The organism is Streptomyces durhamensis (assembly GCF_000725475.1).
Classification (GTDB): domain Bacteria; phylum Actinomycetota; class Actinomycetes; order Streptomycetales; family Streptomycetaceae; genus Streptomyces; species Streptomyces filipinensis.
Map to the genome: position 1 here is coordinate 111795 of NZ_JNXR01000012.1, position 57671 is coordinate 169465.

Genomic DNA, 57671 nt, shown 5'->3' on the forward strand with positions numbered 1-57671 from the left:
CGCGCTGGCCGCATCCATCACGGCCGCAACGCTCGCCGTCGTCGTCGCGGCTCCGGCCCAGGCCACCGAGTACTCCTCCGCCCTGAAGATCAAGGGCGTCCAGTACGACGCGCCGGGGCGGGACTCCAACAACTGCCGTACCGGCAACACCAGGGACGAGTACCTGACGATCAAGAACTACTCGCGCACGACCGTCAACCTCAAGGGCTATGTCGTCAAGGACGCCACCGGCAACCGGTTCGCGTTCGGCTCGAACCACTACCTCGAACCCGGTGACTACGTGAAGCTGCGCGGCGGCCACGGCACCGACTCGGACGCGAACAACGTCGTCTACCGCCAGAACTGCAACTTCCTGTGGAACAACGACAAGGACACCATCTACCTGTACAAGCCGTCGGGTGCCCACGCGGACACCCACGCCTACACCAAGTCCCGTGACGACCGGGACGGCAACGGCTACATCACCTTCCACGGCTGATGCCACGCCGGACCAGCAAGGTGCGGGTGTGGGCCGCCCGCGTCGCCCTGCTGGCCGCCGGTGCGGCCGGCTGCGGCAGCGCCAGGCGCTGCCGCTGTAGGCGCACGTGATCGGCGTACCACCGTGACCCCGGCGGGCCCGGTCACTTGACCGAGCCCGCCATCACGCCCTGCACGAAGTGCCGCTGGAACGCGAAGAACACCACCACCGGCACGATCAGGGACAGGAACGCGCCCGGCGCCAGGACGTCGATGTTGCTGCCGAACTGCCGGATCTGGGACTGCAGTTCCACGGTCAGCGGCTGGGAGGAGCTGTCGGCGAAGAGCAGGGCGACCAGCATGTCGTTCCAGACCCAGAGGAACTGGAAGATCGCGAGCGAGGCGATCGCCGGACGCCCCACCGGCAGGACGAGCCGCGTGAAGATGCGCCACTCGCTGCCGCCGTCCATCCGCGCCGCCTCCAGCATCTCCTTCGGCATCTCCGCGAAGTAGTTGCGCAGCAGGAACACCGCGAACGGCAGCCCGTACGCCACGTGGAACAGGACGACACCGGGGATCGTGCCGAACAGGCCGAGGGCGCCGAAGAGTTTGGCCACCGGCAGCAGGCCGATCTGGACCGGCACCACCAGCAGCGCCACCACCAGCAGGAACAGCGGTTCCCGCAGGGGGAAGTCCAGCCAGGCGAAGGCGTATCCGGCGAGCGCGGCGATCACCACGACGAGGGTGGTGGCCGGCACCGAGATCAGCACCGTGTTCCAGAAGGCCTGCGTCATGCCGGAGTTCTTCAGCAGCGCCGCGTAGTTGTCGAAGGACAGCCGGCCGGGGCTCGCCAGGGCCGTCCACCAGCCGCCCTTCGCGGTGTCCTGCGCCGAGCGGAGGGAGGACAGGAACAGTCCCGCGAGCGGGGTCAGCCAGACCAGGCCGATCACCACGAGGAACGCCTGGACGAGACCGTTGCCCAGGCCCCGCCTGATCGTGTTCATCGCTTACTCCTCATCGCTGGCTCTGTCGGAAACGGCGGACGTTGAAGACCATCGCGGGGATCACCAGGAGCAGGAGCAGCACGCCGAGGGCGCTGCCGAGGCCCTGGTTGTTGCCGCCGCCGAAGGACACGAGCCACATCTGGGTCGCGAGGACGGTGGCGTCCTCCTGCACGGGTCCGGGCGCGATGATGTAGACGAGGTCGAAGACCTTCATCACGTTGATCACGAGGGTCACGAAGACCACGGTGAGCACGGGCGCGAGCAGCGGGACGGTGATCCTGCGGAAGATCTGCCACTCGTTCGCGCCGTCCATCCGGGCCGCCTCCAGCGCGTCCCGGGGCAGCGTGGACAGGCCCGCCCCGATCAGCACCATCGCGAAACCCGTCCAGATCCACAGGTACGCGCCGATGATCGCCGGGGTGACCAGGGTCGGACCGAGCCAGGAGACGCCCTGGTAGGGCGGCGCGAAGTTGGACTCCGGGAGCTTCAGCGTGTACGAGCCCGCGTGCAGCCCGGCGAAGCGGTAGGAGCCGTCGGCCGCGGTCGTGGTGCTCGCGACCGTGCCGCCGTCACGCACCGCCTCGACCCTCATGCCGGGCAGGCCGCTCTCCTTCGGGTCGACCTTGCCCTGCCGGCCTCCTCCGCCGGGGGTGAAGTCGAGGTAGACGACACCGCGCAGCTCGCCTGCGGCGGCCGTGTGCGAAGCCCCCCGGGACGCGGGCTCGGCGCCCCTGGGCAGGTCCTTGGGCAGGACTCCGACCATGGGCAGGTTCACCGAGTGGCCCGGGGACACGGCCGCGTGGGTGCGGTAGGAGCCGTCCCGTTCCTGGCTGAGCAGGCCCGCACGGCCCCGTGCCGTCGGATACGACGACGTGCCCTTGAAGGCGTCGTGGACGGAGACGACGGCCGCGTTCAGCACGCCCTTGTTCGGGTCCTCGTCGTAGGCGAGCCGGAAGATGATGCCGGCGGCGAGGAAGGACACCGCCATCGGCATGAAGAGCAGCAGCTTGAACGCCGTGGCCCAGCGGACCTTCTCCACCAGGACGGCGAGGATCAGGCCGAGGCCGGTGAGCAGGGCGGGGGCCACGACCACCCAGATGGTGGTGTTGCGGATGGCCTTCAGGGTCGCCGGGTCGCGGAACATCTCGGTGTAGTTGTCGCCGCCGACGAACCGGGTGCCGGAGGCGTCGAAGAAGCTGCGGCCGACGGAGAACAGCACCGGGTAGACGACGAGTGCGCCGAGCAGGAGCAGGGCGGGGAGGACGAAGAGCAGGGCGATCAGCCGGGCGCGCCGCCGGCCGCGGCGCACGGGCGCCGGGCCGGCGGCCCGCGGGCCCGCCTGCTGTTTCACGAGAGCGGTGGCGGTCATGGTGCTGCCGCTCAGCCCTGGTAGGCCTTGGCCGCCGCGGCTTCCAGCTTCGCCGCGGTGCCCTTCGGGTCGGAGGGGTCGCGCAGGAAGTCCTGGAGCAGCTTCCACTCCCCGGCGCCCTTGGTGCCGCCGAAGGCCGCGGGCGCCTGGTCGGACATGTCGAAGCGGACCGAGTCACCGGCTCCGACCAGGGACTTGGCGGTGGCGCGGGTGACGTCGTCGCCGTAGGAGGAGAGGCCGAGCTTCTTGTTGGGCGACAGGAATCCGCCCGCCTTCGCCCAGACGGCCGCGGCCTCGGGGGTGGCCAGGTACTCCAGGAGTTTCATGCCGGCCTTGGCGTTCTTGCCGTCCTTGAGGACGACCGCCGCGTCACCGCCGCTGACCACTGGCGCCGTGCCGCCGTCGACCGCGGGGAAGGGGAAGAAGTTCGCGTCCTTGCCGATGGTCTTGCCGAACTGGTCGTGTGCGACGCCGGCCACGAAGTCGCCCTCGTACACCATGCCGGCCTCGGGCTTGGGCCCGAACACCTTCTCCACCGAGCCGGGGAAGTCGGTGTTCAGGGCCTCCTTCTGGCCGCCTGCGACCAGCTGCTTGTCCTTGAACAGCTTGCCGAGCGTGGTGAGCGCCTTGACGACGGACGGGTCGGTCCACTTCAGCTTGTGCGCGGCGAGGGCGTCGTACTTCTGGGGTCCGGCCTGGGAGAGGTAGATGTTCTCGAACCAGTCGGTGAGGGTCCAGCCGTCCTGGCCGGCGACCGAGAAGGCGGCGAGGCCGGAGTCGGAGACCGTGTGCCCGGCCTTGAGCAGCTCGTCGTACGTCTTCGGGGGCTTGACCCCGGCCTGGCCGAGGGCGTCGGGGCTGTACCAGACGGTCGACTTGTGGGCGGCCTTGAAGTAGAGGCCGTACAGCGTGCCGTCGACGCTGCCGTACTTCTTCCACACGGGCGCGTAGTCGGCGCCGACCGTCTGCTGGGCGGTCTGCGACAGCGGCGTCAGCCAGCCCTTCTTCGCGAACTGCTGCAGGACGCCGACCTGCGGGACCATCACGACGTCGGGCGCGTTGCCGCCCTCGATCTTGCTGCCGACGACGGTGGAGACGTTGTCGCCGGTGGAGGTGAACTGCGCCTTGGCGCCGGTCTTCGCGGTGAAGGCGTCCAGCACCTTCTGGAAGTTCTTCTGCTCGCTGCCGGTCCAGACACCGGCCACGGTGACGGTCTGGCCGCTGAGCGCCTTGTCGCCGCCGCCCGCGGAGACCGGTCCGCCGCCGCAGGCGGTGGCTCCGAGGCCCAGGACGAGTGCGGTGCAGCAGGTGAGCAGGGTGGTACGTCGTCGCATCATCGTTGATGTCCCTTCGGGGGGATGGGAATTGACGGGTCGGGTCAGAGATCGCTCAGCCACCAGGCCGCCGTGGCGGCGGGCAGAACACCGGCCGGGCAGGGGCCGCTGGAGAGCAGAGGGGTGCCGGAGACGGGTGCGGGCGCGGGGGCCGTACCGAAGTTGACGGCGCAGACCAGGCCGTCGCCGCGGGTGAAGGCGAGGACGCCGGGCGGGGTGTCCAGCCACTGGAGGGTGCCCTCGCCCAGCTGGGGCAGCGAGGAACGCAGCTGGAGGCCGTCGCGGTAGAGGTGCCAGAAGGAGCGGGTGTCGGCGAGGGCGCGGTCGGTGGCGTACTCGGCGAAGTACTCCGGCTGCGGCAGCCAGGGCTTGGCGGACTCGGCACCGGAGGTGAAGCCGAACGGGGAGGCCTGTCCGGACCAGGGCAGCGGGACCCGGCAGCCGTCGCGTATGCGGGCGCGGCTGCCGGTGCGGCGGAAGATCGGGTCGGTGAGGACGTCGTCCGGCAGGTCGACGACCTCGGGCAGACCGAGCTCCTCGCCCTGGTAGATGTACGCGGCGCCGGGCAGCGCCAGCATCAGCAGCGCGGCGGCGCGGGCGCGGGCGGCGCCGAGGCCGCTGCCCTCGGTGGCGGGTTCGCCATAGCGGGTGACCGTGCGGACCTGGTCGTGGTTGTTGAGGACCCAGGTGACGGTCGAGCCGGTGCCGGCGATGTCCTGCATGGCCTCGGAGATGACCTTGCGGAAGGCGTCGGCGTCCCAGGGGGCGCCGAGCAGGTCGAAGAAGAAGGCCTGGTGCAGTTCGTCCGGGCGGACGTACAGCGCGTGTTCCCGGGCGGTGGGGACCGAGACCTCGCCGACGAGGAGGCGTTCGCGGCCGTCGCGTGCGGTGTACTCCTCGCACAGGGAGCGCCAGCGGCGCCACACCTCGTGCACCTCGGGCTGGTTCCAGGCGAGCGGGTTGACCGAGTCGCGGGTGCGGGCGTCGGCCTCCGGGTCGTCGGAGTCGGGCAGTTCGGGGTGCTTGTAGAGGCCGGCCGCCACGTCGATGCGGAAGCCGTCGGCGCCCCGGTCCAGCCAGAAGCGCAGGACGCGGTCGAACTCGGCGGCGACCTCGGGGTCGCGCCAGTTCCAGTCGGGCTGCTCCGGCGTGAACATGTGCAGGTACCACTGGCCGTCGCCGACCCGGCTCCAGGCCGGGCCGCCGAACATGGCGTGCCAGTTGTTGGGCGGCTCGCCGCCGTCGGGGCCACGGCCGTCGGCGAAGTGGAAGCGGGCGCGGGCCGTGCTGCCGGGCGCGCTCTGCAGCGCCTCACGGAACCACGGGTGCTCGCTGGAGCAGTGGTTGGGGACGATGTCGAGCAGCACCTTGATGCCGAGCCGCCGCGCGGCCGCCACCAGCAGGTCGAACTCGGCGAGGTCACCGAAGAGCGGGTCGACGTCGCAGTAGTCGGCCACGTCGTAGCCGTGGTCGTGCTGCGGCGAGGGGTAGAACGGGCTCAGCCAGATGCCGTCGACACCCAGCTTCTTCAGATACGGCAGCCCGGCCCGGACGCCGGCCAGATCACCGACGCCGTCGCCGGTGCTGTCCAGGAAGCTGCGGACGTACACCTGGTAGATGACCGCGTCGCGCCACCAGTGGTGCTTACTCAACATGCATGCATGTTATGTAGGCGTATCGCGAGGGTGTCAATGAAAAGAACTTTGGCTACTGGCAAGTTGGGATGGCAAATCCGGACTTATTGGGGCGCAGATGCCACAGATGAGATGTCCGCGTTACTTAACAAGTAACTATCGGCTGGAGACGGCCGCCAGCTCCCGCGCCAGTCGGCGCACTGCGGCGGCGGGGGTCTCGTGACCCGTCAGCGCGTCATGCACCACGGCCTGCACCACCAGGCTGACCTGGTCGTAGCGGGCGCTCTTGGGCCGCGGGGCGGCGGTGAGCACGGCGGTGCGCAGGGTCGGCAGATAGGGGAACCGGCGCACCAGAGCGGGGTCTTCGTAGAGCGCGGCGCGTACGGGCGGCAGCGCACCCCGGGTGAGCACCTGCCGCTGGACGGGCGCGCTGGTGAGGTAGGCGATCAGACGCGCGGCCGAATCGGGGTGCCGGGTATGGGAGTTGACGGCAAGGTTGGAGCCGCCGAGCACACTCGTCCCCGGTCCCCCGGGGCCGGGGATCGGTACGGCGCCGATCTTCCCGGCGACCCGGGAGCCCTTGGCGGAGGCGACGGCGTAGACGTAGGGCCAGTTGCGCAGGAACAGCAGCCTGCCGTCCTGGAAGGCCTGTTTGGACTCCTCTTCCTTGTACGTCAGCGCCGCCTTCGGTATCCAGCCCTCGCGGACACCGCGGACGAGGAAGCCGATGCCCTCGCGGGCGGCGGCCGAGTCGACAGTGACCCGGGTGCCCTCGTCGCCGAGGATCGTGCCGCCCGCCGAGTACACGGCCTCGGCCGCGTTGACGGTGAGACCCTCGTAGGGCAGGAACTGGCCCGCGTATCCGCCGAGCCCGTACTTCGGCGCGATGGTCTTCGCGTCGCGCTCCAGCTCGGCCCAGGTGCGCGGCGGGGGCACGCCCTCCTTGGCGAGGATGTCCCGGCGATACAGAAGGAGTCCGGCATTCGTGACATACGGGACCGCGTACAGCCGTCCCTCGTAGGTCGCGGTGTCCACGACCGGGGGCAGGAAGCTCTTCAGCGGGAAGCGGTCGCGCGGGAGCGGGCGGATCCAGCCGGCCGCCGCGAACTCCGAGGTCCAGTTGACGTCGATGTTCAGGACGTCGAAACGGCCCCGGTCGCCGCCGCGCAGATCGGTGGTCATCTGCGCATGGGTCTCGTCGGCGGAGTCCGGCAGCTCCACGAGCGTGACCTTCTCGCCGGGGTGGGTGCGGTTCCAGCCCTGCAGCAGCGGGCCGAGATAGCCGGTGAGGTCACCGGCGGTGGCCAGGGTGAGCGGGCCGCGGCCGGCGCCCGCGACCTCGTCGGCCTGCGCCCCGGAGGCGATGTAGCCGGTCATGATCACGACGAGAACGAGGAGGCCCCTACCGGCGGCGCGTATCCACCGCATAGGTTCCTCCCTGAACACGTACACACGGCTCCGGGCACCCTCGCCCGGGAGTCAGAGGCCATCTATACCTGTTAGGTATGGGCGATACTAGGGCCTGGAGCACATTGTGAGCAGACAGGAGGACAGCCCGCGTGCGCCTGCCCCTCCTGGCACTCCTCGCCCGTGGCCCGGCCCACGGCTACGAGCTGAAGCAGGACCTTGAGCAACTGCTGGGCTCCGCGTACCCTCAGCCGAACGTCGGCCAGATCTACGTCACCCTCGGCCGCCTCGAGAAGTCGGGACTGATCGAGGGCGAGGACGTCGAGCAGTCCAGCCGGCCCAACAAGAAGGTCTACCACCTCACCGACGCCGGGCGGGAAGCGCTGCACGCCTGGTTCGAGGAGACCGAGGACGAGCCGCGGGTGCGGGACGAGTTCTTCATGAAGCTCGCCGTCGCCCCGCAGACCGGTCTCGCCGACCAGATCGCCCTCATCAACCGGCAGCGGCGCCAGTACCTCACCACCATGCGCAACCTGTCGAAACTGGCCGCGGCCGAGAGCCGGGACAACCGAATCGCCCACCTGCTCATCGAGGGCGCGATGCTGCATCTGCAGGCCGACCTCGACTGGCTGGAGCGGTGCCAGGAGGAACTGGAATGAGCGAGCACGGCACTGCGGTGCTGCGCGCCGAGGGGCTGGTGAAGACCCACCACGGCGAGGGCGCACCCGCGCATGCCGTGCGCGGGGTCGATCTGTCCGTGGCGCGGGGCGAGTTCGTGGCGATCACCGGACCGTCCGGCGCCGGCAAGTCCACGCTCCTGCATCTGCTCGGCGGTCTGCACCGGCCGGACGCGGGCAGCGTCTGGCTCGGCGGACGCTGCACGGACTCCTTCAGCGAGGCCCGCTGGGCGGTCGAGCGCCGCAAGGCGATCGGGATCGTGTTCCAGTTCTTCAACCTGGTGTCGAACCTGTCGGTGGCCGACAACGTCGAGCTGCCCGCCCTGCTCGCCGGCGTCGCGCCGAAGAAGGCGCGCGCCGAGCGCGAGGAACTGCTGGCCGAGCTGGGGCTCGAAGGCAAGGAGCGCAGCATGCCGGGCGAGCTGTCCGGCGGCGAGCAGCAGCGGGTCGCGCTCGCCCGGGCCCTGGTCAACCACCCGCCGCTGCTGCTGGCCGACGAGCCCGCCGGAAGCCTGGACAGCAAGGGCACGCGCGAGGTGATGCGGCTTCTGTCCCGCTTCCACGGACGCGGGCAGAGCATCGTCCTGGTCACCCACGACGCCCGGCTGGCGAGCGCCGCCGACCGCGTGATCAGCTTCTTCGACGGCCGCATAGCCGACGACGCGACCCTGGACGACGCGCCGCCGCCCCATAAGCCGGGGATCTCGGGCGTACTGGAGCTGAGGGACTGATGACCGCCCTGAAGGGGCGCGAGCCTGCGTCCGATGTGCGGCCACCACCGGGTGGGCGCGACCAGCCACGACGGCGCGGCACACGACCGACCACGCGCCGTGGCCCTCTTGGCGGCGTGGCCTTCGGCGGCGCGGCCGGCCGGCGCTGGGCGCAGTCCGATCTGCGGACGCATCGTGGCGAGGCGCTCTTCCTCGTGCTGGCCACCGCCGGCATCGTCGCCTCGTTGCTGCTCGCCACCGCCCTGTTCGGCTATGCGACCAACCCCTGGCAGCGGATCTTCACGCAGGCCCGCGGGGCGCACGTGTGGATCCACACCGTCCCCTTCGCGGACACCCGCAAGCTCGCCCGGCTGGACGGCGTCGAGTCCGTGGCCGGCCCCTACCGCACCGAGTCCGCCACCGTCGCCGTACGCGGCAGCCGCGCCTCCGTGGAGCTGCGCGGCGTCTTGCGGCCGCCCTCCGTCGGCCGGCCGCTGCTCACCGCCGGGCACTGGCCGGACGCGACCGAACCGGACGGCGTGGTGCTGGAGAGCAGCCTGGCCCGAGCCCTGCTGGCCGAGCCGGGCGACACCCTCACGCTGCCCGGGACGGCCCGCACCCTGACCGTCGAGGGCATCGCGGACAGTGCCGAGCCCCGCTACAGCCCGGGCGAGCAGCCGGGCCTGGTCTGGGCACCGCCGTCCGCCGTGCGCGCCCCCGGCGGCCAGGTGATCGGGCTGCGGCTGGGTGATCCCGGGGACACGGACTACGCGGTGCAGCGCGCCGTCACGGTGCTCGGCGCGGGCGCGGTCGGCGAGGTCTCCACCTGGCAGCAGGCGCGCGCCGCGGCGCAGGGCGACAACCGGCTGCTCGGCCAGGTGCTCGGCCTGTTCGGACTGGGCGCGCTGATCGCCGCGGGGTTCGCGGTGCACGGGGCGATCGCCACCCGCATCCGGGGGCATCTGCGGGACCTGTCGGTGCTGAAGGCGATCGGCTTCACACCCGGCCAGGTCGTCCGGGTCTTCCTGCTCCAGCATCTGGCCTACGCCCTGCTCGGTTCGGTGGCCGCCGCGGTGCTCACCGAGGCCCTGGGCAGCCGGATCCCCGGGCGGCTCGGCGACGCCGTGGGGGTGTGGCAGGGGCTGCCCGGGCACACCCTCGCCCTGCTGGCGGTGCCCGTGGGCGCGGTGCTGTTCATCGGTCTGACCACGGGACTCGCCGCCTGGCGGGCCGGGCGGGTGCCGCCGGTGCCGGTGCCGCGCCCGGCCGCGCCGGCCGGTGGCGGGCTGACCGGCCTGGCCCGCCGGGCGCTGGGGCTGCGGCTGCCGGCCGCGCTGGTCCTCGGCTGCCACAAGGCGTGCGCGGGGCGCGGCCGGTCGCTGGCCACCGTGGCCCGGCTGACGCTGCCGCTGCTGCTGATCGTGGTGGCGCTCAGCGCCTGGACCACGATCGACCGCTTCCACAGCAGCCCGGAACGCGTGGGCGTGCCGACGGCCCTGACGGTCCGCTCCGACGGCGCCCTGGACGCGTCCGCGGTACGGGCCCTGCTCCTGGACGATCACCGGGTCACCGGCGCCTATCCGGGGGTCGAGGTCGCCGCGCTGGTCCCCGGCCAGACCGGCACCATCGCGCTGCGCGGCGTCGGCACCCGTGCCGAGCCCTACCCCTACACCCTCGCCGAGGGCCGGACCGCACGCGGTCCCGACGAGGCGGTGGCCGGCCAGGGCCTGCTCGACCTGCTGCACGCGCGGGTGGGCGACTGGGTGCGCATGACGGTGGGCGACCGGCCGCAGATCCTGCACATCGTGGGCCGCAGCATCGAACCGCAGAACGCCGGCCGGGTGGTCACCACGTCCCTGGACACCCTCCGCGAGAACGACCCCCGGCTGTTCCCTGCCTTCTACGAGCTGCGGCTGCGCCCCGGCGCCGACCCGCAGCGCGTGGCCGCCGCACTGGCCGCGGCCGGCCGGGGCCACCTGGACGTGCATCCCGTGGACAACCCCGCCGACGGGCTGTCCCCACTGCGCGGCGTCGTCGCCGGGCTGATCGCCGTACTGGCCCTGATCGGGCTGGTCGAACTGCTCACCGCGATCGGCGGCAGCGTCCGCGAGGGCGAACGGGACCTGCTGGCGCTGAAGGCGATCGGCATGTCCCCGCGGCAGATCACCGCGATCACTGTCACGGCGACGAGCTGTACGGCCCTGGCCGCCGCCCTCGCCGGTACGGCGCTGGGGCTGCCGCTGGCCCGCCGGCTGATCGACGCCCAGGGCAGCTCCAGCGGTATCGGCGCCGGTATCGCCCAGTCCCCTTCGCCCGCGCTGCTGCTCGCCCTGGGCGCGGCAGCCGTGCTCGGAGCGGCGGCGCTCGCCGCGCTGCCCGCGGCCCGCGCGGCCCGCAGACGGCTCGCGGACACCCTGAGCGCGGTGACCTGAGCCCCGGTCCGGCGGGCCTGTCCCAGGGGCGGATCGACGGGGCGGGTCGGCGGGGCGGGCCAACGGAAGGTGTCAGCCTGCGTCCCGCCACGCGCCGGGGTTCGACCGGATGTCCGCGAGCAGCCTGGAGAAGGCGTCACCGTCGAACAGCACGCCGTTGTACTCGCCGGGGACGCGTACGCCGTTGATCTCGGCGGTGGGGGTGCCGGGGCCCTTCGGGTCCTGCGCCCCGCCCGCCTTCTCGTACGCCTTCTCCGACCGGGTCACGAACGAGCGGTACTTCATGCTCCTGACGGCCGAGTCGAAGTCCGGCCCGCGCAGTCCGGGGACACTCCCGGCCAGTTCGAGCAGATACGCGTCCGTGAAGCCGTCGACGCTCTCGGCGGGCTGGTGGGCGTAGAGCACGTCGTGGTATTCGGCGAACCTGCCCTTCTCCAGCGCCGCCCGCAGGGCGTTGACCGCCTTCTCCGACCCGGAGCCGGTCAGCCGTCCGTCCAGGAAGGAGGCGAGGGTGTACTGGGTCCTCGTCTCCCGGCGGAGGGTCGCGGCGCGCAGCCGCGGGGCGCCCCCGGTGGTCTCGAACTCCTTGCACACCGGGCACCGCGGGTCCTCGTACAGGTGGACGGCCACCGGCGCGGACGGGTCCCCGACCGTGATGGTCGTCCCGTCGCTCCCGAGCCGCTCCGGCACCTGAGACAACCCGGAGTACGCCGGCCGGGGTGCGCCCGTGGCCCCGTCCTTGGACTCCGCCGGCCGGTGTCCAGTGCCGCAGCCGGCCGCCGACACCCCGATGACGGCCGCCGCGACCACCGCGGCGAACCCTCTGTGCACCATGCGCCTTCCTCCCCTGAAGATCACCTGAACCTTAGGGGACGGACGGGGAAAACGCACAAAAGGGGCCGCCGCGACGGCTCGGCCGACGGATCAGTTCCGGCCGCGCAGCTCCCGGTACTTCCCGACCAGCGCCTTGGTGGAGGCGTCGAGACCCGGGACCTCCGCTCCCTCGGTGAGCGCCGGCTCGACCCGCTTGGCGAGCACCTTGCCGAGTTCGACGCCCCACTGGTCGAAGGAGTCGATGTTCCAGACGGCGCCCTGCACGAACACCTTGTGTTCGTAGAGCGCGACCAGCTGACCGAGGACGGACGGGGTGAGCTCCTTCGCCAGGATGGTCGTCGTCGGCCGGTTGCCCTGGAAGGTCTTGTGCGCGACCAGCTCCTCGGGCACACCCTCCGCGCGGACCTCCTCGGCGGTCTTGCCGAAGGCGAGCGCCTGGGTCTGGGCGAAGAAGTTCGCCATCAACAGGTCGTGCTGCGCCTTCAGTTCACCGCTCAGCTCGGCGACCGGCTCCGCGAACCCGATGAAGTCCGCCGGGATCAGCTTGGTGCCCTGGTGGATCAACTGGTAGTAGGCGTGCTGCCCGTTGGTGCCAGGCGTGCCCCACACGACCGGCCCGGTCTGCCAGTCCACCCCCTTGCCGTCCCGTCCCACGTACTTGCCGTTGGACTCCATGTCCAGCTGCTGCAGGTAGGCGGTGAACTTCGACAGGTAGTGGCTGTAGGGCAGCACGGCGTGCGACTGGGCGTCGTGGAGTTGGCCTCGGCGGGCGCGGTACGGAAGTGGTCGTCGACCAGCCGGAACCCGTCCAGCATCTCCCGGAACCGGTCGGGTCCGATGGCGATCATCAGGGAGAGGCCGATCGCCGAGTCGTACGAGTACCGGCCGCCGACCCAGTCCCAGAACTCGAGAACTCGAACATGTTGGCCGTGTCGATCCCGAACTCGGCGACCTTCCCGGCGTTCGTGGACAGCGCCACGAAGTGCCGGGCGACCGCCGACTCGTCACCGAGCGCGTCCAGCAGCCAGGTACGGGCGGAGGTGGCATTGGTGATCGTCTCGATCGTGGTGAACGTCTTGGAGGCGATGACGAACAGCGTCTCGGCCGGGTCCAGGTCACGGGTGGCCTCGTGCAGGTCGGCGCCGTCCACGTTCGACACGAAGCGGACCGTCAGATCGCGGTCGGTGAAGCTGCGCAGCACCTCGTAGGCCATCGCGGGACCCAGGTCGGATCCGCCGATGCCGACATTGATCACGTTCTTGATGCGCTTGCCGGTGTGGCCGGTCCAGGCGCCGGAGCGGACGCGCTCGGCGAAGTCGCCCATCCTGTCGAGGACGGCGTGCACGGCCGGCACCACGTTCCGCCCGTCGACCTCGACGACCGCGTCGCGCGGGGCGCGCAGCGCGGTGTGCAGCACCGCGCGGTCCTCGGTGACGTTGATCTTCTCGCCGCGGAACATGGCGTCCCGGAGCCCGAACACGTCCGTGGCGGCGGCCAGCTCGCGCAGCAGCCGCAGCGTCTCGTCGGTGACCAGGTGCTTCGAGTAGTCGAGGTACAGATCGCCGACCTGGAGCGTGTACCCCTCACCGCGCCCGGGATCGGCGGCGAACAGGTCCCTCAGATGGGTGTCGGCCAGCTCCTCCCGGTGCTTGGCGAGAGCGGTCCATTCGGGCATCTGGTTGAGCCTGGTACGGCCGTCTGCGTTCATTTCCGACTTCCGCCTTCTTTCGTGCCTGTCCCAGCTGTTCCAACCTAATTGATCACCGCGCGGCGCGAGCCGTCGTGACGTCGTCGTCCGGCGCAACAACAGGTACGTCCGGCTTGCGGGCCGGTATCAGCGCGGTGAGGGACAGCACGAAGAAGGCGGCCGTGAGCAGGGCCGGGGTGCCCCGCCCCCAGGCCGTGGCCACCGCGCCGCCGAGCAGGGCACCGAGCGGGGCCCCGGCGACGGCGAGCGTACGGAAGGCTGAGCTGACCCGGCCGAGCATGTCCGCGGGGGTGCGCTGCTGCATCAGTGTCGTCGTGTTGACGTTCCACAGCATGCCCATGCAGCCGAACACGGCGAGCGCGGCCACCGCGGCGGCCAGACTCCGCACGGTGCCCAGCACGACGAGCGCACCGGTCTGCACGGTGCCGGCGAGCAGGACGGTCCGCAGGGGACCCAGTGCCGAGGTGGTCCACCGGTTCAGCACGCCGCCGGTCAGACCGCCGACGGTGTACGCGGTGGCCGCGGCCGCGTATCCCGCCGTGCCCGCGTCCAGCCAGCCGGTCACGAGGACGACCAGGGTGGCGATGAGGGCGCCCATGCCGATGTTGCACAGGGCCGTGGCGGCGCACAGCCCGCGCAGGGCCCGGGTCGCGGCCCAGGGTGCGCAGCCCGGCGGCGATCTCCCGGCGCAGGGTGCCGCCCGCCGGTCTCACCGCGCGCTCGGGTGCGCCGGTCCGCACGGAGGCGACCAGGGCTGCGGCCACGAGGAACGTGACGGCGTCGGTGGCGAAGGGGACGGCGGCCCCGGCGGCGATCAGCACCGGAACGACGGGCGCGCCGATCAGCCCCCCGGCGATCTTCTGTCCCGTCATCAACCGGGCGTTGGCACTGCCGAGCGCCTGGCGGTCCACCAGGGCCGGCAACAGGGCCGTGGCGGCGTTGTCGAACAGCGTCTGGAGCGTGGTCAGTGTGAAGGCCAGGGCGACGAGCAGCGCGATCGAGGCGTGGCCCAGGGCGACGGCCACCGCGAAGGACCCCACGAGCAGGCCGCGTACGGCGTCCACGGTCCACATCGCGCGCCGCTGGTCGACGCGATCGGCGACCGCGCCGCCGAGCAGCCCGAAGACGATCCAGGGCAGATAGCCGCACGCCGTGACCGAGGCGATGAGCAGCGGCCGGTCGGTCAAGGACGCGGCGAGCAGGGGCAGCGCCGCTGCGCGCAGGGCGTCTCCGAACTGGGAGACCACGGCAGCCGACCACAACCGCCCGAAGCCACCACGCCATGCGGGCGCACGCGTCTCCCCCGCCTCGACCATGCCCGCACTCCCCCGTCTGTGGTTCTCGCCTTCACGAAAACCGTAGAGGGCACCACTGACAATCGGGGCGGCCGAGCGGACCGATACGGCTCCGGCCAGGCACCTGCAGGCGCCCGGCCGGTGTTCAAGTCCTAGATCTCGCCCCGCAGTTTGGCGAGCGCCTCGGCGAGGATCGCCTCGCCGTCCGCGTCGCTGCGCCGCTCCCGTACGTACGCGAGGTGCGTCTTGTACGGCTCGGTGCGCGGCGGGTCCGGCGGGTTGTCCCGGTCCTGGCCGGCCGGGAAGCCGCAGCGCGGGCAGTCCCAGGTGTCGGGAACCTGCGCGTCGCTGGCGAAGCTCGGCTGCGTCTCATGCCCGTTGGAGCACCAGAAGGAGATGCGCAGACGCGGCGCGGACTCGCCGCGCTCGGCCTCGCCCATCGGCCCCGCCCCGACCCGGCTTCCTCGGATCGCGTTGCCACTTGCCACGGTCGTAACTCCCTGCGTAATGGTGCCGCGAAGCGAGTCGGCGTTTCGCTTCGCTGCGAGCGCCTCAGTCTACGTAAGGCCCAACGCGCGTCCAGTGATTGGAGTTACAAGGGGCCCCGCTCATAGACGCAAGCCCCATGATAGGCCGCGCTCAGGAGCGCGTACCGAACATGGGGCCTTACGTACCGAATATGTGTGATGTGCGCGCGGTGCGCGTGTCAGCTGTTCGACTTCATCAGCATGCCGAGGACGATGATGCACGCGAACCACAGCACACCGATCACGATGGTGATCCGGTCGAGGTTGCGCTCGGCGACCGAGGAGCCGCCGACGGAGGACTGCATGCCGCCACCGAACATGTCGGAGAGGCCGCCGCCCTTCCCCTTGTGCATCAGCACCAGCAGCATCAGCAACAGGCTGAAGACGATCAGGGCGATCGAGAACCCCAAAACCACGGCTGGACCAACTTCCTCGGATTCGGATGGACGGGGGCACAGCATCTCGGCTGTGCCCCCGCAAGGGTACGACGTATCGCCGCTACCGCCTACTCACAGCTCGTGTCACTGATCGCGGAAGCGCACGATCTTGACGAACTCGTCGGCGTCCAGCGAGGCGCCGCCGACCAGTGCGCCGTCGATGTCGGCCTGCGCCATGATCTCGGCGACGTTGCCCGACTTCACGGAGCCGCCGTACTGGATGCGGACCTTGTCGGCCGCGTCCTGCGAGTACAGCTCGGCGATCTTGGCGCGGATGGCGGCGCAGACCTCCTGGGCGTCCCCGGCGCCGCAGACCTTGCCGGTGCCGATGGCCCACACGGGCTCGTAGGCGATCACGATGGTCTCGGCCTGCTCGGCCGGGAGGTCCTTCAGACCGCCCTCGACCTGGGTGAGGGTGTGGGTGACGTGGTTGCCCGCCTCGCGGACGTCCAGTTCCTCGCCGACGCACAGGATCGGGGTGAGGCCGTTCTTGTAGGCGGCCTTCACCTTGGCGTTGACCAGCTCGTCGGTCTCGTCGTGGTACTGGCGGCGCTCGGAGTGGCCGATCACCACGTAGGTGCACTTCAGCTTGGCCAGCATCGGGCCGGAGATCTCGCCGGTGTAGGCGCCGGAGTCGTGCTGCGAGATGTCCTGGGCGCCGTACTTGATCTTGAGCTTGTCGCCGTCGACCAGGGTCTGCACGGAGCGCAGGTCGGTGAAGGGCGGCAGGACGGCGACCTCGACGGCCTCGTAGTCCTTGTCGGCCAGGGCGAAGGCGAGCTTCTGGACGTGTGCGATGGCCTCGAGGTGGTTGAGGTTCATCTTCCAGTTACCCGCCATGATCGGCGTGCGAGTGGTCATGCGGGGTCAGTCCTCCAGTGCGGCGAGGCCGGGGAGCGTCTTGCCCTCGAGGTATTCGAGGGAGGCGCCGCCACCGGTCGAGATGTGGCCGAACGCGTTCTCGTCGAAGCCGAGCGTACGCACGGCCGCGGCGGAGTCACCGCCGCCGACGACGGTGAAGCCGTTCGCGTCGACGAGGGCCTGGGCGACCGCCTTGGTGCCCTCGGCGTAGTCGGGGTGCTCGAAGACGCCCATGGGACCGTTCCAGAACACGGTCGCGGCGTCGGCGAGCTTCGAGGCGTAGAGCTCTCGGGTCTTCGGGCCGATGTCCAGGCCCTCCTGGTCGGCGGGGATCTTGTCCGCGTCGACCAGGGTGTTCTCGGTCGGCGCCTTGGTCTTCAGGTCCGGGAACTCCCGGGAGACCACGACGTCGACGGGGAGCAGCAGTTCCACACCCTGCTTCTCGGCGCGCTCCATGTACTCGGTGACGACCGGGACCTGGTCCTCCTGCAGGAGGGAGATGCCGACCTCGTAGCCCTTGGCCTTGAGGAAGGTGTACGCCATGCCGCCGCCGATGAGCAGGCGGTCGGCCTTGCCGAGCAGCTCGTCGATGACGGCGAGCTTGTCGGAGACCTTGGCGCCGCCGAGCGCGACCACGTAGGGGCGCTTGACGTCCTCGGTGAGCTGCTTGAGGACGCCGACCTCGGCGGCGATGAGGTAGCCGGCGTAGTGCGGCAGCCGGGCCGGGAGGTCGTAGACCGAGGCGTGCTTGCGGTGCACGGCGCCGAAGCCGTCACCGACGTAGACGTCGGCCAGGGCGGCGAGCCGGTCGGCGAAGGCGCCGCGCTCGGCGTCGTCCTTGGCGGTCTCGCCGGGGTTGAAGCGCAGGTTCTCCAGTACGGCGACCTGGCCGTCGTTGAGGCCGGCGACCGTGTCCTGGGCGGACTGCCCGACGGTGTCGGCCGCGAAGGCCACGGCGGAGCCGAGGAGTTCACCCAGGCGGGAGGCGGCGGGCGCGAGGGAGAAGGCGGGGTCCGGGGCGCCCTTGGGGCGGCCCAGGTGCGAGGCGACGACCACCTTGGCGCCCGCGTCGGCGAGGGCCTTGACGGTGGGCAGCACGGCGCGGATCCGGCCGTCGTCGGTGATGGTGCCGCTCGCCAGCGGCACGTTGAGGTCGGCGCGGACGAAGACCCGCTTGCCGTTCACGCCGGCGGCGAGAAGTTCGTCGATCGTCTTCATTGAGTGGACTCCAAGGGAGGGCTCGTGGTGCACCTGATCGTAAAAGGACGTCGTCCGAGCGCGAGACAGGGCCCGGGCAGCGCGACGGTGCGCTGCCCGAGCCCTGCTCTCACTTCAAGGTCCTGCTGCTGCGATCTGCGGCGATCAGAGCTGGTTGCCGACGAAGACCGTGAGGTCGACGAGGCGGTTGGAGTAGCCCCACTCGTTGTCGTACCAACCGATGACCTTCACGTTCTTGCCCTCCTGGACCATGGTCAGGGAGGAGTCGAAGGTACAGGAGGCCGGCTCGTTGACGATGTCGGAGGAGACGATCGCGTCCTCGGTGTACTCCAGGAGGCCCTTGAGCTCGCCCTCGGCGGCCTTCTGGAAGGCGGCGTTGACCTCTTCCTTGGTGACCTCGCGGCCGAGCTCGACGACCAGGTCGGTGACCGAGCCGGTCGGGACCGGGACGCGCATGGCGATGCCGTCCAGCTTGCCCTTGAGCTGCGGCAGCACCAGGGCGGTGGCCTTGGCGGCACCCGTGGTGGTCGGGATGATGTTCTCGGCGGCGGCACGGGCGCGGCGCAGGTCCTTGTGCGGGAAGTCCAGGATGCGCTGGTCGTTCGTGTACGCGTGCACCGTCGTCATCAGGCCCTTGACGATGCCGAAGTTCTCGTCGAGGACCTTCGCCATCGGCGCCACACAGTTGGTGGTGCAGGAGGCGTTGGAGATGACGTGGTGGTTCGCCGCGTCGTACTTGTCCTGGTTGACGCCCATCACGATGGTGATGTCCTCGTCCTTGGCCGGAGCCGAGATGAGGACCTTCTTCGCGCCACCGGCGATGTGCTTCGCGGCGTCGTCCTTCTTGGTGAAGATGCCGGTCGACTCGATGACGATGTCGACGCCCAGCTCGCCCCAGGGGATGTCGGCCGGGTTGCGCTCCGACAGCACCTTGATGGTGTGGCCGTCGACGGTGATGGTGTCGGCGGTGTGGGAGACCTCCTGCTTGAGGCGACCCAGGATCGTGTCGTACTTGAGCAGGTGAGCGGTGGTAGCGGTGTCACCCAGGTCGTTGACAGCCACAACCTCGATGTCCGCACCCTGCTCCAGCAGCGCGCGGAAGTAGTTACGGCCGATGCGGCCGAAGCCGTTGATGCCTACGCGGATCGTCACGAACCGATCTCCTCGTTGGTACGCCGGCCATGCGGTGCCGGCGAGCTCTGTTTGGGATGTCCCCGACCACCACCGACCCTACCTCCCGGACGGCCCCGGAGTGACATCGAGATGGCGCATACACGGGCAGGCAGTTCGTACCCGCCAGTAGGGGTACGGACCGTCCCGGAACGGCGGTGGATTCACCCGTATTCAGTATGGAATGTCGGGCAGTTTTTGGGCCGTCTTCACTCGTTCGTGAGCGGGTCGGCTCACTTGATCAGGGCCCCTTTCGCGCACCGTTGAGAGGGCTCCCGCTCACCTGTCGGAACAAGGCGAGCGGGATCTGTCAACGTGGCGCCCCTCACCCGCCGAGCGCCGCGAACGCCTTCCTCACCAGGGCTGCCCGATCGTCCGCCGACGACACCTGCTCCAGGCCGAAACCGAGGAGCACGGTGTCGTGCGTGGCGACCGCTCCGTATGTCTGGAACAGCGTCCCGGAGCGCGCCCAGTCCTTGAGGACGGCCGGACTGCCCGCGGGTGGTCCGGCCACGTGCCAGGCGCCCAGGGACGACTCGAACCCCTCGGTCTCCCTGGCCGTGCCGCCGACGACGAGCGAGGCGTCGTCGGCGAGGACTCCGTGTCCGCCGGTGCCCGGGTCGGTGATGTAGCTGATGGAGACCTCGACGGACTTCCCGGCGTAGGCGCTCAGGTCGAAGGCGACCTGCTGCCAGCCACCGGAGCTGCCGGTGAGGCTGTTCCAGGAGCCGGTGGTGCCGGTCGCGGTGCAGGCCTTGTCCGCGAGCGTCAGATAGTGCTTCAGCCACGGATGCTCGGCGATCAGGAAGCCCTGTCCGCAGTCCGTCGGCACGGCCGTCCTGGTGGCGCCGCCGGCCTCCGGCAGGGTCGTCCAGTCGTCGCCGCCCACGGTGTGCGCCTCGATGACCGCGTGGTCGTAGCCCGGCTCGGTGTCCCACAGCAGCCGGGTGGTCAGGGCCGGCTTGTCGGCGGCGCTGACACCGGTGAGGTCGATGGTGCGGGTGAGGCGCTTGTAGGCGTCGTCGGTGTGCACGGCGGCGGCCATGTAGGAACCGGCGTACGGTCCGTAGGGGTTGGCGGTTCCGGCGAAACGGCCCGCTCCCGCGCTCGTGAACTGCGGGTACGCGGCCGAGGGCAGCTGGTCGGAGGTGACGCTGTAGACGCCGGCCTTGTCGAGCGGGTTGCCGGGAGCGTCGCCGAGGGCGCCGGTGTAGCCGTCCAGGGCACCCGAACCGGTGAAGGCGGTGGCCCCCTTGGTCGACGTACGGCTGTAGGCGCCCAGGTAGTACTGGCTGAAGTCGTCCGAGAGGCTGCCGTCGCCGAGTCGCACGCTGCCGCCGGCCAGTTCACCGGCCTCGATCAGCCTGCCGCCCTCGTTGAGGTAGGCGCGCAGCTGGAGCTGGGTGGCGTTGCCGGGCCCGTTCGCGCCGGAGTAGTGCACGACCGTCCGGAAGTGCTTCAGTACGCCGAGCGCGTCGGGGACGCCCTGCCCGGCCACGTCCCACACGATGGCCCGGTGGCCGGCCGCCCTGAGCGCGTCGACGTACTTCTGCGCCTGCGTGGCCGTCGTTCCCTCCTCGGCGACGACGAGCGTGTCGGCGCCGGGCCGCTCGGCGACCGTGTACGTGAAGGGAGAGCTGGATACCTTCCCGCCGCTCTTCGTCTCGCCGGTGAACCACACCTCGACCTTGTCGCCCGGCCGGCCCCCCGGCACCTTGGCCCGGTAGTCGTCGAAGTACAGGGCGTCCGCGCCGCCGTAGGTCGTGCCGCCCTTCCAGTGCCGCAGCGTCCGCTCGTGGACGCGGCCGCCGTTGACGCGGTACTTCAGCTCCTTGTCGTGGATCGCCTTGCGGACGACCACGGAGACCTCCTGGTCCGCGCCCCGCGCGTACGACGTGGCGAACGCCGCCGGGGTGAAGTCGGCCGCGCTCAGCCCGACCGAGGAGGCCGGCCGGTCCGGGTGCACGGCGGTCTCGGCGACGGAGAGCGCGAACGGGATGTTCTTGGCGAACTCCTGCTGGATCAGCTTCTCGTCGTCGGGGAAGCTGAACTCCGACGGGCAGTCCTCGGGCTTCCAGGCGTCGTTCGGGTCGACGTTCGACGCGGTCTGGCAGGTCGACATCTCGGGGGTGAACATCGCGACGCGGTTGACGTTCGACGCGTGCCCGTCCGCCTCGCCGTTGGTCGTGTACAGCTCCGAGGAGAGCTGCGAGTGGTAGCCCGGGATGGCCGGCTTGTCCGGGGTGCCGGCGAGCGCCTTGTACAGGACGTCGTCGGGGCTGGGTGTGGCGACCTGCCAGCCGACGCCGTACAGGAGGAGTTCGGCGGCGGAGTGGTAGTTGACGGCGTACCGGAACCCGACGCGCTTCTCGAAGCCGTCCAGCGCCCTGGTCTCGGGCTCGGACTCGGGGCTCGCGCCGCGGTAGGTCTCGCTGGTGGGGTTGGGGGACGAACCCTCGTCGTCATATCCCCACTTGTAGGGGAAGTTGCGGTTGAGGTCGACGCCGTCGCCCGCGCCGATGACCCCGTCGCCGTTGACGTCCCGCAGGTTCTTGCGCCACAGGCGGGTGCCGGCGTTCTTGAACGTGTAGTCGTAGCCGTCGGGGTTGGCCGAGATGACGAACCACAGCTCGGTCGAGTCGACGATCTTCCGAACGCTCTTGTCGGTCCGGTAGTTGTCCAGGTAGTAGTGCATCAGCCGCCGGGTCATCTCCGTCGTGATCCACTCACGCGCGTGCTGGTTGGACAGATACAGCACGGACGGCCTGGAGCCGTCCTTCGTCCTCCTGGCGTTCCCGGTGAGTTTGAGCGCGAGGATGTCCTGGCCGTCGACCGTCTTGCCGATGGACTCGACCTTGGTCAGGCCGGGGTGGGTCCGGGCGGTGCGGAGGATCTCCTCCTTCAGGCCGCCACTGCCGCTGTACGGGCGGAACACGCCCTGGGAGGCACGCGTGAGGCGCGCCTGCGTGCCCGCCGACAGGGTGTGCTCGGTGAGGTCGACGCCCTGTTTCCGCAGCTTCGCGGCCTGCCGTTCGGTCAGGTAGACCTCGACCTGCGTCTTCCCCCGGCCGGTGACCTGCTCACCGAGTTCCTGTCCGTCCTGTCCGGCGTCGAGGAGCAGGGGAATCTGCTGCGGGGTGACGTCGGCCCGGTAGACCCGGACCTCGTCCGAGCCGGCCGGCGCCGGGTTTCCGCTCTGTGCCTGGGCGATGGGCGCAAGGCTCGCTCCGCCGATGAGAAGCGCGCCGACAGCGAGGATCGATCTCGCTCTGTGTCTCATGAACCCCCCTAGCGGTGGTCCGCCACAGCGGCGAACAGGTTGCCAGGCTCATGTCACCTCATGATCGAGTCAAGAGCGCTTCATGGACACGCTACGCCGGTGCCGACCACCCGAACGGGCGTACGGCACCGGCGACTTGGGGTGCGTCGGTCAGCCGGCCAGGTTGTCGGCCAGCTCCTCGCTGAGGTTCGCCTCCGTGCCCGGGATGCCCAGGTCGGCGGCGCGCTTGTCGGCCATCGCCAGCAGGCGGCGGATCCGGCCCGCGACCGCGTCCTTGGTCAACGGCGGGTCGGCGAGCGCGCCCAGCTCCTCCAGGGAGGCCTGCTTGTGCTCCATGCGCAGCCGGCCCGCCGCCGCGAGGTGCTCGGGCACCTCGTCGCCGAGGATCTCCAGCGCCCGCTGCACGCGTGCACCGGCGGCCACGGCGGCACGGGCCGAACGGCGCAGGTTGGCGTCGTCGAAGTTGGCGAGCCGGTTGGCGGTGGCCCGCACCTCGCGGCGCATCCGGCGCTCCTCCCACGCCAGCACGGACTCGTGCGCGCCGAGCCGGGTCAGCAGCGCCCCGATCGCGTCACCGTCGCGGACGACCACCCGGTCCACCGTCCGCACCTCGCGCGCCTTGGCGGCGATGGACAGCCGGCGGGCGGCGCCGACCAGCGCGAGAGCGGCCTCCGGGCCCGGGCAGGTCACCTCCAGGGACGAGGAACGGCCGGGCTCGGTCAGCGAACCGTGCGCCAGGAAAGCCCCGCGCCAGGCCGCCTCCGCGTCACACGTGGCCCCGGAGACCACCTGCGGGGGCAGCCCGCGGATCGGGCGGCCCCGGCCGTCCACCAGGCCCGTCTGGCGGGCCAGCTGGTCACCTCCCGCGACGACCCGGACCACGTAGCGCGAGCCGCGGCGCAGCCCGCCGGGCGCCATCACGATCAGCTCGGAGCTGTGGCCGAAGATCTCCAGGATGTCCCGCTTGAGGCGGCGGGCCGCCATCGCCGTGTCCAGCTCCGCCTCGATCACGATGCGCCCGCTCACCAGGTGAAGGCCGCCGGCGAACCGCAGAATGGCGGAAACCTCCGCCTTCCTGCAGCAGGTCCGGGTGACGGGGAGCCGGGAGATCTCGTCCTTCACCGCTGCCGTCATCGCCATGGGCCGATCCTTCCATGCATCCGAAAAATACGGTCGTACGCGGCGGCCAACAGCTCCGGATCGTGCCGGGGTGATCCATCGGTCCGGGCCACCGGCGCCAGCTCGATCGCGGCTCCCAGCCGTTTGGCGGCCTCGGTGAGCGAGTCGCGGTCGGGCACGGCGGCCTCGTCGGCCAGCACCACGTCCAGGGCGAGTTTAGGGGCGTGTCGCCCCAAAACCTCCAAATGACGCTGCGGGGAGAAGCCCTCGGTTTCTCCCGGTTGCGGGGCGAGGTTCAAGGACAGCACCTTGCGTGCCTTGGTCTCCGTGAGGGCGTCCAGCAGCTCGGGGACGAGCAGGTGCGGGATCACCGAGGAGAACCAGGAGCCGGGGCCGAGCACCACCCAGTCCGCGTCCAGGACCGCCGCCACCGCCTCGGGCACGGCGGGCGGGTCGTGCGGCACCAGGTGCACCGACTGGACCTCGCCGGGCGTCAGTGCGACCGTCGCCTGCCCGCGCACGGTGTCCACGTCGTCCGGGCGATCGGGATCGTGCCCCTTGACCAGGGCCTGCAGCTCCAGCGGGACGGCGGACATGGGCAGCACGCGCCCGTGCGCGCCGAGCAGCTTGCCGACCAGGTCCAGCGCCTGCACATGGTCGCCGAGCTGCTCCCACAGGGCGACGATCAGCAGATTGCCGACCGCGTGGTCGTGCAGGTCGCCCTGGGAGGTGAAGCGGTGCTGGATCACCCGGGCCCAGGTCTGGCCCCAGTCGTCGTCACCGCACAGCGCGGCCAGCGCCTTGCGCAGGTCGCCGGGCGGCAGCACACCCAGCTCGTCGCGCAGCCGGCCGCTGGATCCGCCGTCGTCGGCCACCGTGACCACGGCCGTGAGGTCGCCGGTGATCCGGCGCAGCGCGGCGAGCGAGGCGGACAGGCCCATGCCGCCGCCGAGCGCGACCACCTTGGGCTGTGCGCCCCGGCGGCGGGGCCGGCCCCCGCGGGCCTCGGCGGGGCGGGCCGGGCGGCCCTCGGCGGCCGTCCGGCTCGCGCGTCCCTCCGGCACCATCCTGCGCAGCCGGCTGAGCCGCCGTGTACGTTCCGTCATTCCCGTCCCATGTCCCGGTGTACGACCACCGTCTCCACACCCTCGGCCGCGAGGCGCGCGGCTAGCTTCTCCGACACGGCGACCGAGCGGTGCTTGCCGCCGGTACAGCCGATGGCGATGGTCACATACCGCTTGCCCTCGCGCCGGTAGCCCGCCGCGATGAGCCGCAGCAGTTCGGCGTAGCGGTCGAGGAACTCCTTCGCACCGGGCTGGTTGAAGACATACGCGGCGACCTCCTCGTTGAGGCCGGTGTACGGGCGCAGCTCCGGGACCCAGTGCGGGTTGGGCAGGAACCGCATGTCCGCGACCAGGTCCGCGTCGACCGGGAGGCCGTACTTGAAGCCGAAGGACATCACGGTGGCCCGCAGCTCCGGCTCCTCCTCGCCGGCGAACTGGGCGTCCATCTTGGCGCGCAGCTCGTGCACGTTCAGGCTGGAGGTGTCGATCACCAGGTCGGCGTCCCCGCGCAGCTCGCGCAGCAGCTCGCGCTCGGCCGCGATGCCGTCGACGATGCGGCCGTCGCCCTGCAGGGGGTGCGGACGGCGTACCGACTCGAAGCGGCGCACCAGGGCCTCGTCGGAGGACTCCAGGAAGACGATCCTCCGGGTGACGTCCCGGGTGTCCAGGTCGGCGAGGGACTCGCGCAGGTTGTCGAAGAAGCGCCGGCCCCGCACGTCCACGACGACCGCGATCCGCGCCACGTTGCCCTGCGAGCGGGCACCCAGCTCCACCATGGTGGGGATGAGGGCGGGCGGGAGGTTGTCCACGACGAACCAGCCGAGGTCCTCCAGACACTTCGCCGCGGTGGACCGTCCCGCCCCGGACATGCCGGAGATGATCACCAGCTCGGGGATGGCCGCCTCGGGGGCCTGGGCGGACGTACCGTCCGTACTCACCTGTGCTCCGTTTTCCTGCGTCGCGGGCTGCTCGCCGGCCGCGGGCTGGGGCTGGTCCCGGCCCGCTTCCTCGTGGGCCGGATCTCGGTCCGCTGTGGGCTGTGCGTCGTGCTCGGTCATGTCTCCTGCCCCCGTCGTTCGTCCGGGAGACCCGCGGTCACGGGCTCCCCCGGGGAACCCCCCGTCGTATCGGGTTCCCCATCATCAATGATCTCTCCGGTCGCCGTGTTCACGGCGGGTGCGGCCGGGGCCGCCTGGGCGAGGGCCGCGGCGATGGTCTCGGCCGTCTTCCGGCCTATCCCGGGCACCTCCTGGATCTGTTCGATTGTGGCGGACCGCAGCTTCTTCACCGAGCCGAAATGCTTGATGAGTGCCTGCTTGCGGGTCTCGCCGAGTCCGGGGACGTCGTCCAGGGGGCCGGCCCGGAAGCGCTTGGCACGCTTGGTCCGCTGGTAGGTGATAGCGAACCGGTGGGCCTCGTCCCGGACGCGCTGGAGCATGTACAGGCCCTCACTGGTGCGCGGCAGGACCACCGGGTCGTCCTCGCCGGGCACCCAGACCTCCTCCAGCCTCTTGGCGAGGCCGCAGACGGCGATGTCGTCGATGCCCAGCTCGTCGAGGGCGCGCCGGGCCGCGGCGACCTGGGGCCGGCCGCCGTCGACGACGATCAGCTGCGGCGGGTACGCGAACTTCCTGGGGCGGCCGTCGTCGTCCTTCAGTGAGGTGGTGAGCGGCGCGCCCTCGGGCAGGGCGCTCTCGCCGTCCACGGCGCTCTCCTCGCCGTCGGTCCACTCCCCCGTCCTCTCCTTCTCGGCGAGGTAGCGCCGGAAGCGGCGGGTGATCACCTCGTGCATGGAGCGGACGTCGTCCTGACCCGCGAAGCCCTTGATCTGGAAGCGGCGGTACTCCCCCTTGCGCTGCAGGCCGTCCTCGAAGACGACCATGGAGGCGACCACGTCGTCCCCCTGGAGATGCGAGATGTCGTAGCACTCGATCCGCAGCGGCGCGCTGTCCAGGTCCAGGGCCTCGGCGATCTCCTCCAGGGCGCGCGAGCGCGTGGTCAGGTCGGAGGCGCGCTTGGTCTTGTGCAGCACGAGCGCCTGCTGGGCGTTGCGCTGGACGGTCTCCATCAGCGCCTTCTTGTCGCCGCGCTGCGGGATGCGCAGGGAGACGTTCGCCCCGCGGCGGACGGTCAGCCACTCCTGGACCGGCTCGACGGGCTCGGGCAGCGCCGGGACCAGGACCTCCTTGGGGACCGTGTCCCCCCTCTCCTCGCCGTAGAGCTGCTGCAGGGCGTGCTCGACCAGGGCGCCGGTGGTGATCTCCTCGACCTTGTCGGTCACCCAGCCCCGCTGGCCGCGCACCCGTCCGCCCCGCACATGGAAGATCTGCACGGCCGCCTCCAGCTCGTCCTCGGCGACGGCGACGAGGTCGGCGTCGGTCGCGTCGGCGAGCACGACGGCGTTCTTCTCCATGGCCTTCTTCAGGGCCTCGATGTCGTCGCGCAGCCGGGCGGCCCGCTCGTACTCCATCTCCTCCGCCGCCTCCATCATCTGCTTCTCCAGACGGCGGAGGTAGGTGCCGGTGCGGCCGGCCATGAAGTCGCAGAACTCCTCGGCCAGCTCCTGGTGGTCCTCGGAGCCGATCCGGCCGACGCAAGGGGCGGAGCACTTGCCGATGTAGCCGAGCAGGCAGGGACGGCCGGTGCGGGCGGCGTTCTTGAACACGCCGGCCGAGCAGGTGCGCACCGGGAACACGCGCAGCAGCAGGTCGACGGTGTCCCGGATGGCCCACGCGTGTCCGTACGGACCGAAGTAGCGGACACCCTTCTTCTTGTGACCGCGCATCACCTGCACGCGCGGGAACTCCTCGTTCATCGTCACCGCGAGGTACGGGTAGCTCTTGTCGTCGCGGTACTTGACGTTGAAACGGGGGTCGTACTCCTTGATCCAGGAGTACTCCAGCTGGAGGGCCTCGACCTCCGTGGACACCACGGTCCACTCCACGGACGCGGCGGTGGTCACCATCGTCCGGGTGCGCGGGTGCAGGTTCGCCAGGTCCTGGAAGTAGTTCGCCAGGCGCTGGCGCAGGCTTTTCGCCTTTCCGACGTAGATCACCCGGCGGTGCTCGTCACGGAACCTGTACACCCCCGGGGAGTCCGGGATCTCACCCGGCCTGGGGCGGTAGCTGGAGGGGTCGGCCATGTCTCACACCCTACTGGCGAGCACCGACACCGCGTCGGGCCTGTGGACAACGCCCGCCGCGCGCCGTGCGGCCGTCCCCGTCCCAGCCGGTGCCGGCCGGGGGCGGGCCGGTACCGATCAGTGCCGGCCGATCCGGTCTCCGCGATCCGCCGCCGCGGCGCCCGGACCGCCGCGCCGGCCGTCACCGCCCTGCGATCACCGGCGAACCCCAGGTCTTTGGCACGTGCTGATCACCCCGCCGGGCGCGCAGGCGGGCGCCCGGCCGGTGACCGGCGGCCGCGCTCCGGTTCTCGTGGCCGGCCACGGCCGTGGCGGGTTCGAGGTGTTGTCGGGGTCTGGTCAACACGCTTCAATGCGGGGGAACTCGGGGCCGTACACGCACGCGTACGGGCGCGGCGTGCGCAGTCACGGGCGTCCACCGGTGCCACGGGGGTGGCCCCGCGCACCCGCTCAGACGGTCTGACCAGCCGTAGTGACACCTCACAGAAAGGCGCCCCGGCATGCCGCATGCCACGGAGTACGCGCACGTCCCCACCGCGGAACTGGACACGGCCCTGCGGGGCGGCCCCTTTCATGTGGCGCTGCGCGCCGCGATCGCCGCACGCGGACTGCCGCTCCAGCGCGTCCAGCACCATCTGTCCCGCCACGGGGTCAAGGTCGGTGTCACCAGCCTGAGTTACTGGCAGCAGGGCGCCCGCCGCCCGCAGCGCCCGGAGTCATTGCGAGCGGTACGGGCGCTGGAGGAGATCCTCCACCTGCCGGACGAGTCGCTGATCCGGCTGCTGGCCGAGGCCGGCGAGCGCGCGGCGGCCGGCCACCCGGCTGTGCGCTCGTACCGCTCCCTGATCGAGGCCTCGGACGTGCTGGACCGGCTCCGGGCCGAGCTGGGCTGGTCCCCCGACGGCGGGCTGCACACGCTGGGCCATCACGAATGCGTCCGCATCGGCGGCCGGCGCGAGCTCGCGAGCCGGGAGGCCCACCACATCGTGCGGGCCCACCGCGACGGCCTGGACCGCTTTCTCGCCGTGCACCACGGCGACCCTGGCTGCCGTCCGCGCGACATCAGAGTGCGGGCGCTGGAGAACTGCCGCACCGGACGCGTCCGCTGGGACCAGGACACCGGCGTCCTGGTGGCGGAGCTGCTCTTCGGCACCCGGCTGCGCGCCGGGGACACCTTCCTGTTCCGCTACGGCATCGAGGACGGCACGGCCGGGGCATCCCGCGAGTACCTCCACCGGTTCGGCCTTCCCGGCGGCCAGTACGCCCTGCAGGTGCGGTTCGACGCGGCGGCACTGCCGGTGCGCTGCCATCGTTTCACCCAGCACTCGACGGCCGCCCCGCGCAGCGGCCGGCACGAACTGCCGGTGACCGGGCCCCACCACTGCGTCCACGTGGTCGAGCCGCGGATACGCCCGGGCGTCGTCGGCATCGCGTGGGAGTGGGAGTGAACTCGCCCTGGGCACAGGCCGGTTGAGGCACCGCGAGCGCCCCGCGCACTGGGCCGGCGCTGGAGGCTGCCACCGGGGGCTGCCGGGCGGGCGGGGCGACGCCGGGGCGGGGCCGCAGGACAGCCGGCGACGCCGGAGCGGGGGCACCTGACGGCCGCACGTCCAGGACGTGCGAGCGGAACCGTCAGGCGCCAGGACCGGCGATGATCCTGCCGTTCGCGGTCTTCACCGGCAGCTCGGCCAGGGGCTCGGTGGCCGGCGACTGGACCACCTCGCCCGTCACGGCGTCGAACTGGCTGCCGTGGCAGGGGCAGACCAGGGTCGTCCCCTGCAGCTTGTTGATGGGACACCCCGCGTGCGTGCACACAGTGCTGTACGCCTTCAGCCGGCCGCTCCCGTCGCGGCTGACGACCACGTTGTGATCCCGGTACAGCTTCGCGCCGCCCTTCGAGACCTCACCCTCGGCACCGAGGTCGACCGGCGCGGTCGGGGCGGCCGCGACCTCGCCGCCCGGCGCCGAGCATGCCGCCAGACCGAGTCCGGCGACCGGGGCCACGGCTGCTCCTCGAAGGACGGTACGGCGGCTCGCGGAGGGGCGGGCAGGCATCTGGTACTCCACTGCTCAAGGGGTGTGCAGGGCGACGATACCCGGACAGAAGGACCACCTTCAGGGCGGGGCCGGGGACTGCCGGACGGGCCGGGGACTGCCGGGTAGGGCCAGGATTGCCGGTCGAAGCCTGGTCTGCTGGGGCAGGGCCAGGACTGCCGGACAGGGGGAGGACTGCCAGGCCGAGGCATCAGAGAGTGACGGTGAGGGTGGGGAGGGTCGGCGGAACCTCGAAGACAGGACGTAAACGCTTACGCAAGCGTTTACGCGAGGGTGCTCGATGGGATAGCGTCCCGGCCGGAAGGGCCACGGCCGTCCAGTCCGGACGGTCCGCCGGCCCCCACAGTGCGTCCATGCCGTACGTCCGTGCAGTACGCCGGCTCACCGCTTCCGGTGCGGCCGGTCCGCTGCGTCGGCACAGTCGGCTCAGGGAGGGAGACGGCGATGGCCACCATGGCGGACGTCGCGCGGAGCGCCGGGGTCTCCGTGGCGACGGTTTCCCACGTTCTGAACGACACCCGCCCGGTGCTGCCTCACACCCGCCAGGCCGTGCTGGACGCCGTCGACGCCCTCGGCTACACCCCCAACACCCTGGCCCGCTCCCTGGTGACCTCCCGCACCCGCTCCATCGGGCTCGCGGTATCGGCGATCAGCAACCCGTACTTCACGGAGATCCTCCAGGGCGTCGAGGCAGCCGCCCTGGAGGCGGGATACAGCCTGCTCATCGCGGATCCGCACGACGACCCCGGGCACGAGCGCAAGGTCGTACAGCTCCTCCACGAACGCCGGGTGGACGGCATGATCGTCGCTCCGTCCGCGCACCCTCACGATCTGGTCGGCTACCTGCGCCGCCATGCCGTACCGACCGTGTTCCTGGACCGGGTGATCGACGCGGGTGTGCTGGACGCCGCCGCGACCGGCGGTGGCACCGGCACCGCCCCCGGCGAGGGCGCGCCCTGGTACGACCAGGTCTGCGCCGACAGCGCCGAACCGACCGCCCGACTCGTCACCCATCTCGCGGGGCTGGGGCACCGCCGGATCGGCCTGGTCGCGGGCCTGCCCGGACTCAGCACCACCGATGAGCGCGTCTCCGGCTACCGGGACGGCCTCACCGCCGCCGGCCTGACCCACGACGAACGGCTCCTGGTCTCCGGCAACTCCGAGTCGGCAGGTGCCGAGCAGGCCACGGCCGCCCTGCTCGCCCTGCCCGAACCGCCCACGGCACTCGTCACCGCCAACAACGCGATGACCATCGGCGCCCTGCGCGCCCTGCGCCGGCGCGGTCTGTCCGTCCCGGACGACATCGCCCTGTGCTGCTTCGACGACTTCGCCTGGGCCGATCTGTTCTCACCCCGGCTCACCGCCGTCGCCCAGCCGAGCAGGGAGCTGGGCGCACAGGCCGTCCAGGTGCTCCTGAACCGCCTGGACGAGCCGCGCCGGCCGGCCCGGACGGTACGGCTGCCGTGCACGTTCGTCCACCGCGCCTCCTGCGGGTGCCCGGAGGAGCCGGGCCTGTCCCGGACGCCCGAGCACACCGATTCCCCCATGTCATCCACGCTGTCGGAGAAGGGAACCACCTCGTGATCGTCGTCGCCGGTGAGGCACTGATCGACCTGGTGCCGCAGGGCTCCGGTGCCCTCGCGGACCTGAAGCCGGCGCTCGGCGGTGGCCCGTACAACACCGCCGTGGCCCTCGGCCGGCTCGGCTCCCGCACCGCCTTCTGCTCGCGGACGTCGCACGACGCCTTCGGCGAGGCCCTGCTCGACGGGCTGCGCCGGGCCGGGGTGGACGTGTCGGGCGTGCAGCGCGGGCCGGAGCCGACGACCCTGGCGGTGGCCACCATCGACGCGGATGGATCGGCCGCGTACTCCTTCTATGTCGACGGCACCGCCGACCGTCTGTTCACCGCGCCCGTCGCGCTGCCCGCCGGCACCCGCGCGGTGTCCTTCGGCACCTGCTCGCTCGTCCTGGAACCGGGAGCGAGCGCCTACGAAGAGCTGATGCGCACGGCGGCCGGACAGGGGCTGTTCACCGCGCTCGACCCCAACATCCGGGCGGGGCTCATCCCGGACGCGGACGCCTACCGGGCGCGTTTCAAGAGCTGGCTGCCCTCGGTGGCGCTGCTGAAGCTCTCCGCGGAGGACGCCGAGTGGCTGGGCGGCGGCCCGCGCGAGTGGCTGGCCGCGGGCCCCGCGGCCGTGGTGGTGACCCGGGGCGGGGAGGGTCTGACCGTCTTCACCCGGGACGGCGGGGAGCACTCCGTACCGGGTGTGGAGGTCGCCGTGGTGGACACCATCGGCGCCGGTGACACGGTGAACGCAGCCCTGTTGCACGGGCTGTCCGCCCTCGACGCGCTGTCGGAGGAAGCGCTCGTCGCCCTCGGGACGGAGGGCTGGACGCGGCTGTTGCGCTTCGCGGCACGCGCGGCGGCGATCACCTGCTCGCGGGCGGGGGCCGAGCCGCCGTACGCGGCCGAGCTCGGTGACCTGTGAGCGGCCCCTTTTCTCTTTCCCTCTGCTGCTGTCAAGGTGCGGCCGGACCCGTGGTGCGGGGATCTGTCGGACCTCGGAGCCGGAGTGGCTGATGGTGGAACGAGCGGCGCCCCGCGGGGAGTTCCCGCGGGGCGCCGATTTTCTGGTGCTGCGTCAGACCTTGACCGATGATGCGTCAAGCCTTCACCGGTGATGTGTCAGGCCTTGCGTGCCCGTGTCGTCTTCTTCGCGGGCGCCGCCTTCTTCGCGGTCGCGGCGGCCTTCTTGGTGGCCGTGTTGTTGGCCTTGGCCGTCACCGTCCTCTTCGCCGCCGTCGTCGCCGCGGCCGTCTTCCTGGTCGTGGCGGCGCGCTGCGTCGGCAGAGGTTCGGCGTCGCTGATGCGGTCGGCGCCGAGGATCTCGCGCAGGAACTTGCCGGTGTGGCTGGCCGGAACCCCGGCGACCTCCTCGGGTGTGCCCTCGGCGACCACGAGACCACCGCCGGCGCCGCCCTCCGGACCCATGTCCACGATCCAGTCGGCGGTCTTGATCACGTCGAGGTTGTGCTCGATGACGATGACCGTGTTGCCCTTGTCGACCAGGCCGCCGAGGACCGTCAGCAGCTTGCTGATGTCCTCGAAGTGCAGACCGGTGGTCGGCTCGTCCAGGACGTAGACCGTGCGCCCGGTGGAGCGCTTCTGCAGCTCGCTGGCCAGCTTCACGCGCTGGGCCTCACCACCGGAGAGGGTGGTGGCGGACTGGCCGAGGCGGACGTAGCCGAGGCCGACGTCCTTCAGCGTCCTCAGGTGCCGGGAGATGGCCGGGACGGCCTCGAAGAAGTCGGTGGCCTCCTCGATGGGCATGTTCAGCACGTCGGCGATGGACTTGCCCTTGTAGTGGACCTCCAGGGTCTCCCGGTTGTACCGGGCGCCGTGGCAGACCTCGCAGGGGACGTAGACGTCCGGGAGGAAGTTCATCTCGATCTTGATCGTGCCGTCGCCCGCGCAGTTCTCGCAGCGGCCGCCCTTGACGTTGAAGGAGAAGCGGCCCGGCAGGTAGCCGCGGACCTTCGCCTCGGTGGTCTCGGCGAACAGCTTGCGGACGTGGTCGAAGACACCGGTGTACGTCGCCGGGTTGGACCGCGGGGTACGGCCGATCGGCGACTGGTCGACGTGCACGACCTTGTCGACCAGGTCGTCGCCGTCCACGCGCGTGTGCCGGCCGGGGACGTTGCGTGCGCCGTTCAGCTCGCGGGCCAGGTGCGTGTAGAGGATGTCGTTGACCAGCGTCGACTTGCCGGAGCCGGAGACGCCCGTGACGGCCGTGAACACGCCCAGCGGGAAGGACACGTCGATGTCCTGCAGGTTGTTCTCACGGGCGCCGTGCACGGTGAGCTGCCGGGACAGGTCACGGGGACGGCGGATGTCCGGAACCGGGATCGCCTTGCGGCCCGAGAGGTACGCGCCGGTCTGCGACTCGGTGTTGGCGAGCAGCTCCTTCAGCGAGCCGCTGTGCACCACCTTGCCGCCGTGCTCGCCGGCGCCCGGGCCGATGTCCACGACCCAGTCGGCGACCTTGATGGTGTCCTCGTCGTGCTCCACGACGATGAGCGTGTTGCCCATGTCGCGCAGCCGGACCAGGGTCTCGATCAGCCGGTGGTTGTCCCTCTGGTGCAGACCGATGGACGGCTCGTCCAGCACATACAGGACGCCGACGAGGCCGGAGCCGATCTGGGTGGCGAGCCGGATGCGCTGGGCCTCGCCGCCGGAGAGCGTGCCGGCCGCGCGGTTCAGTGAGAGGTAGTCCAGGCCGACGTCGACCAGGAAGCGCAGCCGTTCGTTGACCTCCTTCAGCACCCGCTCGGCGATCTTCTTGTCCCGGGCGTTCAGCTTCAGCCGGCCGAGGAAGTCCGCGCAGTCGCTGATCGACATCCCGGAGACCTCGGCGATCGACTTCTCCATGACCGTGACCGCGAGGACGATCGGCTTCAGGCGTGTGCCCTCGCAGGAGGGGCACGGCACCTCGCGCATGTAGCCCTCGAAGCGCTCACGGCTGGCGTCGCTCTCGGCCTCGCTGTGCCGGCGCTTCACGAACGGCACCGCACCCTCGAAGGGGGTGGTGTAGACCCGCTCGCGGCCGTAGCGGTTGCGGTAGCGCACCTCGATCTGGGTCTTGTGGCCGTACAGCAGGGCCTTCTTCGCGCGCTGCGGCAGGCCCGCGAACGGGATGTCCGTGCGGAAGCCGAGGGCGTCCGCGAGGGCGCCGATCAGGCGGCCGAAGTAGTCCTTGGTGTGTCCGTGCGACCAGGGGTGGAGGGCGCCCTCGTCCAGGGTCTTGTCCGGGTCCGGGACGATCAGTTCCGGGTCGACCTCCATGCGCGTGCCGATGCCGGTGCAGTCGGGGCAGGCGCCGAAGGGCGAGTTGAAGGAGAAGGAGCGGGGCTCCAGCTCCTCGAAGGACAGGTCGTCGTACGGGCAGTACAGGTGCTCGGAGTACATGCGCTCACGCTCGGGATCGTCCTCGGGGAGATCGACGAAGTCGAGCACGATCATGCCGCCGGACAGGCCGAGGGCGGTCTCCACGGAGTCGGTGAGACGGCGCTTGGCGGACTCCTTCACCGTGAGGCGGTCCACGACCACCTCGATGGTGTGCTTCTCCTGCTTCTTCAGCGCGGGCGGCTCGGAGAGCTGGATGGTCTGGCCGTCCACGCGTGCGCGGGAGTAGCCCTTGGTCTGCAGGTCGGCGAAGAGGTCCACGAACTCGCCCTTGCGCTCGCGCACGAGCGGCGAGAGCACCTGGAAACGGCTCCCCTCCGGCAGCTCCAGGACCCGGTCCACGATGGCCTGCGGCGACTGGCGCGAGATCGGGCGGCCGCACTCGGGGCAGTGCGGCTTGCCGATCCGTGCGAAGAGCAGGCGCAGGTAGTCGTAGACCTCGGTGATGGTGCCGACCGTGGAGCGCGGGTTGCGCGAGGTCGACTTCTGGTCGATGGAGACCGCCGGGGACAGGCCCTCGATGAAGTCCACGTCCGGCTTGTCCATCTGGCCGAGGAACTGCCGGGCGTACGAGGAGAGCGACTCCACGTAGCGGCGCTGGCCCTCCGCGAAGATCGTGTCGAAGGCCAGGGACGACTTGCCCGACCCGGACAGGCCCGTGAAGACGATGAGCGAGTCACGAGGCAGGTCGAGCGAGACATTCTTCAGGTTGTGCTCGCGCGCGCCACGGACGATGAGACGGTCGGCCACGCCGGTCCGCACCTTTCTTGAGAGAAGTGACAGGGGCGGGGCCCCCGTGCTTCTTCAGACTAGGGGGAGCCACTGACAACGCCGGTCGGATTGCCCGATTGCATAACAACCCCCGGCCATCCAGCATGCCCGACGTCACCTTCGACGATATAGCACGTGCTTTCGATTTGCGGACCCGGTTCACCACCTTCACCCGAAGGTGTGGCGGGGCTAATGTCAGCCCCATGATTGATCACGCTCATGACCTGGCATGTGTACGTGACGCGACCGAACGGCTTCTCAGCGCGGTCGCCACACTGGACAACGCGTCGCTCGCCGAGCCGTCACGGCTCCCGGGCTGGACCCGCGGCCATGTCCTCGCCCACCTCGCCCGGAACGCGGACGCGCTCGTGAACGTTCTCGAAGGCCGGCCCATGTACGTGAGCGCCGAGGCGCGGGACGCGGACATCGAGCGTGACGCCCCCCGTCCGCTCGACGCCCAGCTCGCCGACCTGCGTGAGAGCGCGGACCGCTTCCTGGCGGTGGGAGACGCGCCGGCGGACTGGGCGCGCACGGTGGAGCTGCGCAACGGGGTCACCGACTCCGCGTCCCGGGTGCCGTTCCGCAGGTGGGTCGAGGTCGAGCTGCACCATGTGGACCTCGGCGTCGGGTACGAGCTGGAGGATCTTCCGGCGGAGTTCGCGGACCGGGAGATCGAGTTTCTGGCGGACCGCTTCGCCGGGCACAAGGACGTGCCCTCGACCGGCCTGGCCACCGGCGACGGCCGGACCTGGACCACGGGCGGCGGCGCCGAGGGCGACCCGGTCGCGGTCGAGGGTACGGCCGCCGAGCTGTTGGGCTGGCTCGCCGGACGGCGCGACGGATCCGGCCTGACCGCGAAGGGCGCGCTGCCGAAACTGCCCCCGCTGTAGGCCGCCGACGGTCCGCGGGCCGGTCCCCGCTATAGGCTGATCACCATGACGTACACCGGAGAGGTACGGGTCGGCGGACCGGCGGATGTGCATGAGCTGAAAGACCTGATGATCACGAAGATCGCGGTCGGCCCGATGGACAACAACGCCTATCTGCTGCGCTGCCGGGCCACCGACGAGCAGCTCCTGATCGACGCCGCCAACGAGGCGGGGACGCTCCTCGGCATGATCGGTGACGACGGCATCGCGTCCGTGGTCACCACGCATCAGCACGGCGACCACTGGCAGGCGCTCGCCGAGGTCGTCGCCGCCACGGGCGCGCGTACGTACGCCGGCCGCGAGGACGCCCCCGGTATCCCCGTGCCCACCGATGTCCTCGTGGACGACGGCGACGTCATCAGGGTGGGCCGCGTGGAGCTCACCGCGCGGCATCTCGTCGGGCACACCCCGGGCTCGATCGCGCTGGTCTACGACGACCCGCACGGCCACCCGCACGTCTTCACCGGCGACTGCCTCTTCCCGGGCGGTGTCGGCAACACGCGCAAGGACCCGAAGGCTTTCGCCAGCCTGATCCGCGACGTGGAGGCGAAGCTCTTCGACGTGCTGGCGGACGAGACCTGGGTGTATCCCGGGCACGGCGACGACACGACGCTGGGTGCGGAGCGGCCGCATCTGCCGGAGTGGCACGCGCGCGGGTGGTGAGCGCCGGGCGCGCTCTCCTCCGCGCCCCGTGTGAACGTTTCGCACGCGTCGGGGGCGCGTGCGCGCTCCCGACGCGCCGTGTCACGCGCTGAACTGGAGGCAGGACCGCGGAGGATGACGGCTCCTCGGCGGTAGGGCCGCCGGTCTCCCGCCCTGCCCTCGGCCGGCGGCCCAGGCCAAGGGGCCACGCTCGGAGCGACGTTCACACGACTGCAACACCCGCTCCCACTATGCGGACACTTACCGCCATGACCTGGACAAACGCCGGGTTCGCTGCCAATCTCCCGCCATGTACCTCGCCCCTCGCACCCTGCGCCGTGCGCTGGCCGCCGCCACCGTAGCCCTGCTCGCCACCGCTGTCGGCTGTGCGCCGCAGCCCGAGGGCGGCGCGTCGGCCTCCCCGTCCGGATCGGCCGCGAAGAGCTGCGCCAAGGGCAAGTTGGCCACGAAGACCTCCGGCAAGCTGACGATCGCGACGGACGAACCGGCCTACGAGCCCTGGTTCAAGGACGACAAGCCGGCGAACGGCAAGGGCTTCGAGTCGGCGGTCAGCTACGCCGTGGCCCGGCGGCTGGGCTACGGCAAGAGCGCCGTCGTATGGCAGAGCGTGCCGTTCAACAAGGCGTTCGCACCCGGCGTGAAGACCTTCGACTTCGACATCAACCAGGTGTCGATCAGCGCCGAGCGCAAGAGGGCCGTCGACTTCTCCTCCGGCTACTACGACGTGCGCCAGGCCGTCATCGCCCTGAAGGGCGGCAAGGCCGCCGGGGCGAGGAGCATCGCGGACCTGAAGGGCCTCAAGCTGGGTGCCCAGGTGGGCACCACGAGCCTCGACTACATCACCGACGTGGTGAAGCCGAAGCAGGAGGCCGCGGTGTACGCCAAGAACGACCAGGCCAAGTCCGCCCTGAAGAACGGCCAGGTCGACGCCATCGTCGTCGACCTGCCAACGGCGTTCTACATCACCGCGGCCGAGGTGACGAACGCGAAGATCGTCGGACAGTTCGAGAACCAGGGCGCCACGCCCGAGCAGTTCGGGCTGGTGCTGGACAAGGGCAGCGCGCTGACCTCGTGCGTGAGCGGCGCCGTCGACGCCCTGCGCAAGGACGGCACCCTGGCGAAGCTCGAGAAGCAGTGGCTGTCCGACGCCGTCGACGCCCCGGTGCTCAAGTGACCGTCACGAAGGGCGAGTCGGCCCGGGAGGGGGCCGACGGCGAGGGCGACATGACCGGCGCCGTCGACGGACGCTCCGTCGACGGTTACGTACCCTCCGAACGGCGGCGGGCACGCGAGCGCCACCAACGCGCGCGTGCCCGCCGCGCCACGGCCGTAGCGGCGCTATCGACGCTGGTCACAGCGGTCGTGCTGTACCTGGTCGTGGTCGACGCGCCGGGCTGGCCACGCACCAAGGAGACGTTCTTCAGCGCCGACTACGCGCGCGAGGCGCTGCCGAAGGTCCTCGAAGGGCTGTGGCTGAACGTCCGCCTGCTCGCGGTCTGCGGTGTCGCCGTCCTGGTCCTGGGCATGCTGATCGCGATCGCGCGCACCCTGCGCGGACCGGTCTTCTTCCCGCTGCGGGTGCTGGCGGCGGCGTACACCGACTTCTTCCGCGGCCTTCCACTGATCATCAACCTGATGATCGTGGTCCTCGGTGTGCCCGCGCTGCGGCTGCAGGGCGTGACGGTCGATCCGGTGCTGCTGGGCGGTACGGCGCTGACGCTGACGTACTCGGCGTACGTGGCCGAGGTGTTCCGCGCGGGCATCGAGTCGATCCACCCGTCCCAGCGCGCCGCGGCCCGCTCCCTGGGCCTCACCAACAGGCAGGCCCTGCGCTACGTCGTCCTGCCCCAGGCGGTACGGCGTCAGGTGCCGCCGCTGCTCAACGACCTGGTGTCGCTGCAGAAGGACACGGGCCTGGTGTCGATCGGGGGCGCGGTGGACGCCGTGCGGGCGGCCGACATCATCGTGGGCCGCAGCCTCAACTACACGCCGTACATCGTCGCGGGACTGGTGTTCGTGGCGCTGACCATTCCGATGACCCGCTTCACGGACTGGCTGACGGCCCGTATGGACCGGCAGCGGGCCCAGGGAGGAGCGCTGTGAGCGCCACGGACGCACCCGTCCTGCGCATGGAGTCCGTCCGCAAGACCTTCGGTGGCTCCGTCGTCCTGCGCGACGTCGATCTGGAGGTCGCGCCGCACACGGTGACCGCGCTGATCGGCGCGTCAGGTTCGGGCAAGTCCACGCTGCTGCGCTGCGCCAACCTCCTGGAGGAGATCGACGACGGCGCGATCTGGCTGGACGGCGAGGAGATCACCGATCCCCGCGCCGACCAGGACGCGGTGCGGCGCCGCATCGGTGTGGTCTTCCAGGCGTACAACCTGTTCCCGCACATGACCGTGCTGGACAACATCACGCTGGCGCCGCGCCGGGTCCACGGCGCCACCCGGGCCGAGGCCGAGGAACACGCCAGAGGGCTGCTGGAGCGCCTCGGACTGGCCGCCAAGGCCGACGCCTACCCCGACCGGCTGAGCGGCGGCCAGCAGCAGCGTGTGGCGATCGTACGGGCCCTTGCCGTGCGGCCCCGGCTGTTGCTGCTGGACGAGATCACGGCGGCACTCGACCCCGAACTCGTGGGTGAGGTGCTGGAGGTGGTCCGGGACCTGAAGGACGACGGCATGACCATGGTGCTGGCGACGCACGAAATGGGCTTCGCGCGCGACGTCGCCGACCAGGTGTGCTTCCTGGACGGCGGAGTCGTCCTGGAACGCGGCACCGCCGAGCAGGTCTTCGGTGACCCGCAGCAGGAGCGCACGCGACGCTTCCTGCGGCGGATCGTGGAGGCGGGCCGGCTGTGACGCGGGCCGTCGCGTCGGCGTGGGCCTACGCGTAGGCGTGGTGCCTACGCGTCGGCGGGGGCCGCGCCCGCCAGGGCTGCCACGCGCTCCACGCCGAACACATAGCCCTGCACCCCGCACCCGGCGATCACACCGTCGGCGCGCAGCGAGACGTAGGAGTGGTGCCGGAACGATTCGCGCTGGTGAATGTTGGAGATGTGCACCTCCAGCACGGGCATGCCGTCACAGGTGTTGAGCGCGTCCAGGATCGCGACCGACGTGTGGGAGTAGGCGCCGGGGTTGATGACGATCCCGCAGTGGTTCAGCCGCGCCTCGTGGATCCAGTCGACCAGTTCGCCCTCGTGGTTGGACTGCCGGAAGTCCACCGTGCCGCCGTGCGCCGCCGCGGCCTTGGCGCACAGCGTCTCCACGTCGGCCAGCGTGTCCCTGCCGTAGATCTCGGGCTGGCGCTGGCCGAGCAGGTTCAGGTTGGGCCCGTTGAGGATCATGATCGGGGCGTTGGCCAGGGTGCGGGGCACGGGTCCTCCGGTCCGTTCGGGGCGGTACGTCGACGACCGCTGCTCGCACCCGGTCTATCACGGGTCTCCGCAGCGTACGGCGGGGCACGTCCCACCGGTGGCTTCGGCGCACGCCACGGTCGCCCGAGCGCCTCCACGCGCCCCGTAACCGCCGATCACGGTGGGTAGTTGACGCGACATGCAGCCTGTACGCGCCGTAAGCCCCCCTTCGATGCCGAGACTCGCCGCCGCATCCCTGGTGGGGACCGCGATCGAGTTCTACGACTTCTTCGTCTACGGGACGGCGGCGGCCCTGGTCCTGGGGCCGCTGTTCTTCCCGACGTTCTCGCCCGTCGCGGGGACCCTGGCGGCGTTCGCGACGTTCGGAGTGGGGTTCGTGGCCCGTCCGCTCGGCTCGGCGCTGTTCGGGCATCTCGGCGACCGGCGCGGGCGGCGACCCGTGCTCGTCATCTCCCTGCTGCTCACAGGCGCCTCGACGGTCGCGGTGGGCTGCGTGCCCTCGTACGGGACGATCGGCGTCGCCGCGCCCGTGCTGCTGCTCGTCCTGCGCTTCCTGCAGGGACTGGGGGTGGGCGGGGAGTGGGGCGGTGCGGTGCTGCTGACCGCCGAGCACGCGCCGGCCGGGCGGCGCGCACTCTGGTCGAGCTTTCCCCAGGTGGGGCCCGCGTTCGGCTTCGTGCTCGCCAACGGGGTGATGCTCGCCCTGTCGGCGACGCTGTCGGACGCGGACTTCGCACGGTGGGGATGGCGGGTGCCGTTCTGGGCGGCCGGGGTACTGGCGCTGGCCGGGCTGTGGCTGCGCTCGTCGCTCGCCGAGAGCCCTCGGTTCCTGGAGATCGACGACCACGCGCGCGTGCCGCTCGTCGAGGTGCTACGGCACCACGGGCGGCTGGTGCTGCTGACGGCCGGGGCGCTGGCCGTCGGGTACGCGGTGTTCTATGCGGTGACGACCTGGTCGCTGGCGTATGCGACGGAGCGGCTCGGGGTGAGCCGGACGGTGATGCTGACCTGTGTGATGGCCGCGGTGATCGTGATGGGCGCCCTCACCCCCCTGTTGGCCCTGCTCGGCGACCGCTACGGGCGCCGGCCGATGTGTCTGACCGGGTCCGCCGCCTGCGCCGTGTGGATGCTGCCGATGGTGGCGCTGCTGGCCACCGGGCAGCCGTTGCTGATGTTCCTCGGCATCCTGGGCGCCCTGATCGCCTTCATCATCATGTTCGCGGTCATCGCCGCCTACCTGCCGGAGCTGTACGAGGCCCGGGTGCGCTGCACGGGCGCCGCGGTGGGCTACAACCTCGGCGGGGTCCTCGGCGGCGCGCTCACCCCGATCGTCGCCACGGCGCTCGCCGAGCAGGGCGGGCGGGTGCCCTGGGCCGTGGGCGCGTATCTGACCGGCGTCGCACTGCTCAGCCTGGGGTGCTTCGCCCTGCTGCCCGAGACGCGCCCGGTGCCCGTGCCGGTTGTGGAGCCGGCCACGAGCTGAGACGGACCGGGGCGGACCCGGGCGGCGGGCAACCGTGGACAGCTCGGGGAAGTCCCTCCTCAGGGCCGCGGAGGGGCCGGACCCCGGGCGCGACGGCACGGCGCTACGGGTTGATCGCCAGCTCCAGGTACGCCGCGAAGATCACCAGGTGGACGCCGCCCTGCAGGGGGGTGGCCCGTCCCGGAACCACCGTCAGGGAGCTGACCACCACGGTCAGCGCGAGCAGCAGCATGTGCGTCGAGCTGAGGCCGAGGACGAGCGGGCCGGACAGCCAGACGGAGGCGAGGGCGACGGCAGGGATGGTCAGGCCGATGCTGGCCATGGCCGAGCCCAGAGCGAGGTTGAGGCTGGTCTGCACCCGGTCGCGGCGTGCGGAGCGCAGTGCGGCGATCGTCTCCGGCAACAGGACGAGCAGGGCGATGATCACACCGACGACGGCCTGGTGCAGGCCGGCCGCCGCCACGCCCGACTCGATGGTGGGCGACACGCCTTTGGCCAGGCCGACCACGCCGACCAGGGCCAGGCCGAGCAGTGCGAGGCTGATCCGGGCGGTGCGCGCGGACGGGGGCCGGGCGTGGTCCTCGGCGGTGATGACCTCGCCCTGCCGGGTGATCGGCAGGAAGTAGTCGCGGTGGCGGACGGTCTGGGTGGCCACGAACAGGCCGTACAAAATCAGTGAGGACAGCGCGGCGAAGGTCAGCTGCACGGAGGAGAACTCGGGTCCGGGCTTGCTGGTGGTGAAGGTCGGCAGCACCAGGCTGAGCGTGGCGAGCGTCGCCACGGTCGCCAGGGCGGCGCCGGTCCCCTCGGGGTTGAACACCGCGGTGCCGTGCCGGAGGGAGGCCACGAGCAGGCAGAGGCCGACGACGCCGTTGCAGGTGATCATCACGGCGGCGAAGACGGTGTCTCTGGCCAGGGTGGAACTCTTGTCGCCGCCGTCGACCATGAGGGTGACGATCAGGGCCACCTCGATGATCGTGACGGCGATGGCGAGCACCAGGGAGCCGAAGGGCTCGCCGACGCGGTGAGCGATGACCTCCGCGTGATGCACCGCGGCCAGGACGGAGCCGGCGAGCACCACGGTCACCAGGGCGACGACCGTGCCCGGCAGGTCACGGCCCCAGGTGAAGACCAGGAGGACGACCGCGAGGACGGGCACGAGGATCGTCCACTGCCGGGTGAGCGACCGGAGCCGAGTGATCATGCGGCGATGGTCGCAGAGACGTACAGGGTTCGCATTCCGTTCTTTTCGGATACTTCCGCAGCTCCTTCCGCTGTTTCCTTTCCGCCCCTGTGACGGCCCTGGTCAGACGTCCACGCTGCGGGCGTCTTCCTCCTCGGCGCGTGCCGCCTCGACGGCTGTCTGCTTCCTGGAGGCCATGAGGCTGGTGATGGTGGTGACGACCAGCACCGCGCAGATCACCCCGAGCGAGACCGGGATGCTGATCTCGGGGACGTGGACGCCGGATTCATGCAGGGCGTGCAGCACCAGCTTGACGCCGATGAAGCCGAGGATGATCGACAGGCCGTACGAGAGGTGGACCAGCTTCTTCAGCAGGCCGCCGATGAGGAAGTACAGCTGCCGCAGACCCATGAGGGCGAAGGCGTTGGCGGTGAAGACGATGTACGGGTCCTGGGTCAGGCCGAAGATCGCGGGGATGGAGTCCAGGGCGAACAGCACGTCCGTGGTGCCGATGGCGAGCATCACGACCAGCATCGGGGTCATGACCCGCTTGCCGTTCTGCTGGATCCACAGCTTGGTGCCGTGGTACCGGTCGGCCACGCCGAACCTGTGCTCCACCGCCTTCAGCAGCTTGCTCTCCTCGTACTCCTCGCCCTCCTCGTCCGCGCGGGCCTCCTGGACGAGCTTCCAGGCGGTCCAGATCAGGAAGGCGCCGAAGAGGAAGAACACCCAGGAGAAGCCGGCGATGATCGCGGCTCCGGCGGCGATGAAGACGGTCCTCAGGGCCAGGGCTATGAGCACGCCGACGAGCAGGACGCGCTGCTGGTACTGAGCGGGCACCGCGAACTTCGCCATGATGAGGACGAAGACGAAGAGGTTGTCGACGCTCAGCGACTTCTCGGTGATGAATCCCGCGAAGAACTCGCCGGCCGGCTGTCCGCCGCCGAAGACGAGGAGCCCGAGGCCGAAGAGCCCGGCCAGGGCGATCCAGACGACGGTCCAGATTCCGGCTTCCTTGACCGACACCTCATGCGGCTTGCGCCCGATGAGGAAATCGACCGCGATCAGGGCGGCGAGACCCACGACGGTCAGGACCCACAGGGTCATGGAGACTTCCACTGCACCTCCGGCATTACGTAACGGCAAACACGTCAGCGTCGTCGCTGCCGGAGGTCTCTTCCACCCGCGCGGGGCCGGCGCCCCGGGACCGGAACCGGTCCGTACTGACGGGTGCGCCGCAGTCAGGGAGTACTCCCCTCCGTGCGGAAAACTGTACCCCAATCACCAAGGAAAGGTAAAGTAGAAAGTAAAGCAAAGACCAAATCCCGTGGTCAGGTCAGCTTTACCGGTACTTGGTGCTTTACCGGTGCTCGCTCAGGGCCCTGGCCACCTCGGTGAGGACGTGGTGCACGATCCGGCTGCCGGCCGGCACCAGCGCGGGCTCGTAGGTCCAGGCGTGTCCGACCCAGGGGTCGGCGAAGTGGTCGTCGGGCACGGGTGTGAGTCGCATCAGCGAACGCCACAGCGGATCGAGGAGGGGGCCGTAGGCCGCGGCGTCCTCGCGGTCCGCCACCAGCAGGAGGTGCACACCGACGTCGGGTCCCTCGTCGGCGAGATAGCGCAGCCGGGTCACGGCCCGGTCGTCGAAACCGTGCGGGAAGTCGTTGACGATCAGCAGCTGTCGCGCCGGGTCGACATCGGCCGGCAACGACTCGGGCGCGCCGCCCCGCACGGCCATCTGCACCAGGTCGACCCGCCGGGTGAGCCTCTCCAGCACCTCCGTCACTCCCGCCGCCCCCGTGGCCGGAGGCGCGGCGAGCACGCCGGTCCGCGCGAGGGGGGCGAACGCCGCGGCCCCGGCGCCGGCCGGGTCGACGACCTGCACGCCGAAGTCCCCCGCCGGGTGCACGGCGAGCAGTCGCGCCGCGAGCGCCACTGCCGCCTCCACGGCCAGGTGCCGCAGCTCGGCGGAGTCCGGGAACCCGTCGGATGCGGCGGCCGTCCCGCTGTCGAGCCACAGGCCACGTTCCAGCGGCAGCCGGACCAGCATGGGAATGCGCAGCGGCACGCTCTCGGGGAGGTGGAGGTCGCCGAGGCGCAGCGCCATCGGCGGCTCGGTGGGCATGCGGAAGCCGTGCCAGACGGGATTGTCCCAGCGGGCGTAGGCGGGTGGTAGCGCGGGTTCGACGACCTCGGATTCGGCGGTGAGCTGGGCGAGATCGCGGTCGAGGACCGCCCGGGCCTGGTCGACCAGCTGCGTCCGGCGGGCGTGGGCGGCCTCACGCGCGGCGTCGGCCGCGGTGCCGAGCCGGCCGCGGGGGTCGGTGAGGGCCTGGTCGAGTTCCGTCTCCAGTCGGGAGTCGGCGAACTCGACGGCGCTGCGGTACGCGGCGGTGGTGCGGGCGAGGTCCTCGAACATGCCCCACACCTGGTTGTACAGCCGCTCCTCCATCGACCAGCCCGCGGCGTCACCCGCGACGGGTTGCGCGGGCCGGTCGTCGGCGGGCGCGGACGCCTGGGCCGGTGTGCCCTGCGGGCGGCGGCCGGGGTGCGTGTAGTCGATCCGGGCGCCGGGGTCACGCGGTGGGGTGCCGGACGCCTGGGCGTCGTAGGGGCTGCGGGCGTCGTACGGCGGTGCCGGCTCGGGCGGCTGCGCGGCAAACGGCGGCGTCGGCCCCGCCGTTCCGGAGGCGGGAGCGTCCGCGGGTCCGGGTGGGCGGATGTCGTACGGCGCGGCGGCCGGGGTCTCACGTGCCGCGGCTGCGGAGGCGTCGTGCGGAACGGTCGCGGAGGTGTCCTGCGGCGCGCGGGCCGAGGTCTCACGAGCCGGGGCGGCCTGGGGTGACGGTGGGCCGGGCGGGGTCGGCACCGCTCCGGACGGGCCGTGCGCCGCGGCCTCCTGGACTGCGGCCGTGAGGTCGGCGGCCTCGCGCAGCCCTTGGCCGGCGAGGAGCGCCGTGAGCCCCGCCGCGTATCCCTGGCCCACCGCGCGCACCTTCCAGGCGGCCTGTCTGCGGTAGAGCTCCAGGGCGAGCACGGCCGTCTCGCTGTCCAGGCCGGTGAGGGTGTAGCAGGCGAGTTCGGTGCCGTCGGGGCCTTCTACGGCGGTGTGCGGGGCGGCGACGGCCCCGAACCGCGACGGCGCTTCGGCCCCTGCGGGCAGGGCGAGGAAGACGTCGACGCGGTGCACCTCCTCGGGCAGGGCGCCCAGGTCGACGGACAGCCGGTGTTCGGCGGCGGCCTGCCGGGACACCTCGACACCGGGAAGAGCGGGTGCGCCGGGATGGGCCACCCGCCCGGTGCCGTGCACCGTGCCGTTCTCGTCGCCGAGCGTGGCCCCGGCCAGGACCGGCGCCCCGGCCGAGATCCGGATCGTCAACCGGGTCTGGGTCAGCGGGTGGTTCTGTCCCCGCACCAGCTCGGCCGTCATCGCCGTCGCCCCCTGTGTCGTACTGTCGTGCGCCCTGCCGGTCGAGCGGGCGGTCCTACAGGTGCGGCAGGATCGCCGGCATCAGGTCCTGGAAGGTGCGGCCGTTGGCCGGGGTGCCGATGGCGGTCATCGTCCAGCCCGAGCCCGCGCGGTGCACCTTGGCCATGATCTGGGCGGTGTAGTCGCCGCCGCCGTCCAGCGTGTAGCGGGCGAGTTCCTGGCCGTTGGTCTCGTCCACGAGACGGCAGAACGCGTTCTGCACCTCCTGGAACGTCTGGCCCGTGAAGGAGTTCACGGTGAAGACGATCTGGTCGATGTGGACCGGGACGCGCTGCAGGTCCACGAGGATCGACTCGTCGTCGCCGCCCTGGCCGACACCGCCGACGAGGTTGTCGCCGGTGTGGCGGACCGAGCCGTCGTCGCTCACCAGGTGGCGGAAGAACACCACGTCGACCGGCTGCTTCTCGGCGAAGAGGACGGCCGAGGCGTCCAGGTCGATCTCGCGGGTGCGGGAGCCGAACAGGCCGCGCCGCTTCGCCGCCTGCCAGCCGAGTCCCATACGGACCGCGCTCAGGGTGGCCCCGTCCTTCTTCTCCAGGCTGATGGCCTGACCCTTGCTCAAGTTGACGGACACCGCTGAATCCCCTCTCGATGGTCCCCTGTTGCCGCGCACTGCGCGGTTGTCCAGAACCCTACGCAGGGGCACCGACAGTGCCGAACCCCGGCCCACGCTTTGTGTCGGTGTTGCAACACTTGGCGCATCTACCGAGGTCCGGCAGGGTGGCGGGACTCAGGCGAGGCCGGCCTCCCGCATCTGGCGCAGTTCCTTCTTCATCTCGGAGACCTCGTCACGCAGCCGGGCCGCGATCTCGAACTGCAGCTCCGCGGCGGCGGCGCGCATCCGCTCGGTCATCTCCTCGATCTGCTCGGCGAGTTCGGCCGCCGGACGGTCCGTGGGCACCGTGGCCGCTGCCTTGCCCTTGGCGGCCTTCGCGCTCTTGGCCGCCTTGTCGCCCAGGGCGGGGACAGGTGCCTTGGCGCCCTTGCCGTCCTTGGACTTGCGGTAGCCGGAACCGAGGAGCTGCTCGGTGTCGACCTCTTCGCGGGCGATCTGCGCGACGATGTCGTTGATCTTCTTGCGCAGCGGCTGGGGGTCGATGCCGTTGGCCTTGTTGTAGGCGATCTGCTTCTCCCGGCGGCGGTTGGTCTCCTCGATGGCCTTCTCCATCGCCGGGGTGATCTTGTCGGCGTACATGTGGACCTGACCGGACACGTTGCGCGCCGCGCGGCCGATGGTCTGGATCAGTGAGGTACCCGAGCGCAGGAAGCCCTCCTTGTCGGCGTCGAGGATCGCCACCAGGGACACCTCGGGCAGGTCGAGGCCCTCGCGGAGGAGGTTGATGCCGACCAGGACGTCGTACTCGCCGGAGCGCAGTTCACGCAGCAGCTCGACACGGCGCAGGGTGTCGACGTCGCTGTGCAGATAACGCACCTGGATGCCGAGCTCCAGGAAGTAGTCGGTGAGGTCCTCGGCCATCTTCTTGGTGAGCGTGGTGACGAGGACGCGCTCGTCCTTCTCGGTGCGCTGCCGGATCTCGTGCACCAGGTCGTCGATCTGCCCCTCGGTGGGCTTGACCACGACCTCCGGGTCGACCAGACCGGTCGGGCGGATGATCTGCTCCACGACGCCGTCGGAGCGGGACAACTCGTACGCGCCCGGGGTGGCCGACAGGTAGACGGTCTGGTCGATGCGCTCTTGGAACTCCTCCCACTTCAGGGGACGGTTGTCCAGCGCGGAGGGCAGGCGGAAGCCGTGGTCGACGAGGGTGCGCTTGCGGGAGGCGTCGCCCTCGTACATGGCGCCGATCTGCGGGACGGTGACGTGCGACTCGTCGATGACGAGCAGGAAGTCGTCCGGGAAGTAGTCCAGCAGGGTGTTGGGCGGGGAGCCGGGCGAGCGGCCGTCGAAGTGCATCGAGTAGTTCTCCACGCCGGAGCAGGTGCCGATCTGGCGGAGCATCTCGATGTCGTACGTGGTGCGCATCCGCAGGCGCTGGGCCTCCAGGAGCTTGCCCTGCTTCTCCAGCTCGGCGAGGCGCTCCCCGAGCTCCTTCTCGATGTCGTTGACCGCCCGCTCCATGCGCTCGGGGCCGGCGACGTAGTGGGAGGCGGGGAAGACGTACAGCTGCTGGTCGTCGCTGATGATCTCGCCGGTGAGCGGGTGCAGCGTGGACAGCGCCTCGATCTCGTCGCCGAACATCTCGATACGGACGGCCAGCTCCTCGTAGACCGGGAAGATCTCGATGGTGTCGCCGCGGACCCGGAAGGTGCCGCGGCTGAAGGCCATGTCGTTGCGCGTGTACTGGATGTCGACGAAGCGGCGCAGCAGCTCGTCCCGGTCGATCTCGTCGCCGACCCGGAGGGGCACCATCCGGTCCACGTACTCCTGCGGCGTACCGAGGCCGTAGATGCAGGACACCGAGGCGACCACGACGACGTCGCGGCGGGTGAGCAGCGAGTTCGTCGCCGAGTGGCGCAGTCGCTCGACCTCCTCGTTGATCGAGGAGTCCTTTTCGATGTAGGTGTCCGACTGCGGGACGTAGGCCTCGGGCTGGTAGTAGTCGTAGTACGAGACGAAGTATTCGACCGCGTTGTTCGGCAACAGCTCGCGGAACTCGTTGGCCAGCTGGGCGGCCAGTGTCTTGTTCGGCGCCATCACGAGCGTGGGGCGCTGGAGCTTCTCGATCATCCACGCCGTGGTGGCGGACTTGCCGGTGCCGGTCGCGCCCAGCAGGACGACGTCCTTCTCACCGGCCTCGATGCGCTTGGCCAGGTCGGCGATGGCCGTCGGCTGGTCGCCGCTGGGCTGGTAGGGGCTGACGACCTCGAGGGGCGCCACCGTGCGTTCGATGTGGGAAACGGGCCGCATGTCATCCACCGTACGACCCCGCACTGACAACGGGCCCGGATCAGCGATTCTGCGGGGTCCGGGAGACCTGGCGCTCGGGGCGGCGCTCCTCGGGGACGGCGGCGCGGCGCTCCGGGTGGGGGGCGACGACGGCGGCCGGGACACCCGGTTTGCGCTCGATGGGCCTGCGCACGGGCCGGCCGATGACCATCAGCGGGTCGAAGACCACCACGACGCCCGCGAGGAGCAGGAAGGCGAGCGGGCCGATCAGCATCGGCGCGAGCACGGACGGCTCGGGTGCGCCTCCCGCGCTGTGCGAGGTGCCGTCGAGGTGGACGCCGAGGGCGGCCATGCCGGTGTAGTGCATGCCGCTGACCGCGAGCCCCATGACGAGGCTCGCCGCCACGCTCCACAGGAAACCCCGGACCCGTCCGGCGGCCCACAGGGCGGCGGTGGCGGCCACGACCGCTATGCCCACGGAGGCGGCGACGGTGAGCGTGTTGTAGGTGAAGCGCCCGTGGAAGTGCACGCCCGCCATGCCGAGGTAGTGCATCGAGGCGACGCCCAGACCGGTGATCGTGCCTCCGGTGAACAGAGCGGTGCCGGTGGCGCCCCGGTAGCCGACGATGAAGATCCCGACCCCGACCATGACGACGGCGAGGCCGAGGCTCGCGTAGGTGATCGGCTTGTCGTAGTGGATCGGTGTCTCCTTGATGGCGAAGCCCATCATGGCGACGAAGTGCATGGTCCAGATGCCGGAGCCGATCGCGGCGGAGCCGAGGGCCAGCCAGGCGGGCCGCCAGGAGTGCGTGACCAGCAGGGACCGCGTGGTGCAGCGCAGGCCGAGGGCGCCGCCGAGGCAGGCCATCAGATAGGCCACCACCGGGGTGACGGCCCCGTAACTGAATCCGTCGACCGTGCCTTGCATCCGCGGCTGCCCTTCCGCCCTCATGCGTCCCGGAATCCCCGATTTGTTCCCCCGGCCCAGGACCGCGCCGGCGGTCAGGGTTGTCGCAGAGAGTATGACCCCCACCGGAACGGTCGAACGATTTTCCGGCAAAGAATCACGGCCTTGCCTCAGATGTGCGGTCCTGGTGAGCGCACCTGGACACCTCCATGCGCTCTGTGCCCATCGTGCGCCCGCGTGCCGGAGACCGTCTGGTGTCAGTCTGGTTGCTGTCGGTATTCGCTCGACGCGAGGAGTCTGCATGCACGCGCGCGTAGTGGCCGCCGCGGCCGCCACCGTCCTGGGGACGGCGGTCCTGCCGAGCCCCGCCTCCGACGCCCGGGCCGGCGACATGGGCGCACCCACGGTGATCGCCCACCGGGGCGCCTCCGCCTACGCTCCGGAGAACACGCTGGCGTCGATCGACAAGGCCGCCCAGCTGGGCTTCTCCTGGGTCGAGAACGACGTGCAGCGCACCAAGGACGGCGAGCTGGTCGTCATCCACGACGACAGCCTCCAGCGCACCACGGACGCCGAGCAGGTCTTTCCCGACCGGGCCCCGTGGAAGGTGAAGGACTTCACCGCCGCCGAGATCGCCCGGCTGGACGCGGGCAGCTGGTACTCCCCGGCTTACGCGGGCACGCGCGTGCCGACGCTGAAGGACTACATGTGCCGGGTCGAGCACAACCACGAGAAACTGCTCCTGGAGATCAAGAACCCGGAGCTGTATCCGGGCATCGAGCAGCAGACCGTGAAGCTTCTCGGCAACGAGGGCTGGCTGGACCCGAAGCACCTCGGCCGGCTGATCGTGCAGAGCTTCAGCGCGGACAGCATCCGGACCGTGCACGAGCTGAGGCCCGCGATCACCACCGCTTACCTCGGTTCGCCCACCGTGGCGCAACTGGGCCAGTACGCGCCCTTCACCGATCTCGTCAACCCCTCGTACGGGTCGCTCTCCCCGACGTACGTCTCGGCCGTCCACGCCGTCAAGGGGCCGCACGACAAGCCGCTCGGGGTGTTCGCCTGGACGGTGAACGACGCGGCCACCGCGCGCCGGGTCGCGGGCTACGGCGTCGACGGGATCATCACGAACAAGCCCGACGTGGTGCGGGAGGCGCTGGCTTCGCACTGAGCGGAGCGGGCGTTGTCAGTGGCTGGTCGTACCGTGGGCGCATGGACAGCGACGGGCGGGATGAGCAGCGGGTCACGTGGGCCGTGGTGGGCACGGACATCGGTCCGCTGATGCTGGCGGCGACCCGTGACGGCCTGGTCAACGTGGTCTTCCATGCCACAGATGCGGTGCGCGACCGCGCCCTGGAGCGGCTGGCGGCCCGGCTGGGCGGCACACCCGTGGAGGATCCGGACTCGCCGCCGCTCGCCGAGGCGATACGCCAGCTGCGGGCGTATTTCGCGGGCGAGCGGCACCGCTTCGACCTGCCGCTGGACTGGTCCCTGATCTCCGGTTTCAACCGGCAGGTGCTGCGCGAGCTGGCGTCCGGCGTGCCCTACGGCACGGTGGTCGGGTACGGCGATCTCGCCGGGCGGGTCGGGCAGCCCGGCGGGGCCCAGGCGGTCGGCGCGGCCATGGGTGCCAATCCGCTGCCGGTGGTCGTGCCGTGCCACCGGGTGGTGGAGAGCGACGGCGGCATCGGTGGCTTCGGGGGCGGACTGGAGACCAAGCGGCAGCTGCTGGCCCTGGAGGGCGTGCTGCCCGAGCCGCTGTTCTGACGGTCGGGCTAGTCGTCGTAGTGCCGGGCCTCGAAGACGTTGCCGTCGGGGTCCCGGAAGTAGAAGTTGCGCCGGGCCTTGCCACGGGCGCCGAACGAGTCGTGGCCGATCTCGCTCATGGGTACGCCGCGCTCCTCCAACCGGGATCGCAGGTGGTCGAAGCCGTCGGCGGGCAGGGCCAGGCAGACGTGGTTGACCGGATGGCCGGCGGCGTCCGCGGCACCGGGCAGCATGTCCATGCGCTCGGCGGTGGCGAGCGGGACGAGGTCCAGGAGTGTCTCCTCGTTGACGCGCACGGAGGGGAAGCCCGTCTTCCCGTCGGCGTACTCGGCGACTCTCACGGGTTCCAGCCCGACGGCATCCTGGTAGAAGCCGGCCGCGGCGACCGGATCGGCCACCCACAGGACGACATGGTCGAGACGCGTGCTGTTCTTCGTCATGCGGCCCAGGCTGGTGGCGTCCCCCACAGGCCGCAAGCGTTTAGGGGCGGCGCGCGCCCGCCAGAGATGGGGGAAAGGACCGACGGACAGGAGGCGGTGCGGTGGTGCTGGTGGTGTCGGAAGAGGTCCGGGAAGCGATCGACGCACGGCGGCCGGTGGTGGCCCTGGAGTCCACGATCATCGCGCACGGACTGCCCCGCCCGCGGAACCTGCAGGTGGCACTGGAGCTGGAGGACGCGGTGCGGCGGGAGGGCGCCGTACCGGCGACCATCGCCGTGCTCGACGGTCGCCCCCGTGTCGGCCTGGACAAGGAGCAGCTGGAGCGGGTCGCGAACGAGGACGGCATCCGCAAACTGGGCCACCGCGATCTGCCGCTCGCCGTGGCGGCCGGTACGAGCGGGGCGACCACGGTGTCGGCGACGGCCCAGCTGGCCGCGCTCGCGGGTGTGCGGGTGTTCGCCACCGGTGGGCTGGGGGGTGTGCACCGGGAGTGGACGGTGAGCCAGGACGAGTCGGCCGATCTCGGTCTGCTGGCACGCACCCGGATCACGGTGGTCTGCGCGGGCATGAAGTCGATCCTGGACGTGCCGGCGACCCTGCAGCGGCTGGAGACGCTGGGCGTGGCCGTCGCCGGGTACGGCACGGACCGGTTCCCCGGCTTCTATCTGTCCGACTCCGGGTATCCGGTCGACTGGACGCTTGGGACTCCGGAGCAGGTCGCGGACGTCATGCGGGCCCAGGACGCGCTCGACGCGCCGGATTCGGCGCTGATCGTCGCCCATCCCGTGCCCGAGGCCGAGCAGCTCGACCCGGAGTTGCACGCGCGCGTGCTCGCCGACGCGCTGCGCGCCTGCGCGGAGCGGGGGGTCACCGGGCAGGCGGTGACCCCGTTCCTGCTGGACTACCTCGTCCGGCACACCGACGGCGCCTCCCTGAGCGCGAACCTGGCGGCCGTGCGCGGCAACGTACGGCTGGCGGCACGGATCGCCACCGCGTGGACGACGGAGTGAGCCCGGACGGGGCCCTGCTGGTCGTCGGCGACGTGGTCACGGATGTGGTCGCGCGGCACCGGGGGCCGCTCGCGGCCGGCACCGACACGGCCGCCGCGATCCGGACACTGCCGGGCGGGGCGGGGGCCAACGTGGCCTGCTGGGCCGCGCACGCGGGCTGTGCGGACGTACGGCTGCTCGGGCGGGTGGGTGCGGACGCGGCCGCCTGGCACGAGCGCGAGCTGGTCGCGGCCGGGGTGCGGCCCCGGCTGGTGGTCGATCCGACGGCGGCGACCGGGACGGTGATCTGCCTCGTCGACACGGGGGCGGCGGCGGAGCGTACGTTCCTCACGGACAGCGGGGCGTCCCTGCGGCTCGAACCCGCCGACTGGTCGGACGGGCTGCTGGACGGCGTCGCACGGCTGCACCTGTCGGGCTACCTGCTGTTCACGGAGCCGAGCCGGGAGCTGGCGAGGACCGCGCTCGCGGCGGCACACGCGCGTGGCGTGCCGGTCAGCCTGGATCCGGCGTCCGCGGGCTTCCTGGTACGGCTGGGGGTGGACCGCTTCCTGGCGTTCGCCGAGGGGCTGGACCTGCTGCTGCCCAGCAGGGACGAGGCGTGTCTGCTGACGGGGCTGCCGGATCCGGCGGACGCGGCGGCCAAGCTGAGCCGTCTCGTGCCGCTGGTGGTGACCAAGGCGGGCGCGGACGGCGCGCTGGTGGCCCGTTCCGGCAGCGCACCGGTCAGGGTCCCGGCGGCGCCCGCGGTCCCTCGGGACACCACGGGTGCGGGTGACGCCTTCACCGGCGCGTTCCTCGCCGCTCTGCTCACGGGTGCGACCCCGGAGGAGGCGGCGGCACGGGGCTGCCGGGCGGGCGCGGCGGCGGTGGAACGCGTGGGAGGCAGGCCACGGCGTGCGGGGAACGGGGGCTAGCCCGCGACGCGAGCCACGCCCGGGGGGCCACGCGCAAGCTCGAGCAGCCCCGGCTGGAGGCGGGATCCGCCGCTCGCGGGGGCTTCTCTCTCGGATCGGGCCGGCTTCCGGGTGCGTCCGCGACGCCGGCGCGATCTGGAAGAGGACCTAGGCCTCCTTCCTGCCCCACGCCGAGATCATCGGCGCGGTGAGCAGGTCCATGCCGCCGGCCTCGACGTTGGCCAGGTGCTGGTCGATGTCCTCGTCGGTGGCGAGCCCCGCCATGACGAGCCGGTCGCGGATCTGACGGACCGTCGCGGCCTCGAGAGCGGTGCAGGCGGGCGATGTCACCGGAAAGAAGGCGTCGGCCTCCACGCCGTGCAGACCGGCTTCCCGCAGGAGACGCGGGAGTTTACGGCCGTAGGACAGATCCGCGCCGCGTTCGGCGAGCAGCGTGCGGAAGCCCTGGCGCAACCGGTTGGCCAGCTTCTGCTCGGGGCCGCACTCGTCGGGGCAGATCAAGGGCTGCAGAGCGGGGTCGGCGTCCTCCACCAACAGCCGCCCGCCGGGCCGCAGGGCCCGGATCATGGACCTCAACGCCCTTTCCCGGTCCCGGACGTGAACGAGCACGAGCCGGGCGTGGACCAGGTCGAAGCCCTCGCCCGGCGGTTCCTCCACGCCGACGTCATGGACGCGCACCTCCACCGGCGGGCGCGTGCCGGCGGCGAAACGGGAGGTGTCGATGTCGGTCGCGACGACCTTGCCGGCGGGGCCCACCTTCTCGGCGAGCCAGGACACCACGGAGGTGCCGCCGGCCCCGACTTCCCAGCAGCGCCAGCCGGGCCCGATGCCGAACGCCTCGATGTGCCGGAACGTCGTGGGGTCGAAGAGGGCGGCGAAGGCGCCGAAGCGCTGTGCCGCCTCGTTCTGCCGGTTGTCCAGGAGGTATCCGTCGGATGGCGTCATGCCACGATCATCCCAGTCGCCTGGCTTGTCCGACGGCCGGCTTGTCCGGCGGCCGGCGCCGGACAGGCACCGGACGGAGCTTCGTCCACAGGCGGAAACCAAGCGGAACACTCCGTTCCCACAGGCTTACCCGCGCTTTGCCCTCGGCTGGCAGACTTGCCGGGCAGGGCGCGAAAGCGTTGCGTGAGGAGATCCAAGCAAGGAGATCCAGATGTCCATGGCGGGGAATCTGCGGAAGGTCACGGGGCTGAGCAGGGTCGGCGGCCTGCGCAAGGTGGCACGGCTGGCCCGGCGGCGGCCGCGCGTCGACCTCAGTCATCCCGCCAGGTCACCGCTGGGCTCGTCGGTGGTCAACTGCGTGACGTACCAGGACGGCGTGCGCGTGCCGCAGTGCACGGACCTGGTGGATGCCGTGCGGATGGTACGCAAGACCGGTGAGGGGTTCGTCTGGCTCGGACTGCACGAGCCGACGGACCGTGAGTTCGCCGGCATCGCCGAGCTGTTCGACCTGCATCCGCTGGCGGTGGAGGACGCCGTCGAGGCTCATCAGCGCCCCAAGCTGGAGCACTACGGGGACACGCTCTTCACGGTGTTCAAGACCGTCTGCTACGTGGAGCACGAACAGCTGACCGCGACCAGCGAAGTGGTCGACACCGGCGAGATCATGGTGTTCGTCGGTGAGGACTTCGTCATCACGGTACGGCACGGCCGGCACGGCTCACTGGGGCCGCTGCGCGAGGAGTTGGAGGCGCATCCGCTCCAGCTCGCCAAGGGGCCGGCGGCGGTGCTGCACGCGATCGCCGACCACGTCGTCGACGACTACCTGAACGTCACGGACGCGGTGCAGGCCGACATCGACCAGGTCGAGACGGAGGTGTTCTCGGAGAACGGCGCCCGTCTCGACCCCGGCCGCATCTATCAGATGAAGCGTGAGCTGCTGGAGCTGAAGCGGGCCGCGGTACCGCTCGGCCGTCCGGTGGAGGACCTGGCCACCCGGCCCATACGGGTCATCGCCCCCGAGATACAGGCCTACTTCCGGGACGTGCTCGACCATCTGATCCGGGCCAAGGAGCAGATCGCGGCGTTCGACGAGCTGCTCAACTCGATCTTGCAGGCCCACCTCGCGCAGGTGACCGTCGCGCAGAACGAGGACATGCGGAAGATCACGGCCTGGGCCGCGGTGATCGCCGTCCCGACGATGGTGTGCGGGGTGTACGGCATGAATTTCGACCACATGCCGGAGCTTCACTGGCGGTTCGGCTATCCGCTGGTCATGGCCGTCATGGCGGGGGCGTGTCTGGTGCTGTACCGGGGCTTCCGGCGCAACGGCTGGCTCTGAGCCGGGAAGGCCTGCGGCCGGGCCGCCCGGGTCAGCCGCTCCAGGCGGGACGGCGGGGGTCGTCGGCCCGTACGACGACGTCCGCCGTGTGGGCGGGGTCGGTCTCGGACGCGTAGCGCTCGAAGGCGGGGAGCGTCCAGTGGTCGGCCTCGGGGGTGAGGCGGCGCAGGGCACCCGGCGAGAGGAGGAGGTGCACGGTCAGGTCGAAGGGGAACCAGTGGCGCAGCAGAAGGGGGCCGTGGAGCAACAGGATCCCGCCGGGCGGGAGTTGGGCATAGGGGCTGCGGGTGGCCCGGTCGGTGACCGGATCCCACAGGTCGGGCAGGACGCGTCCGCTGCCACCGGGGTCCAGCGGGCCGAAGACCTCGCGCCACAGGGCGCCGGTGTCGAACCACCCTCCGAAGTACGACTCCGCGTCCCGCCGCCCGTGTTCCAGGCGGAGCGAGGCGGGCCGCAGAAAGCCCTCGGCGCCGACCACGAGCGAGGGTCGGCCGCGCACCCTCAGGGCCTGCGCGACCCGCTCGGCGAGGTCGCCGGGCCGGGCGGCCGGGGCCCCGTCGAAGCCGACGCGCGGCCAGGCGCCTCCGTCGGCCGGCTCCAGGCCGGCCAGCCGGTCGGCAAGCAGCTCGGCGAGCCGGTCCCAGGTGATCGCTTCGAGTCGCACGCAGACCATGATGCCGGGTGGCGGGAAGGCGGTGAGGCGGCGGTCCCTGCTGGGAAGGAGAGAGGGAAGGGAGGGAGGCGGTGGGAGGCCCGGGCGGTGACGGGGAATGAACCGCGTATGGCGCTTCCCTCAACTCCCCACTCCCCCGGTCGCCTTGTCGTCATCCAGGCGCTGAAGCCCAAGCGGTGTTCGGCTTGCCGGCGCGGGCCCCTGTCGCTGCTCGTGCTGGAGGACGGTGCCCCG

Annotated in this window: 47 protein-coding genes and 2 pseudogenes (2 of these 49 cut by a window edge); 19 read left to right on the forward strand and 30 right to left on the reverse strand. The window is 71.1% G+C overall.

What is annotated here, in order from left to right; all coding sequences use genetic code 11:
* Positions 1-478, forward strand: the 3' portion of a protein-coding gene (locus IO33_RS0118225) for a lamin tail domain-containing protein (RefSeq protein WP_031166111.1). 14 nt of this gene lie to the left of the window's left edge; the window shows 478 of its 492 coding nt (coding positions 15-492); its start codon lies beyond the left edge, outside the window; its stop codon occupies positions 476-478.
* A gap of 142 nt (positions 479-620) precedes the next feature.
* On the opposite strand, the gene IO33_RS0118230 is transcribed toward IO33_RS0118225, so the two are convergent.
* The 5 genes from IO33_RS0118230 to IO33_RS0118250 form a co-directional block, all read right to left on the reverse strand.
* On the reverse strand, positions 621-1460 hold the full coding sequence (locus tag IO33_RS0118230; RefSeq protein ID WP_031166113.1) for a carbohydrate ABC transporter permease: 840 nt from the start codon (positions 1458-1460) through the stop codon (positions 621-623).
* Positions 1461-1470: 10 nt separating this feature from the next.
* Positions 1471-2829: an ABC transporter permease gene (locus tag IO33_RS0118235; protein WP_031166115.1), complete on the reverse strand. Its 1359-nt coding sequence runs from the start codon at positions 2827-2829 to the stop codon at positions 1471-1473.
* Positions 2830-2840: 11 nt separating this feature from the next.
* Positions 2841-4166 carry an ABC transporter substrate-binding protein gene (locus IO33_RS0118240; RefSeq protein ID WP_031166117.1) on the reverse strand — a complete coding sequence of 442 codons (1326 nt, stop codon included), beginning with the start codon at positions 4164-4166 and terminating at the stop codon, positions 2841-2843.
* Positions 4167-4207: 41 nt separating this feature from the next.
* The gene (locus IO33_RS0118245; RefSeq protein ID WP_031166119.1) at positions 4208-5818 is read right to left on the reverse strand and encodes a glycoside hydrolase family 13 protein; all 1611 of its coding nucleotides are present in this window, start codon (positions 5816-5818) and stop codon (positions 4208-4210) included.
* Positions 5819-5953: 135 nt separating this feature from the next.
* Positions 5954-7225, reverse strand: coding sequence for an ABC transporter substrate-binding protein (locus IO33_RS0118250; RefSeq protein ID WP_031166121.1), 1272 nt, complete (start codon positions 7223-7225; stop codon positions 5954-5956).
* 131 nt (positions 7226-7356) lie between these two features.
* On the opposite strand from IO33_RS0118250, the gene IO33_RS0118255 reads away from it, so the two are divergent.
* From IO33_RS0118255 to IO33_RS0118265, 3 genes are all read left to right on the forward strand, one after another.
* Positions 7357-7863 (forward strand): PadR family transcriptional regulator, encoded by a 507-nt coding sequence (locus tag IO33_RS0118255; RefSeq protein ID WP_031166122.1) that lies wholly within the window; start codon positions 7357-7359, stop codon positions 7861-7863.
* Positions 7860-8612 carry an ABC transporter ATP-binding protein gene (locus tag IO33_RS0118260; protein WP_031166123.1) on the forward strand — a complete coding sequence of 251 codons (753 nt, stop codon included), beginning with the start codon at positions 7860-7862 and terminating at the stop codon, positions 8610-8612. The genes IO33_RS0118255 and IO33_RS0118260 overlap by 4 nt, the downstream gene beginning before the upstream one ends.
* A 116-nt stretch (positions 8613-8728) precedes the next feature.
* Entirely contained in the window at positions 8729-11023 is a 2295-nt protein-coding gene (locus IO33_RS0118265; protein ID WP_031166124.1) for an ABC transporter permease, read from the forward strand.
* 72 nt (positions 11024-11095) lie between these two features.
* Here IO33_RS0118265 and IO33_RS0118270 read toward each other — a convergent pair whose 3' ends face one another.
* The 13 genes and pseudogenes from IO33_RS0118270 to uvrC all read right to left on the reverse strand — a co-directional run bounded on the left by IO33_RS0118270 (position 11096) and on the right by uvrC (position 27678).
* Positions 11096-11857: a DsbA family protein gene (locus IO33_RS0118270; protein WP_051926843.1), complete on the reverse strand. Its 762-nt coding sequence runs from the start codon at positions 11855-11857 to the stop codon at positions 11096-11098.
* Between the two features lie 90 nt (positions 11858-11947).
* Positions 11948-13565: pseudogene (gene pgi / locus IO33_RS44285) on the reverse strand (glucose-6-phosphate isomerase).
* Positions 13566-13617: 52 nt separating this feature from the next.
* Positions 13618-14881, reverse strand: a pseudogene (locus tag IO33_RS44290) (MFS transporter).
* Between the two features lie 131 nt (positions 14882-15012).
* Positions 15013-15348, reverse strand: a complete 336-nt coding sequence (locus tag IO33_RS0118285; RefSeq protein WP_003957010.1) for an RNA polymerase-binding protein RbpA — start codon at positions 15346-15348, stop codon at positions 15013-15015.
* 218 nt (positions 15349-15566) lie between these two features.
* Positions 15567-15803, reverse strand: a complete 237-nt coding sequence (secG, locus tag IO33_RS0118290; RefSeq protein ID WP_078963746.1) for a preprotein translocase subunit SecG — start codon at positions 15801-15803, stop codon at positions 15567-15569.
* Between the two features lie 105 nt (positions 15804-15908).
* Positions 15909-16685 (reverse strand): triose-phosphate isomerase, encoded by a 777-nt coding sequence (tpiA, locus tag IO33_RS0118295; RefSeq protein WP_031166130.1) that lies wholly within the window; start codon positions 16683-16685, stop codon positions 15909-15911.
* Positions 16686-16691: 6 nt separating this feature from the next.
* Positions 16692-17903 carry a phosphoglycerate kinase gene (locus IO33_RS0118300; protein WP_031166132.1) on the reverse strand — a complete coding sequence of 404 codons (1212 nt, stop codon included), beginning with the start codon at positions 17901-17903 and terminating at the stop codon, positions 16692-16694.
* A 144-nt stretch (positions 17904-18047) separates the two neighbouring features.
* Positions 18048-19055, reverse strand: a complete 1008-nt coding sequence (gap, locus tag IO33_RS0118305) for a type I glyceraldehyde-3-phosphate dehydrogenase (protein WP_031166134.1) — start codon at positions 19053-19055, stop codon at positions 18048-18050.
* 343 nt (positions 19056-19398) lie between these two features.
* Positions 19399-22353, reverse strand: a complete 2955-nt coding sequence (locus tag IO33_RS0118310; protein ID WP_031166136.1) for a M14 family metallopeptidase — start codon at positions 22351-22353, stop codon at positions 19399-19401.
* A 150-nt stretch (positions 22354-22503) separates the two neighbouring features.
* Complete coding sequence (gene whiA, locus IO33_RS0118315) at positions 22504-23493, reverse strand: DNA-binding protein WhiA (RefSeq protein ID WP_031166139.1); 990 nt, start codon at positions 23491-23493, stop codon at positions 22504-22506.
* The gene (locus IO33_RS0118320; RefSeq protein WP_031166141.1) at positions 23484-24578 is read right to left on the reverse strand and encodes a gluconeogenesis factor YvcK family protein; all 1095 of its coding nucleotides are present in this window, start codon (positions 24576-24578) and stop codon (positions 23484-23486) included. Before IO33_RS0118320 ends, whiA begins: the two co-directional genes overlap by 10 nt.
* Entirely contained in the window at positions 24575-25594 is a 1020-nt protein-coding gene (gene rapZ, locus IO33_RS0118325) for an RNase adapter RapZ (protein ID WP_031166143.1), read from the reverse strand. The genes IO33_RS0118320 and rapZ overlap by 4 nt, the downstream gene beginning before the upstream one ends.
* Positions 25591-27678, reverse strand: a complete 2088-nt coding sequence (uvrC, locus tag IO33_RS0118330; RefSeq protein ID WP_031166145.1) for an excinuclease ABC subunit UvrC — start codon at positions 27676-27678, stop codon at positions 25591-25593. Before uvrC ends, rapZ begins: the two co-directional genes overlap by 4 nt.
* 500 nt (positions 27679-28178) lie before the next feature.
* Between uvrC and IO33_RS0118335 the strand changes: the two genes are divergently transcribed.
* A complete protein-coding gene (locus IO33_RS0118335) occupies positions 28179-29126 on the forward strand; it encodes a hypothetical protein (RefSeq protein ID WP_031166148.1) in 948 nt (315 codons plus the stop codon).
* A 184-nt stretch (positions 29127-29310) separates the two neighbouring features.
* Here the strand turns inward: IO33_RS0118335 and IO33_RS0118340 are convergent, their stop codons facing one another.
* The gene (locus tag IO33_RS0118340) at positions 29311-29733 is read right to left on the reverse strand and encodes a Rieske (2Fe-2S) protein (protein WP_031166150.1); all 423 of its coding nucleotides are present in this window, start codon (positions 29731-29733) and stop codon (positions 29311-29313) included.
* A 444-nt stretch (positions 29734-30177) separates the two neighbouring features.
* Between IO33_RS0118340 and IO33_RS0118345 the strand changes: the two genes are divergently transcribed.
* Both IO33_RS0118345 and IO33_RS0118350 read left to right on the forward strand, forming a co-directional pair.
* Positions 30178-31317: a LacI family DNA-binding transcriptional regulator gene (locus tag IO33_RS0118345; RefSeq protein WP_031166154.1), complete on the forward strand. Its 1140-nt coding sequence runs from the start codon at positions 30178-30180 to the stop codon at positions 31315-31317.
* Complete coding sequence (locus IO33_RS0118350) at positions 31314-32225, forward strand: carbohydrate kinase family protein (RefSeq protein WP_031166157.1); 912 nt, start codon at positions 31314-31316, stop codon at positions 32223-32225. Before IO33_RS0118345 ends, IO33_RS0118350 begins: the two co-directional genes overlap by 4 nt.
* A gap of 197 nt (positions 32226-32422) precedes the next feature.
* Here the strand turns inward: IO33_RS0118350 and uvrA are convergent, their stop codons facing one another.
* Positions 32423-35449, reverse strand: a complete 3027-nt coding sequence (gene uvrA, locus IO33_RS0118355) for an excinuclease ABC subunit UvrA (RefSeq protein ID WP_031166159.1) — start codon at positions 35447-35449, stop codon at positions 32423-32425.
* A gap of 224 nt (positions 35450-35673) precedes the next feature.
* Here uvrA and IO33_RS0118360 point away from each other — a divergent pair, with 224 nt between their 5' ends.
* The 5 genes from IO33_RS0118360 to IO33_RS0118380 all read left to right on the forward strand — a co-directional run bounded on the left by IO33_RS0118360 (position 35674) and on the right by IO33_RS0118380 (position 39920).
* Positions 35674-36360: a maleylpyruvate isomerase family mycothiol-dependent enzyme gene (locus IO33_RS0118360; protein ID WP_031166162.1), complete on the forward strand. Its 687-nt coding sequence runs from the start codon at positions 35674-35676 to the stop codon at positions 36358-36360.
* A gap of 45 nt (positions 36361-36405) precedes the next feature.
* The gene (locus IO33_RS0118365) at positions 36406-37062 is read left to right on the forward strand and encodes an MBL fold metallo-hydrolase (protein ID WP_031166164.1); all 657 of its coding nucleotides are present in this window, start codon (positions 36406-36408) and stop codon (positions 37060-37062) included.
* Between the two features lie 289 nt (positions 37063-37351).
* Positions 37352-38236 carry an ABC transporter substrate-binding protein gene (locus IO33_RS0118370; RefSeq protein WP_031166167.1) on the forward strand — a complete coding sequence of 295 codons (885 nt, stop codon included), beginning with the start codon at positions 37352-37354 and terminating at the stop codon, positions 38234-38236.
* The gene (locus tag IO33_RS0118375; protein ID WP_031166169.1) at positions 38233-39165 is read left to right on the forward strand and encodes an amino acid ABC transporter permease; all 933 of its coding nucleotides are present in this window, start codon (positions 38233-38235) and stop codon (positions 39163-39165) included. Before IO33_RS0118370 ends, IO33_RS0118375 begins: the two co-directional genes overlap by 4 nt.
* Before the next feature lie 26 nt (positions 39166-39191).
* Positions 39192-39920 (forward strand): amino acid ABC transporter ATP-binding protein, encoded by a 729-nt coding sequence (locus IO33_RS0118380; RefSeq protein WP_051926860.1) that lies wholly within the window; start codon positions 39192-39194, stop codon positions 39918-39920.
* 44 nt (positions 39921-39964) lie between these two features.
* On the opposite strand, the gene aroQ is transcribed toward IO33_RS0118380, so the two are convergent.
* Positions 39965-40438 (reverse strand): type II 3-dehydroquinate dehydratase, encoded by a 474-nt coding sequence (gene aroQ, locus IO33_RS0118385; protein ID WP_031166174.1) that lies wholly within the window; start codon positions 40436-40438, stop codon positions 39965-39967.
* 211 nt (positions 40439-40649) lie between these two features.
* Here aroQ and IO33_RS0118390 point away from each other — a divergent pair, with 211 nt between their 5' ends.
* A complete protein-coding gene (locus IO33_RS0118390; protein ID WP_031166176.1) occupies positions 40650-41921 on the forward strand; it encodes an MFS transporter in 1272 nt (423 codons plus the stop codon).
* 103 nt (positions 41922-42024) lie between these two features.
* On the opposite strand, the gene IO33_RS0118395 is transcribed toward IO33_RS0118390, so the two are convergent.
* The 6 genes from IO33_RS0118395 to IO33_RS0118420 form a co-directional block, all read right to left on the reverse strand.
* Entirely contained in the window at positions 42025-43125 is a 1101-nt protein-coding gene (locus tag IO33_RS0118395; RefSeq protein ID WP_031166179.1) for a calcium:cation antiporter, read from the reverse strand.
* A 102-nt stretch (positions 43126-43227) separates the two neighbouring features.
* Positions 43228-44223: a TerC/Alx family metal homeostasis membrane protein gene (locus IO33_RS0118400; protein ID WP_031166181.1), complete on the reverse strand. Its 996-nt coding sequence runs from the start codon at positions 44221-44223 to the stop codon at positions 43228-43230.
* Positions 44224-44464: 241 nt separating this feature from the next.
* Positions 44465-46534, reverse strand: coding sequence for a TerD family protein (locus IO33_RS0118405; protein WP_031166184.1), 2070 nt, complete (start codon positions 46532-46534; stop codon positions 44465-44467).
* Positions 46535-46589: 55 nt separating this feature from the next.
* Complete coding sequence (locus IO33_RS0118410; protein WP_031166186.1) at positions 46590-47168, reverse strand: TerD family protein; 579 nt, start codon at positions 47166-47168, stop codon at positions 46590-46592.
* 156 nt (positions 47169-47324) lie between these two features.
* Positions 47325-49463 carry an excinuclease ABC subunit UvrB gene (gene uvrB / locus IO33_RS0118415; protein ID WP_031166188.1) on the reverse strand — a complete coding sequence of 713 codons (2139 nt, stop codon included), beginning with the start codon at positions 49461-49463 and terminating at the stop codon, positions 47325-47327.
* 40 nt (positions 49464-49503) lie between these two features.
* Positions 49504-50370, reverse strand: coding sequence for an MHYT domain-containing protein (locus IO33_RS0118420; protein WP_031166190.1), 867 nt, complete (start codon positions 50368-50370; stop codon positions 49504-49506).
* Between the two features lie 280 nt (positions 50371-50650).
* On the opposite strand from IO33_RS0118420, the gene IO33_RS0118425 reads away from it, so the two are divergent.
* Positions 50651-51520 (forward strand): glycerophosphodiester phosphodiesterase, encoded by an 870-nt coding sequence (locus tag IO33_RS0118425; RefSeq protein WP_031166193.1) that lies wholly within the window; start codon positions 50651-50653, stop codon positions 51518-51520.
* A gap of 41 nt (positions 51521-51561) precedes the next feature.
* On the forward strand, positions 51562-52116 hold the full coding sequence (locus tag IO33_RS0118430) for a methylated-DNA--[protein]-cysteine S-methyltransferase (RefSeq protein ID WP_031166196.1): 555 nt from the start codon (positions 51562-51564) through the stop codon (positions 52114-52116).
* Between the two features lie 8 nt (positions 52117-52124).
* Here IO33_RS0118430 and IO33_RS0118435 read toward each other — a convergent pair whose 3' ends face one another.
* Positions 52125-52556, reverse strand: coding sequence for a VOC family protein (locus tag IO33_RS0118435; protein WP_031166198.1), 432 nt, complete (start codon positions 52554-52556; stop codon positions 52125-52127).
* 101 nt (positions 52557-52657) lie between these two features.
* On the opposite strand from IO33_RS0118435, the gene IO33_RS0118440 reads away from it, so the two are divergent.
* Positions 52658-53566 (forward strand): pseudouridine-5'-phosphate glycosidase, encoded by a 909-nt coding sequence (locus tag IO33_RS0118440; RefSeq protein WP_031166201.1) that lies wholly within the window; start codon positions 52658-52660, stop codon positions 53564-53566.
* Complete coding sequence (locus IO33_RS0118445; protein WP_031166203.1) at positions 53551-54480, forward strand: carbohydrate kinase family protein; 930 nt, start codon at positions 53551-53553, stop codon at positions 54478-54480. Before IO33_RS0118440 ends, IO33_RS0118445 begins: the two co-directional genes overlap by 16 nt.
* A 147-nt stretch (positions 54481-54627) precedes the next feature.
* On the opposite strand, the gene IO33_RS0118450 is transcribed toward IO33_RS0118445, so the two are convergent.
* Positions 54628-55425 carry a methyltransferase gene (locus tag IO33_RS0118450; RefSeq protein WP_031166206.1) on the reverse strand — a complete coding sequence of 266 codons (798 nt, stop codon included), beginning with the start codon at positions 55423-55425 and terminating at the stop codon, positions 54628-54630.
* A gap of 211 nt (positions 55426-55636) precedes the next feature.
* On the opposite strand from IO33_RS0118450, the gene corA reads away from it, so the two are divergent.
* Positions 55637-56764 (forward strand): magnesium/cobalt transporter CorA, encoded by a 1128-nt coding sequence (gene corA / locus IO33_RS0118455; protein WP_031166208.1) that lies wholly within the window; start codon positions 55637-55639, stop codon positions 56762-56764.
* Positions 56765-56795: 31 nt separating this feature from the next.
* Here corA and IO33_RS0118460 read toward each other — a convergent pair whose 3' ends face one another.
* On the reverse strand, positions 56796-57428 hold the full coding sequence (locus IO33_RS0118460; RefSeq protein WP_031166209.1) for a nucleoside/nucleotide kinase family protein: 633 nt from the start codon (positions 57426-57428) through the stop codon (positions 56796-56798).
* A 117-nt stretch (positions 57429-57545) separates the two neighbouring features.
* Here IO33_RS0118460 and IO33_RS0118465 point away from each other — a divergent pair, with 117 nt between their 5' ends.
* Positions 57546-57671, forward strand: partial view of a DUF2293 domain-containing protein gene (locus IO33_RS0118465; protein WP_037685633.1) — the 5' portion only. 570 nt of this gene lie beyond the right edge of the window; the window shows 126 of its 696 coding nt (coding positions 1-126); it begins with the start codon at positions 57546-57548; its stop codon lies off the right edge, out of view.

What these genes read in the sequence shown, in the direction of transcription:
- corA (WP_031166208.1), top strand. Translation starts at nt 55,637, where the DNA reads ATGTCCATGGCGGGGAATCTGCGGAAGGTCACGGGGCTGAGCAGGGTC.
- IO33_RS0118425 (WP_031166193.1), top strand. Translation starts at nt 50,651, where the DNA reads ATGCACGCGCGCGTAGTGGCCGCCGCGGCCGCCACCGTCCTGGGGACG.
- uvrB (WP_031166188.1), bottom strand. Translation starts at nt 49,463, where the DNA reads ATGCGGCCCGTTTCCCACATCGAACGCACGGTGGCGCCCCTCGAGGTC.
- tpiA (WP_031166130.1), bottom strand. Translation starts at nt 16,685, where the DNA reads ATGACCACTCGCACGCCGATCATGGCGGGTAACTGGAAGATGAACCTC.
- IO33_RS0118370 (WP_031166167.1), top strand. Translation starts at nt 37,352, where the DNA reads ATGTACCTCGCCCCTCGCACCCTGCGCCGTGCGCTGGCCGCCGCCACC.
- IO33_RS0118320 (WP_031166141.1), bottom strand. Translation starts at nt 24,578, where the DNA reads ATGACGGAACGTACACGGCGGCTCAGCCGGCTGCGCAGGATGGTGCCG.
- IO33_RS0118435 (WP_031166198.1), bottom strand. Translation starts at nt 52,556, where the DNA reads ATGACGAAGAACAGCACGCGTCTCGACCATGTCGTCCTGTGGGTGGCC.
- IO33_RS0118450 (WP_031166206.1), bottom strand. Translation starts at nt 55,425, where the DNA reads ATGACGCCATCCGACGGATACCTCCTGGACAACCGGCAGAACGAGGCG.
- IO33_RS0118345 (WP_031166154.1), top strand. Translation starts at nt 30,178, where the DNA reads ATGGCCACCATGGCGGACGTCGCGCGGAGCGCCGGGGTCTCCGTGGCG.
- IO33_RS0118365 (WP_031166164.1), top strand. Translation starts at nt 36,406, where the DNA reads ATGACGTACACCGGAGAGGTACGGGTCGGCGGACCGGCGGATGTGCAT.
- IO33_RS0118300 (WP_031166132.1), bottom strand. Translation starts at nt 17,903, where the DNA reads ATGAAGACGATCGACGAACTTCTCGCCGCCGGCGTGAACGGCAAGCGG.
- IO33_RS0118405 (WP_031166184.1), bottom strand. Translation starts at nt 46,534, where the DNA reads ATGACGGCCGAGCTGGTGCGGGGACAGAACCACCCGCTGACCCAGACC.
- IO33_RS0118310 (WP_031166136.1), bottom strand. Translation starts at nt 22,353, where the DNA reads ATGAGACACAGAGCGAGATCGATCCTCGCTGTCGGCGCGCTTCTCATC.
- uvrC (WP_031166145.1), bottom strand. Translation starts at nt 27,678, where the DNA reads ATGGCCGACCCCTCCAGCTACCGCCCCAGGCCGGGTGAGATCCCGGAC.
- IO33_RS0118420 (WP_031166190.1), bottom strand. Translation starts at nt 50,370, where the DNA reads ATGCAAGGCACGGTCGACGGATTCAGTTACGGGGCCGTCACCCCGGTG.
- IO33_RS0118335 (WP_031166148.1), top strand. Translation starts at nt 28,179, where the DNA reads ATGCCGCATGCCACGGAGTACGCGCACGTCCCCACCGCGGAACTGGAC.
- IO33_RS0118360 (WP_031166162.1), top strand. Translation starts at nt 35,674, where the DNA reads ATGATTGATCACGCTCATGACCTGGCATGTGTACGTGACGCGACCGAA.
- IO33_RS0118430 (WP_031166196.1), top strand. Translation starts at nt 51,562, where the DNA reads ATGGACAGCGACGGGCGGGATGAGCAGCGGGTCACGTGGGCCGTGGTG.
- IO33_RS0118270 (WP_051926843.1), bottom strand. Translation starts at nt 11,857, where the DNA reads ATGGTGCACAGAGGGTTCGCCGCGGTGGTCGCGGCGGCCGTCATCGGG.
- IO33_RS0118245 (WP_031166119.1), bottom strand. Translation starts at nt 5,818, where the DNA reads ATGTTGAGTAAGCACCACTGGTGGCGCGACGCGGTCATCTACCAGGTG.
- IO33_RS0118235 (WP_031166115.1), bottom strand. Translation starts at nt 2,829, where the DNA reads ATGACCGCCACCGCTCTCGTGAAACAGCAGGCGGGCCCGCGGGCCGCC.
- IO33_RS0118240 (WP_031166117.1), bottom strand. Translation starts at nt 4,166, where the DNA reads ATGATGCGACGACGTACCACCCTGCTCACCTGCTGCACCGCACTCGTC.
- IO33_RS0118340 (WP_031166150.1), bottom strand. Translation starts at nt 29,733, where the DNA reads ATGCCTGCCCGCCCCTCCGCGAGCCGCCGTACCGTCCTTCGAGGAGCA.
- IO33_RS0118395 (WP_031166179.1), bottom strand. Translation starts at nt 43,125, where the DNA reads ATGATCACTCGGCTCCGGTCGCTCACCCGGCAGTGGACGATCCTCGTG.
- IO33_RS0118380 (WP_051926860.1), top strand. Translation starts at nt 39,192, where the DNA reads ATGGAGTCCGTCCGCAAGACCTTCGGTGGCTCCGTCGTCCTGCGCGAC.
- IO33_RS0118390 (WP_031166176.1), top strand. Translation starts at nt 40,650, where the DNA reads ATGCCGAGACTCGCCGCCGCATCCCTGGTGGGGACCGCGATCGAGTTC.
- rapZ (WP_031166143.1), bottom strand. Translation starts at nt 25,594, where the DNA reads ATGACCGAGCACGACGCACAGCCCACAGCGGACCGAGATCCGGCCCAC.
- IO33_RS0118260 (WP_031166123.1), top strand. Translation starts at nt 7,860, where the DNA reads ATGAGCGAGCACGGCACTGCGGTGCTGCGCGCCGAGGGGCTGGTGAAG.
- IO33_RS0118250 (WP_031166121.1), bottom strand. Translation starts at nt 7,225, where the DNA reads ATGCGGTGGATACGCGCCGCCGGTAGGGGCCTCCTCGTTCTCGTCGTG.
- whiA (WP_031166139.1), bottom strand. Translation starts at nt 23,493, where the DNA reads ATGGCGATGACGGCAGCGGTGAAGGACGAGATCTCCCGGCTCCCCGTC.
- IO33_RS0118230 (WP_031166113.1), bottom strand. Translation starts at nt 1,460, where the DNA reads ATGAACACGATCAGGCGGGGCCTGGGCAACGGTCTCGTCCAGGCGTTC.